Annotated in this window: 59 protein-coding genes and 1 pseudogene (2 of these 60 running past the window's edge); 36 read left to right on the top strand and 24 right to left on the bottom strand. The window is 56.4% G+C overall.

From position 1 onward, the window contains the following. Positions 1–263: the 3' end of a hypothetical protein gene (locus CQ018_RS01585; RefSeq protein ID WP_105548216.1), read on the top strand. Its footprint begins 574 nt before the window's first position; the window shows 263 of its 837 coding nt (coding positions 575–837); its start codon lies off the left edge, out of view; its stop codon occupies positions 261–263. A gap of 55 nt (positions 264–318) precedes the next feature. Continuing rightward, on the top strand, positions 319–1,692 hold the full coding sequence (locus CQ018_RS01580) for a phosphotransferase (RefSeq protein WP_105548215.1): 1,374 nt from the start codon (positions 319–321) through the stop codon (positions 1,690–1,692). Positions 1,693–1,694: 2 nt separating this feature from the next. Here the strand turns inward: CQ018_RS01580 and CQ018_RS01575 are convergent, their stop codons facing one another. Next, on the bottom strand, positions 1,695–2,198 hold the full coding sequence (locus CQ018_RS01575) for an Lrp/AsnC family transcriptional regulator (protein WP_105548214.1): 504 nt from the start codon (positions 2,196–2,198) through the stop codon (positions 1,695–1,697). 79 nt (positions 2,199–2,277) lie between these two features. Here CQ018_RS01575 and CQ018_RS01570 point away from each other — a divergent pair, with 79 nt between their 5' ends. From CQ018_RS01570 to CQ018_RS01555, 4 genes are all read left to right on the top strand, one after another. Beyond that, positions 2,278–2,802 (top strand): NUDIX hydrolase, encoded by a 525-nt coding sequence (locus tag CQ018_RS01570; protein ID WP_105548213.1) that lies wholly within the window; start codon positions 2,278–2,280, stop codon positions 2,800–2,802. After that, positions 2,799–3,857, top strand: coding sequence for a glycine betaine ABC transporter substrate-binding protein (locus CQ018_RS01565; protein ID WP_146111788.1), 1,059 nt, complete (start codon positions 2,799–2,801; stop codon positions 3,855–3,857). Before CQ018_RS01570 ends, CQ018_RS01565 begins: the two co-directional genes overlap by 4 nt. 149 nt (positions 3,858–4,006) lie before the next feature. After that, entirely contained in the window at positions 4,007–5,236 is a 1,230-nt protein-coding gene (locus CQ018_RS01560) for a pyridoxal phosphate-dependent aminotransferase (protein ID WP_105548211.1), read from the top strand. A 206-nt stretch (positions 5,237–5,442) separates the two neighbouring features. Next, complete coding sequence (locus CQ018_RS01555) at positions 5,443–6,318, top strand: PPK2 family polyphosphate kinase (protein WP_105548210.1); 876 nt, start codon at positions 5,443–5,445, stop codon at positions 6,316–6,318. 100 nt (positions 6,319–6,418) lie between these two features. On the opposite strand, the gene CQ018_RS01550 is transcribed toward CQ018_RS01555, so the two are convergent. Further along, complete coding sequence (locus tag CQ018_RS01550) at positions 6,419–6,655, bottom strand: exodeoxyribonuclease VII small subunit (RefSeq protein ID WP_105548209.1); 237 nt, start codon at positions 6,653–6,655, stop codon at positions 6,419–6,421. Beyond that, a complete protein-coding gene (gene xseA / locus CQ018_RS01545; RefSeq protein WP_105548208.1) occupies positions 6,652–7,923 on the bottom strand; it encodes an exodeoxyribonuclease VII large subunit in 1,272 nt (423 codons plus the stop codon). The genes CQ018_RS01550 and xseA overlap by 4 nt, the downstream gene beginning before the upstream one ends. Before the next feature lie 131 nt (positions 7,924–8,054). Between xseA and CQ018_RS01540 the strand changes: the two genes are divergently transcribed. Both CQ018_RS01540 and CQ018_RS01535 read left to right on the top strand, forming a co-directional pair. Then, on the top strand, positions 8,055–8,996 hold the full coding sequence (locus CQ018_RS01540) for a hypothetical protein (protein ID WP_105548207.1): 942 nt from the start codon (positions 8,055–8,057) through the stop codon (positions 8,994–8,996). A gap of 36 nt (positions 8,997–9,032) precedes the next feature. Next, the gene (locus tag CQ018_RS01535; RefSeq protein WP_105548206.1) at positions 9,033–10,133 is read left to right on the top strand and encodes a 4-hydroxy-3-methylbut-2-enyl diphosphate reductase; all 1,101 of its coding nucleotides are present in this window, start codon (positions 9,033–9,035) and stop codon (positions 10,131–10,133) included. A gap of 112 nt (positions 10,134–10,245) precedes the next feature. Here CQ018_RS01535 and rmuC read toward each other — a convergent pair whose 3' ends face one another. Next, positions 10,246–11,538 (bottom strand): DNA recombination protein RmuC, encoded by a 1,293-nt coding sequence (gene rmuC, locus CQ018_RS01530; protein WP_105548205.1) that lies wholly within the window; start codon positions 11,536–11,538, stop codon positions 10,246–10,248. Positions 11,539–11,593: 55 nt separating this feature from the next. Here rmuC and ychF point away from each other — a divergent pair, with 55 nt between their 5' ends. The 6 genes from ychF to CQ018_RS01500 all read left to right on the top strand — a co-directional run bounded on the left by ychF (position 11,594) and on the right by CQ018_RS01500 (position 15,869). Beyond that, positions 11,594–12,679, top strand: coding sequence for a redox-regulated ATPase YchF (ychF, locus tag CQ018_RS01525; protein WP_105548204.1), 1,086 nt, complete (start codon positions 11,594–11,596; stop codon positions 12,677–12,679). Positions 12,680–12,832: 153 nt separating this feature from the next. Beyond that, positions 12,833–13,276, top strand: coding sequence for a helix-turn-helix domain-containing protein (locus CQ018_RS01520; protein WP_105548203.1), 444 nt, complete (start codon positions 12,833–12,835; stop codon positions 13,274–13,276). Continuing rightward, on the top strand, positions 13,273–13,611 hold the full coding sequence (locus CQ018_RS01515) for a DUF86 domain-containing protein (protein ID WP_105548202.1): 339 nt from the start codon (positions 13,273–13,275) through the stop codon (positions 13,609–13,611). Before CQ018_RS01520 ends, CQ018_RS01515 begins: the two co-directional genes overlap by 4 nt. A 169-nt stretch (positions 13,612–13,780) precedes the next feature. Then, positions 13,781–14,146, top strand: coding sequence for an Abi family protein (locus tag CQ018_RS01510; protein WP_105548664.1), 366 nt, complete (start codon positions 13,781–13,783; stop codon positions 14,144–14,146). A 53-nt stretch (positions 14,147–14,199) separates the two neighbouring features. Next, the gene (locus tag CQ018_RS01505) at positions 14,200–14,685 is read left to right on the top strand and encodes a peptide-methionine (S)-S-oxide reductase (RefSeq protein ID WP_105548201.1); all 486 of its coding nucleotides are present in this window, start codon (positions 14,200–14,202) and stop codon (positions 14,683–14,685) included. 623 nt (positions 14,686–15,308) lie between these two features. Next, the gene (locus tag CQ018_RS01500) at positions 15,309–15,869 is read left to right on the top strand and encodes a hypothetical protein (RefSeq protein WP_181149684.1); all 561 of its coding nucleotides are present in this window, start codon (positions 15,309–15,311) and stop codon (positions 15,867–15,869) included. Positions 15,870–16,166: 297 nt separating this feature from the next. Here the strand turns inward: CQ018_RS01500 and CQ018_RS01495 are convergent, their stop codons facing one another. After that, positions 16,167–16,793 carry a DUF6389 family protein gene (locus tag CQ018_RS01495; protein ID WP_105548199.1) on the bottom strand — a complete coding sequence of 209 codons (627 nt, stop codon included), beginning with the start codon at positions 16,791–16,793 and terminating at the stop codon, positions 16,167–16,169. A 413-nt stretch (positions 16,794–17,206) separates the two neighbouring features. Here CQ018_RS01495 and CQ018_RS01490 point away from each other — a divergent pair, with 413 nt between their 5' ends. Then, positions 17,207–17,647, top strand: coding sequence for a YtoQ family protein (locus CQ018_RS01490; protein ID WP_105548198.1), 441 nt, complete (start codon positions 17,207–17,209; stop codon positions 17,645–17,647). Between the two features lie 234 nt (positions 17,648–17,881). Here CQ018_RS01490 and CQ018_RS01485 read toward each other — a convergent pair whose 3' ends face one another. Genes CQ018_RS01485 through CQ018_RS01475 form a run of 3 tightly spaced genes read right to left on the bottom strand, consistent with a single transcriptional unit; the run spans position 17,882 to position 19,920 of the window. Next, a complete protein-coding gene (locus tag CQ018_RS01485; protein WP_105548197.1) occupies positions 17,882–18,649 on the bottom strand; it encodes an SCO1664 family protein in 768 nt (255 codons plus the stop codon). Continuing rightward, positions 18,649–19,203, bottom strand: a complete 555-nt coding sequence (locus tag CQ018_RS01480; protein ID WP_105548196.1) for a DUF3090 domain-containing protein — start codon at positions 19,201–19,203, stop codon at positions 18,649–18,651. The genes CQ018_RS01485 and CQ018_RS01480 overlap by 1 nt, the downstream gene beginning before the upstream one ends. 24 nt (positions 19,204–19,227) lie before the next feature. Continuing rightward, on the bottom strand, positions 19,228–19,920 hold the full coding sequence (locus CQ018_RS01475) for a histidine phosphatase family protein (protein ID WP_105548195.1): 693 nt from the start codon (positions 19,918–19,920) through the stop codon (positions 19,228–19,230). Positions 19,921–20,688: 768 nt separating this feature from the next. On the opposite strand from CQ018_RS01475, the gene CQ018_RS01465 reads away from it, so the two are divergent. From CQ018_RS01465 to CQ018_RS01455, 3 genes are all read left to right on the top strand, one after another. Next, positions 20,689–23,307, top strand: a complete 2,619-nt coding sequence (locus tag CQ018_RS01465) for a DEAD/DEAH box helicase (protein ID WP_105548194.1) — start codon at positions 20,689–20,691, stop codon at positions 23,305–23,307. Next, the gene (locus tag CQ018_RS01460) at positions 23,196–23,840 is read left to right on the top strand and encodes a hypothetical protein (RefSeq protein WP_181149683.1); all 645 of its coding nucleotides are present in this window, start codon (positions 23,196–23,198) and stop codon (positions 23,838–23,840) included. The genes CQ018_RS01465 and CQ018_RS01460 overlap by 112 nt, the downstream gene beginning before the upstream one ends. Before the next feature lie 472 nt (positions 23,841–24,312). Next, positions 24,313–24,726 (top strand): hypothetical protein, encoded by a 414-nt coding sequence (locus tag CQ018_RS01455; RefSeq protein ID WP_105548192.1) that lies wholly within the window; start codon positions 24,313–24,315, stop codon positions 24,724–24,726. 105 nt (positions 24,727–24,831) lie between these two features. Here the strand turns inward: CQ018_RS01455 and CQ018_RS01450 are convergent, their stop codons facing one another. Both CQ018_RS01450 and CQ018_RS01445 read right to left on the bottom strand, forming a co-directional pair. Further along, positions 24,832–25,416 carry a DapH/DapD/GlmU-related protein gene (locus tag CQ018_RS01450; protein WP_105548191.1) on the bottom strand — a complete coding sequence of 195 codons (585 nt, stop codon included), beginning with the start codon at positions 25,414–25,416 and terminating at the stop codon, positions 24,832–24,834. Positions 25,417–25,475: 59 nt separating this feature from the next. Beyond that, a pseudogene (locus CQ018_RS01445) lies at positions 25,476–26,535 on the bottom strand (LLM class flavin-dependent oxidoreductase). 241 nt (positions 26,536–26,776) lie between these two features. On the opposite strand from CQ018_RS01445, the gene CQ018_RS01440 reads away from it, so the two are divergent. From CQ018_RS01440 to CQ018_RS01430, 3 genes are all read left to right on the top strand, one after another. Continuing rightward, the gene (locus tag CQ018_RS01440; protein WP_105548190.1) at positions 26,777–27,235 is read left to right on the top strand and encodes a GNAT family N-acetyltransferase; all 459 of its coding nucleotides are present in this window, start codon (positions 26,777–26,779) and stop codon (positions 27,233–27,235) included. 481 nt (positions 27,236–27,716) lie between these two features. Continuing rightward, a complete protein-coding gene (gene typA / locus CQ018_RS01435; RefSeq protein ID WP_105548189.1) occupies positions 27,717–29,627 on the top strand; it encodes a translational GTPase TypA in 1,911 nt (636 codons plus the stop codon). After that, complete coding sequence (locus CQ018_RS01430) at positions 29,593–30,048, top strand: hypothetical protein (RefSeq protein WP_146111787.1); 456 nt, start codon at positions 29,593–29,595, stop codon at positions 30,046–30,048. Before typA ends, CQ018_RS01430 begins: the two co-directional genes overlap by 35 nt. 128 nt (positions 30,049–30,176) lie before the next feature. On the opposite strand, the gene CQ018_RS01425 is transcribed toward CQ018_RS01430, so the two are convergent. Together CQ018_RS01425 and CQ018_RS01420 are read right to left on the bottom strand one after the other, a co-directional pair. Then, entirely contained in the window at positions 30,177–30,671 is a 495-nt protein-coding gene (locus CQ018_RS01425) for a helix-turn-helix domain-containing protein (protein ID WP_105548187.1), read from the bottom strand. 113 nt (positions 30,672–30,784) lie between these two features. After that, the gene (locus CQ018_RS01420) at positions 30,785–31,039 is read right to left on the bottom strand and encodes a hypothetical protein (protein ID WP_105548186.1); all 255 of its coding nucleotides are present in this window, start codon (positions 31,037–31,039) and stop codon (positions 30,785–30,787) included. Between the two features lie 178 nt (positions 31,040–31,217). Between CQ018_RS01420 and fdxA the strand changes: the two genes are divergently transcribed. The 4 genes from fdxA (at position 31,218) to CQ018_RS01400 (ending at position 34,880) form a co-directional block, all read left to right on the top strand. Beyond that, the gene (gene fdxA, locus CQ018_RS01415; protein WP_105548185.1) at positions 31,218–31,541 is read left to right on the top strand and encodes a ferredoxin; all 324 of its coding nucleotides are present in this window, start codon (positions 31,218–31,220) and stop codon (positions 31,539–31,541) included. A gap of 9 nt (positions 31,542–31,550) precedes the next feature. Then, positions 31,551–32,660, top strand: a complete 1,110-nt coding sequence (gene dapC, locus CQ018_RS01410; protein WP_105548184.1) for a succinyldiaminopimelate transaminase — start codon at positions 31,551–31,553, stop codon at positions 32,658–32,660. 103 nt (positions 32,661–32,763) lie between these two features. Further along, complete coding sequence (locus CQ018_RS01405) at positions 32,764–34,047, top strand: citrate synthase (protein WP_105548183.1); 1,284 nt, start codon at positions 32,764–32,766, stop codon at positions 34,045–34,047. A gap of 287 nt (positions 34,048–34,334) precedes the next feature. Then, positions 34,335–34,880 (top strand): hypothetical protein, encoded by a 546-nt coding sequence (locus CQ018_RS01400; RefSeq protein WP_105548182.1) that lies wholly within the window; start codon positions 34,335–34,337, stop codon positions 34,878–34,880. Positions 34,881–34,945: 65 nt separating this feature from the next. Here the strand turns inward: CQ018_RS01400 and CQ018_RS01395 are convergent, their stop codons facing one another. Together CQ018_RS01395 and dapD are read right to left on the bottom strand one after the other, a co-directional pair. Then, positions 34,946–35,854 (bottom strand): hypothetical protein, encoded by a 909-nt coding sequence (locus CQ018_RS01395; RefSeq protein ID WP_105548181.1) that lies wholly within the window; start codon positions 35,852–35,854, stop codon positions 34,946–34,948. Then, the gene (dapD, locus tag CQ018_RS01390) at positions 35,844–36,803 is read right to left on the bottom strand and encodes a 2,3,4,5-tetrahydropyridine-2,6-dicarboxylate N-succinyltransferase (RefSeq protein WP_105548180.1); all 960 of its coding nucleotides are present in this window, start codon (positions 36,801–36,803) and stop codon (positions 35,844–35,846) included. The genes CQ018_RS01395 and dapD overlap by 11 nt, the downstream gene beginning before the upstream one ends. A gap of 43 nt (positions 36,804–36,846) precedes the next feature. Between dapD and dapE the strand changes: the two genes are divergently transcribed. Beyond that, on the top strand, positions 36,847–37,995 hold the full coding sequence (gene dapE / locus CQ018_RS01385; protein WP_105548179.1) for a succinyl-diaminopimelate desuccinylase: 1,149 nt from the start codon (positions 36,847–36,849) through the stop codon (positions 37,993–37,995). A gap of 133 nt (positions 37,996–38,128) precedes the next feature. Here dapE and CQ018_RS01380 read toward each other — a convergent pair whose 3' ends face one another. The 4 genes from CQ018_RS01380 to CQ018_RS01365 form a co-directional block, all read right to left on the bottom strand. Next, on the bottom strand, positions 38,129–38,995 hold the full coding sequence (locus tag CQ018_RS01380; RefSeq protein WP_105548178.1) for an amino acid ABC transporter permease: 867 nt from the start codon (positions 38,993–38,995) through the stop codon (positions 38,129–38,131). Then, the gene (locus CQ018_RS01375; RefSeq protein ID WP_105548177.1) at positions 38,992–39,669 is read right to left on the bottom strand and encodes an amino acid ABC transporter permease; all 678 of its coding nucleotides are present in this window, start codon (positions 39,667–39,669) and stop codon (positions 38,992–38,994) included. Before CQ018_RS01375 ends, CQ018_RS01380 begins: the two co-directional genes overlap by 4 nt. Positions 39,670–39,780: 111 nt before the next feature. Then, positions 39,781–40,602, bottom strand: a complete 822-nt coding sequence (locus tag CQ018_RS01370; RefSeq protein ID WP_105548176.1) for a glutamate ABC transporter substrate-binding protein — start codon at positions 40,600–40,602, stop codon at positions 39,781–39,783. A gap of 73 nt (positions 40,603–40,675) precedes the next feature. Further along, positions 40,676–41,404 (bottom strand): amino acid ABC transporter ATP-binding protein, encoded by a 729-nt coding sequence (locus tag CQ018_RS01365; protein WP_105548663.1) that lies wholly within the window; start codon positions 41,402–41,404, stop codon positions 40,676–40,678. Positions 41,405–41,576: 172 nt separating this feature from the next. Here CQ018_RS01365 and CQ018_RS01360 point away from each other — a divergent pair, with 172 nt between their 5' ends. The 3 genes from CQ018_RS01360 (at position 41,577) to CQ018_RS01350 (ending at position 43,058) form a co-directional block, all read left to right on the top strand. Then, positions 41,577–42,365, top strand: a complete 789-nt coding sequence (locus CQ018_RS01360) for a TIGR00730 family Rossman fold protein (RefSeq protein WP_105548662.1) — start codon at positions 41,577–41,579, stop codon at positions 42,363–42,365. A gap of 57 nt (positions 42,366–42,422) precedes the next feature. Further along, on the top strand, positions 42,423–42,779 hold the full coding sequence (locus tag CQ018_RS01355) for a DivIVA domain-containing protein (protein WP_258142360.1): 357 nt from the start codon (positions 42,423–42,425) through the stop codon (positions 42,777–42,779). 111 nt (positions 42,780–42,890) lie between these two features. Beyond that, positions 42,891–43,058: a DUF3117 domain-containing protein gene (locus tag CQ018_RS01350; RefSeq protein WP_105548175.1), complete on the top strand. Its 168-nt coding sequence runs from the start codon at positions 42,891–42,893 to the stop codon at positions 43,056–43,058. Positions 43,059–43,186: 128 nt separating this feature from the next. Here the strand turns inward: CQ018_RS01350 and CQ018_RS01345 are convergent, their stop codons facing one another. After that, positions 43,187–43,834: an O-methyltransferase gene (locus CQ018_RS01345; protein ID WP_105548174.1), complete on the bottom strand. Its 648-nt coding sequence runs from the start codon at positions 43,832–43,834 to the stop codon at positions 43,187–43,189. A 203-nt stretch (positions 43,835–44,037) separates the two neighbouring features. On the opposite strand from CQ018_RS01345, the gene sigE reads away from it, so the two are divergent. Genes sigE through CQ018_RS01330 form a run of 3 tightly spaced genes read left to right on the top strand, consistent with a single transcriptional unit; the run spans position 44,038 to position 46,002 of the window. Further along, entirely contained in the window at positions 44,038–44,658 is a 621-nt protein-coding gene (gene sigE, locus CQ018_RS01340; protein ID WP_181149714.1) for an RNA polymerase sigma factor SigE, read from the top strand. A gap of 3 nt (positions 44,659–44,661) precedes the next feature. Further along, positions 44,662–45,582 carry a hypothetical protein gene (locus CQ018_RS01335; RefSeq protein ID WP_105548172.1) on the top strand — a complete coding sequence of 307 codons (921 nt, stop codon included), beginning with the start codon at positions 44,662–44,664 and terminating at the stop codon, positions 45,580–45,582. A gap of 42 nt (positions 45,583–45,624) precedes the next feature. Beyond that, positions 45,625–46,002, top strand: coding sequence for a sec-independent translocase (locus CQ018_RS01330; RefSeq protein WP_105548171.1), 378 nt, complete (start codon positions 45,625–45,627; stop codon positions 46,000–46,002). A gap of 123 nt (positions 46,003–46,125) precedes the next feature. Here CQ018_RS01330 and CQ018_RS01325 read toward each other — a convergent pair whose 3' ends face one another. From CQ018_RS01325 to CQ018_RS01315, 3 genes are read right to left on the bottom strand one after another with little or no spacing between them, the layout of a single operon-like run. Next, the gene (locus tag CQ018_RS01325) at positions 46,126–47,235 is read right to left on the bottom strand and encodes an Mrp/NBP35 family ATP-binding protein (protein ID WP_105548170.1); all 1,110 of its coding nucleotides are present in this window, start codon (positions 47,233–47,235) and stop codon (positions 46,126–46,128) included. Beyond that, positions 47,232–47,876, bottom strand: a complete 645-nt coding sequence (locus CQ018_RS01320) for a DUF1003 domain-containing protein (RefSeq protein WP_105548169.1) — start codon at positions 47,874–47,876, stop codon at positions 47,232–47,234. Before CQ018_RS01320 ends, CQ018_RS01325 begins: the two co-directional genes overlap by 4 nt. Then, positions 47,869–49,176, bottom strand: coding sequence for a magnesium transporter MgtE N-terminal domain-containing protein (locus tag CQ018_RS01315; protein WP_105548168.1), 1,308 nt, complete (start codon positions 49,174–49,176; stop codon positions 47,869–47,871). Before CQ018_RS01315 ends, CQ018_RS01320 begins: the two co-directional genes overlap by 8 nt. A gap of 195 nt (positions 49,177–49,371) precedes the next feature. Here CQ018_RS01315 and CQ018_RS01310 point away from each other — a divergent pair, with 195 nt between their 5' ends. Next, entirely contained in the window at positions 49,372–50,358 is a 987-nt protein-coding gene (locus CQ018_RS01310; RefSeq protein WP_181149681.1) for a general stress protein, read from the top strand. A 299-nt stretch (positions 50,359–50,657) separates the two neighbouring features. Here the strand turns inward: CQ018_RS01310 and CQ018_RS01305 are convergent, their stop codons facing one another. Next, positions 50,658–52,208 carry an aminopeptidase P family protein gene (locus CQ018_RS01305; RefSeq protein WP_105548167.1) on the bottom strand — a complete coding sequence of 517 codons (1,551 nt, stop codon included), beginning with the start codon at positions 52,206–52,208 and terminating at the stop codon, positions 50,658–50,660. 164 nt (positions 52,209–52,372) lie between these two features. On the opposite strand from CQ018_RS01305, the gene CQ018_RS01300 reads away from it, so the two are divergent. The 3 genes from CQ018_RS01300 to CQ018_RS20195 all read left to right on the top strand — a co-directional run bounded on the left by CQ018_RS01300 (position 52,373) and on the right by CQ018_RS20195 (position 55,674). Continuing rightward, on the top strand, positions 52,373–53,230 hold the full coding sequence (locus CQ018_RS01300) for a PHP domain-containing protein (protein ID WP_105548166.1): 858 nt from the start codon (positions 52,373–52,375) through the stop codon (positions 53,228–53,230). 614 nt (positions 53,231–53,844) lie between these two features. Continuing rightward, complete coding sequence (locus tag CQ018_RS01295) at positions 53,845–55,530, top strand: sodium:solute symporter family protein (RefSeq protein ID WP_105548165.1); 1,686 nt, start codon at positions 53,845–53,847, stop codon at positions 55,528–55,530. Positions 55,531–55,542: 12 nt separating this feature from the next. Next, positions 55,543–55,674: a putative transporter small subunit gene (locus CQ018_RS20195; protein ID WP_219843979.1), complete on the top strand. Its 132-nt coding sequence runs from the start codon at positions 55,543–55,545 to the stop codon at positions 55,672–55,674. Between the two features lie 146 nt (positions 55,675–55,820). Here the strand turns inward: CQ018_RS20195 and CQ018_RS01290 are convergent, their stop codons facing one another. Continuing rightward, a protein-coding gene (locus CQ018_RS01290; protein ID WP_105548660.1) for a site-specific DNA-methyltransferase crosses the window boundary here: on the bottom strand, positions 55,821–56,271 show its 3' portion. 443 nt of this gene lie beyond the right edge of the window; 451 of the gene's 894 nt are visible here — the last part of the coding sequence; its start codon lies off the right edge, out of view; it ends in the stop codon at positions 55,821–55,823.

Below are 56,271 nucleotides of genomic sequence, written 5' to 3'. Positions count from 1 at the left end.
AGGAAGCTAGCAAGCAGCTGGCCAAGGCCGTAGAAGCCGCGGCGCAGCCCCCCGAAACCACCAGTATTTCTGAAGGTGTAGAAAAGTCTATCGGTGCCAAGTCCACTAGTACCGTCGCGAATTCAGCACCGGCTGTACCGGAAATTATTGAAGCAGACGCTGTGATCGCAGAGACTTCAACGGCTAAATCCAAAGCGGATCGTGTTGCTCGCGATGCCAATCGGATGAACCTTGACGATGTCATGCAGCGCCGTCGCGCCTAGAACAGAACCTATGACTGACGCTTCCGGACGCGATATCACATAGAGACCATAAACAATGTCAACGGCCAGCCAGCACGCATCCCATGAATCATTGACGCATCGGGACGCAGCTGCGCTGGTCGCTTTGTTACCAGCAATTCCACGCCTAGTCACGCTACTTGGCGGCCATGCAGCGACAGGGCCGTGGAATTATGAGGAACATCGGATCCGTCTACAGCATCGCCCCGGAGCTGGAATAAGTGCGCTGTATCGAATGCCAGCTGGCACAGGATTTACCGAGCTAGGACTAAGCACAGAAAAGATCTCTTCTGCGCACACGGCCGCGGTGCAGATATATCCACATCTTCCAAGTCAGCCGCACCCGAAAACAACTTCAGTTGATGAGTTGACTAACGTTGAAACGAATGAGCCGGTCACCGTCAGCGGCTGGATTCATCCCTTTGACCCGATGCTCCCGGCCTTGGCTACGGCTATGGATGGTCCCAGCGTGAGCAAATATTGGGGTCACGGTGAAATTCTAAAACAACTTTCAACGGTCGCTTACCGGCCGCTGCGCCGAGCCGTCATGCGGGCAACCTTCGTGAGCCGTGGCCCGCTACAGGTAGAACGAAATGTTTTCTTAAAGGTTGGTCGCGCCGAGGCCAGTGAAGCTCTATTAGCTCGCCATCGGCTCATGGACAGTAGCAATATTCCTGTCCCGAGCGTCTTGAACCCCGAGCCAAGAAGCCCTGTCCTGCCCGGGATCGTTGCGCTGACCCAGGCCCCGGGTGAAGGTTTGAGCGTTCTTCTGCGCCGTGCAGCCGAAAACAACCACTTGCCAACCGCGGTCATTGAAACGCGCAAGCCAACACCCGGTATCCCGACCCCGGAACAATTCATTGCATTGCTTGATGAGCTGCCAGAATCAATCATGGAATTACCACCCCGTCCGGCGTGGAGCGATGGCTTGGACCGGTACGTACGAGCGGCAACTCTGGCGTTACCGCGGCACAGCGAGCGCATTGGGGCGCTTCACAAACGCCTACAGGTTCTGCTAGCTTCCAGCGATCGCGGTGGACTTGTCCCCACCCACGGTGATTTCTACGTGGCAAATATCCTGTTGAAGGACGGAAAGATCAGCGCCCTGTTAGATCTTGACTCATTAGGTCCGGGCTACCGAGTAGATGATCTTGCCTGTTTCTTGGGGCACTTGGCCATCTTGCCGACCATTGGGGAGAAGAACCAAAGCGCGGTAAAAGCGCTTGAAAATTTCGGTGAAGTCTTTGAACGCGCAATTGACCCGGTGGCTCTCTGGGCACGTTCGGGCGCGGTGGCATTGACACTGATTGCCGGTGCACGCAGCGCCGACCCTAGCTGGGTCGAAGCTGCCGAGGCGCGGTTACGGGTCGCGGAAGAACTAGTTGACCGGGCCGATCACGAAGTGTTTTAAGCCTAGGACAGTGGTTCTTCGGGGACCGGTCCACCGTGCCCCTTGTGGTGTCCGAACACTAGGGTGGTCTCCGTGTGTCCCACAGATTCATCGGTGGCCAAGTTATCGAGCACCCAGTCACGTAGTGCCTCTGTGGAGCTTACGGCGATGTGTAACAGATAATCGGTAGCCCCGGAAACATGGAACATTGAGAGAACTTCGGGCTGCATCGGCATCCGCTGGGTGAATCTGTCAATCTCTACCCGGTCATGCACACGCAAACGTACGGAAATCAGTGCTTGGACGCTTCGCCCCACGGCAGGCAAGCTCACCTCTGCGTGGTATCCGGTCAATACACCACGCTCAACCAATGAACGCGTGCGCAGTAAGGCAGTGGAAGGAGCAATACCTGTGCGCTGTGCCAACATGGCGTTGCTAATGCGCGCGTCATTGACTAGTTCCTGAATAATTCGACGATCAACATCGTCAAGTTCGGCCGGAAACTGCATGGAATGGGAAATGGGCATGCAGATATTCCATCACAGATCCGCCGACTTTGACACGGGCGAAACTCGAAGCGACCAACTCACGTCCTAAACTAGGATCATGACTAACCCCCCAAGCGCGGCTCTAGCTGACTTTGAGACCCGACTTGCCGCCTATTGTGTTGTTGTTCGTGAGGGGCAGATGCTGCTGGCCCTCTGGGATATGCGTGATCGCCAGGCCGATTTCGTGCCGCGCTGGACGCTACCGGGTGGGGGAGTGGACCTCGGCGAATCAATTACCGATGGCGCGATGCGTGAGGTTACCGAGGAAACTGGTTACACGGTACGCATCGACTCATTGTTGGATGTCTCCTCGGGGCTGATTCCCGCCCATAAGCGCTTTGGCGCCACACAACGTCCCCTGCAGACGGTAGCCGTGATCTATGCCGCAACGATCACCGGCGGCGAACTAGCCTTTGAAGCGGAGGGAACTACCAGCGAAGCAGCCTGGTTCCCAATTGACGAAATCTCTACGCTAAACCGCACGGATCGGGTTGACGAGGCACTTGCAATGTATCTGGCTTACGTCGAGGAACATCCGGTGATGGCCGAACTTCACGGTATCTCGAACACGGTGGCACAGTGAATACACAACGCTCCACCCGGTTTCCAGCACCCAAGCGTGGCGCTAAGTCCCTTGGCCGCAAAAAATTTAGCCGTCCGCTGGGGATTAGTGTGATGGCAATGGCAATTACTTCACTGACGCTCAGCGCCTGTACCTCTCAACCGCAAGTTCAAGCAACCCAAAGCGCGACCGAACGTCAGCTGGTCCTGGCCCATGCCGACGATGCAACCTCAACTGCAGTTGCCACGCTTTATCAGCAGATGCTCGAATCCGTAGGCGTCAAGGCAAAACTCGGTGAGGCCAATGCCAACCCGGTGGCAGAAGTCATCGCTGGTAAAGCCGATATTGTTGTGGCCGGTTCCACGAGCCTGTTAGAAGAGTTGGAAAAAACTCCCGAGAATAAACAAGATTCCCACACACCGCCGGCCACCGGGCTTTCGCCGCAAAGCTCTCAGAGTGCAGGAACAGCTACCGGGCGGGATAAGAACCTCACAGCGGATCAAACGCTCAAGGCCTTGCGCTCACTGAAAATAGGTGAGCTCGCACTCTTAGATTCCACCGAAGCACATCGGGATGGTGTGCTGATCACTACAGCGAGCATCAGCGCAGCGAAGAACATAAATAATCTCGCTCAACTTCCGGAATATTGCTCAGACCTTGAATTTGGTGTTCCCGAGGAGTTCTCGGCAAGCCTTAGTGCCGAACTTGAAACAACCTATTCCTGTATCCCCGCACGAGTGTTGCCCGTGACGCCAAACGATAAGGCCCCGGTGCAGGAGTTGATTACCAATCGAGTGCAGGTCCTTGGTATTACCTCGGAAAGCGCGGCAATTGTTGATAACGGGCTGGTGAGGTTGCAAGATTCGGAAGGATTGTTCAGCCCACAAACCCTGCTACCGCTGATCACCACGAACGAATTGGGGCAGGACGCCATTGACGCAATCAACAAGGTCAGTCATGCGCTGAAACAAGACGATCTTATTGAACTCAATCGTGCTGTGACAGGACAAGATTCTTTGCCCGTTGAAATAGCGGCGGCGGATTGGCTCTTGGAAAGAAACCTCGTCGGAAAATAAGTGATCGCCCTCGGCTAGGTAGGGCCAGACGCAAGACCCGGCAGCGTTTGGGGGCGAAGAGTGCCGAAGATTTCACTCTATGACCTAGCAAACTAGTCGTCTTGATCACAAATCAGGAACCGGCCTAACGCTTATGAGAAAGTAAGAGAATGTCAGATTTTAAGCAGTCCACGAAACTTCACAACGTCCTTTACGACATTCGCGGACCGCTGCTCGAACACGCCGGACGTATGGAGGCCGAGGGGCAGCGGATCCTGAAACTCAATATTGGCAACCCCGCACCCTTCGGATTTGAAGCCCCCGATGCAATCCTTGTCGATATCATGCGCAACCTTCCCAACGCGCAGGGCTACTCGGACTCCCGCGGAATCTTCTCCGCCCGCACCGCAGTTTCGCAGTACTACCAAACCCGAGGCATCCAGACCATCGGCGTCGATGATGTCTATCTGGGCAATGGTGTCTCGGAACTTATCACCCTGAGTTTGAACGCACTGCTGAACAACGGCGATGAGGTACTGATCCCGGCGCCGGACTACCCGCTGTGGACCGCCTCGGTTTCGCTGGCCGGTGGCACCCCGGTGCACTACCTCAACGTCGAAGAAGAAGGCTGGCTGCCGGACCTTGAGGACATGGAAGCAAAGATCACCGACCGCACCAAGGGCATCGTGATCATCAACCCCAATAATCCAACAGGTGCCGTCTACCCCAAGGAAACGCTCGAGGGGATTTTGGAGCTGGCACGCAAGCACAAGCTAGTCGTTTTCTCGGATGAGATCTACGAGAAGATCCTCTATGACGAGGCAACCCACATCAATACCGCATCGCTGTGCGATGACGTCTTGGTACTTACCTTCTCGGGGTTGTCCAAGGCGTACCGTGTGTGTGGGTTCCGTTCGGGCTGGATGGCGATCTCCGGCCCCAAATCTTTGGCCACCGATTACATCGAGGGCATTAACCTGCTGACTAATATGCGTCTGTGCGCTAACGTTCCTGCACAACACGCTATCCAGACGGCGTTGGGCGGTTACCAGTCGATCAACGACCTGATCCTGCCCGGTGGGCGCCTCAAGGAACAACGCGATGTCGCCTATAAACTGCTCAACGATATTCCCGGTGTTTCGGTACAACAGGCCAAGGGCGCCATGTATCTGTTCCCCAAGCTAGATCCGGAAGTTTATCCGATTCATTCCGACGAGGCGTTCGCGCTGGAACTGCTCAAGAGCCAGAAAATGCTGATCACCCAGGGCACGGCCTTTAACTGGATAGCACCGGATCATTTCCGTCTGGTCACACTTCCCGCTGTTCGTGATCTCGAAGATGCGGTGGGCCGCATTGCCGAATTCCTCGAAACCATTCGGGAAGGCAAGATTTCGGTCTAGCCTTCGGGAATTGATTTCTTGCTGCTAGGGGGGCAGCTACCCGACCAATTGGGTCAGGTAGCTGCCCCCCCTAGCGCGTTAACACCTAATAATTCGCTGTGGCAACATGAATTGCAGTAAATTGCGAAGATCGTGCCAAAGAGACCACCAGAGCTACCTAGTGTCGTACGCTTTCATCAACACTTCCCATCTCCAAAGGCGGTCTGATGAGTAAGAAGCAGCAAACACTGGCACGTATTCTTCCGTTGAGCGCACCGGCCCACGAGCTCTTGCGGGCACCAAAAAATCTTGATCTATCCAAGATCGATCCGGAATCAACCCCGGGTTACGAGGGCGATAAAGAAAGCGCAAAGAACGATCTGCAGGCAATCGGGCAGGTCCTCGATGAACGTCAAGAACGTCTCTTCGCTGCATCACGCGCGGGAGCCACACCACGGATCCTTTTGGTACTCCAAGCCATGGACACCGCAGGCAAGGGTGGAATTGTCCGCCATGTGGTGGGACTCGTGGACCCTCAGGGCGTGCAACACCACGCATTCAAGGCACCCACGGATGAGGAAAAATCCCACGATTTTCTCTGGCGCATTGAAAAGGAGCTTCCGGAACCCGGATTCATCGGAGTTTTTGACCGCTCACACTACGAAGATGTGCTGATTCACAAGGTCAGGGGTTTCGCCGATGAGCAAGAAATTCTGCGCCGTTATAAAGCGATCAACGAGTTTGAAGCCCGTCTGATCGCCGAAGACACAACGATCATCAAGGTGATGCTGCATATTTCCAAGGATGAACAGCGTGCGCGGCTTGCCGAACGTCTTGACCGTCCGGATAAGTACTGGAAGTTCAGTCCAGGGGATATCGACGAGCGTGAATTGTGGGGCGACTATATGAGCGCGTACCAGAGCGCCATTGATGAAACTAGTACCGAGGCTGCCGGTTGGCACATCATCCCGGCCAATAAGAAATGGTATGCGCGCCTCGCAGTCGCGACCCTGCTGCGTGAAGCACTAGAAAAGATTGATCCGCAGTGGCCGGCCGCCGAATTTGACGTCGAGGAGCAAAAGCAGCGACTACAAAATTCCTAGCCTTCGGTTCTTGTGCGCCAAGCCCGTCTGTGCACAAAGCAATGATCTGCCAATATCCATTTCGGATCCTGGCAGACCATTGCTGTATGAGAAAAGATTCTCACTGATCCGATTCTGCTGAACCCGGTGTTGGGCGTACGGCATCTAATCGCGCTGCAGCTCCCTGTAACCATGACTCACAGCGGGCGGCCAAGGCCTCGCCGCGCTCCCACAGGGCCAAGGACTGCTCGAGCGTTGCAGCTCCTGCCTCAAGTTGAGAGACAACTGCTACCAATTCTTCGCGGGCCTGCTCGTAACTTAGCTGTGCAACATCTGCGTTGTTAGCCTGCATGCTCATAATGTGTTTCCTTCTTCTGGTTGCTGGCTTGAAGTAATGGTGGCGGTGAGTCGGCCCTGCGCCAAGCGCACCGAAACGTCTGTTCCTACCGGTGCCTGAGTTGCGTCGCGGACAACCTGCCCGTCGGCAAGCTGCAGCACCGAGTAGCCACGGTCAAGGGTCTGCTGGGGGGATAGTGCCCGAATCTGGGCACGTAGGTGCGAGATCGAATCGGTGGCCCGCACCAACGACGCACGCATCGAATAGGTGCTGCGTTGAGCCAGACGCATGAGGTCTTCCCTGCGTAGCTGCACCATCGAATGTGGGTTGGAAAGCACAGGGCGTGCCCGCAAGGAGGCAATTTTCTGCGATTCACGCTCGAGGTTTCCCCGCACAGCCCGATCCAATCGGTGCCGCACCTGCGCAATACCGGCAAGTTCTTCATTCACATCGGGGACAACTCGCTTTGCGGCATCCGTTGGTGTCGAGGCACGTAGGTCTGCAACATCATCAAGAATGGGACGATCCGCCTCGTGCCCAATGGCAGAAACCACAGGTGTGCCACAGGCCGCAACCGCACGCACCAAATCCTCGGAGCTGAAGGGCAAAAGATCCTCCAGAGCACCACCACCGCGGGCAATGATGATCACATCAATCTCGGGATTGGCATCCAGCTCACGTAATGCGGCAATGATTTCACCAACGGCGTTCACTCCCTGCACGGCAGTATTGCGAATATCAAAGCGCACCGCGGGCCAACGCAACGACGCATTGCGCACCACGTCCTTCTCCGCGTCCGAATCTCGGCCCGTGATCAGACCAATGCGGTTTGGAAGTAAAGGAAGCTGCTTTTTGAGCGCTACATCAAAAAGGCCTTCATCAAAAAGTGCCCGACGAAGGCGTTCAAGCCGCGCCAGTAGATCCCCAAGACCCACGGGACGCAGATCATAGGCGTTCAAGGAGAGCCGCCCGGTCTTTGCATAGAAGCTTGGCTTCACCCGTGCCACGACGCGTGAGCCAACTTCTGGTGCACTGTCTAGAGAACGCATCACCGAAGCCCAGACCGTGACGGAGAACGAATAATCGACATCAACATCACGCATCGTCAGATAGGCATGCCCATTGCGTACATTGGCTTCGAGTAGCTGTCCTTCCACCCAAGACTCGGGGGAATTCTCTATGTGTGCCTTGAGCTTTTCTGAGAGCACGCGAAGCGGCCACGGATTCTCCGGGCTAGTTGCCGCAGCGGTGCGCGGCAATGAGGTCTGTCCAACTTGTTCTTGCTCCACTACGTGGTTGCCTTCCCCTTGATGCCGGTTGTGACATCCGGTTTTGAAAATACACCAAACACATTCATATCAGTACGATGAGACAAATAGCCCGTTCAACTACGTGCAACACCGCGAGTCTGGAGCAATACATGCCCACCGTAGCTAGAAAATTCTTAGCACTGCTGCTGGCAATTCTCGCGGTACTCGCCGCAGGCGTTGGCCTCGGGGCTCGCACCGCTGATCAGCTGATCAATACCCCCGAACCTCTACAACGCATCTTGGGCCCGCTTGCTACACATGATCAATTGCGTGAAATTCTTCCACAGGTGCTCAGTACCCAGCTCACCACCCAGATTACCGAAAGCATTCCAGTGCCTATTCCGTCGGCGCTGAGCGGCATTCTGGAACAAGCGATTGCCACAAGCTCCAGTGCGCTGCTCGGTGATGCAACATTCGCTACCGCATGGGGCACCACTATTGAAAATACCCGCCGCGACTATATTGAAGAATTAGCTACAGCCAAAGCAGAAAATACTCATCAGGCAACAATCAAACTGGATTTAGCACCGCTACTTAGTAGCGCCTACGGAACCCTGTACTCCTCGCTTGGTGGCTCAATGCTTGGTGCGTTGCTTCCCGCAACAATTTCGATGCCTCAAGTATTGGTTGATACCAACTGGCCCGATGAACAAACACTCTCGGCACCGGATGCCAACCGCTGGCTGGGTCTAGCCGGGGCCTGGGGCTGGTTCATTGTGGCTGCAGGAGTCCTGACGATGGCGGCAATATTCGTTGCCCCGCGTGGATTCCGTGGCAAAACCCTCATCGCTCTGGGGGGCAGTGCGGTGGTTCTTGGGGCAGTGGTGATCTACTTTGCCGCGAAACTTTCCGGAATCCAGCCGCAGGAGTCCGAACTCACAGATCTATTGATCACCCAACTGGCTCAGGGCGTACGCGGTGAAGTGCAATCCATCAGCAACACGCTGATTATTGGCGGAGTCGTAGTATTCCTTGCGGGACTAGGCACCTGGCTTTGGCGGCGCGAAAACCAGGTACTCGACACCGCCGCAGCTACGCCCGTGGCCAATTAGCAAGCAGCAATTTGCCCTCGAACGTAGACTTGATACATGGCTACCAGTTCCACCGTTCCGGTCTCCCTTCCGATGCCCTCAATTCCGCGTACCCGTCGTACCCCAGCAGAGATTGCTGCAGCGGCTCCCGTCACCGGCGAACGCAAGGTTCTTCTTGCCGCCCCGCGTGGTTATTGTGCAGGTGTAGACCGCGCGGTGATAGCCGTGGAAAAGGCGCTTGAACACTACGGCGCTCCCGTCTATGTGCGTAAACAGATCGTGCACAACCTTCACGTGGTCTCCACCCTTGAAGCACGCGGCGCCATCTTCGTTGAAGAAAATGAAGAAGTTCCAGAAGGTGAACTCGTGGTCTTCTCCGCCCACGGAGTCTCTCCAGCTGTGGTGAAGTCCGCCGAGGACCGTGGCTTGCGCACCATCGATGCGACCTGCCCGCTGGTGACAAAGGTTCACAAGGAAGCGGTGCGCTTCGCCCGCGAAGACTACGAAATCCTGCTCGTGGGGCACGAAGGCCATGAAGAGGTTGAAGGCACCTACGGTGAAGCACCGGAGGTCACAACCATCGTGAATAACCCGGACGAGGCCGATACCGTTCAGGTGAAGAACCCGGATAAGCTCATCTGGCTTTCACAGACAACGCTTTCGGTGGATGAAACCATGGAGACGGTGCGCCGCCTGCGCAAGCGTTTCCCCAAGCTGCAAGATCCACCCAGCGATGATATTTGCTATGCAACAACCAACCGTCAGGCGGCCATCAAGGCCATCGCCCCGCAAAGCGAACTGGTCATCGTCGTCGGCTCTTCCAACTCCTCAAACTCGGTACGCCTAGTAGAGGTAGCACTGGAGTACGGCGCCAAGGCTGCCTACCGCGTTGACTATGCCTCGGAGGTTGACGAGTCCTGGTTTGAGGGCGTGGCAAGCGTGGGAGTCACATCCGGTGCCTCGGTGCCAGAGATCCTGGTACGTGACGTGCTGTCACTGCTAGCCGACTACGGCTACGCCGATGTTGAGGAAGTCACCACGGCGCAGGAAGACATCCTCTTCTCACTGCCCAAGGAGATCCGCGCAAAGATGAAGGAAGATGGCGACACCTCCCGCGGGTTGGGTGGCCGCAGGTCGGTCTCCGATATCAGCAGCTAATTTTTTATCATGTGAGCTATTCCACCTAGGGAACTGCGGCACACAAAAGACTCAGGCCGTGATGCACAAACGAATGTGCATCACGGCCTGAGTCTTTTTGATTGCTTGATGTCTAGGCCTCTTGGCTGGTTGGTCGATCGCTGGACCCCGGTAGCTGGGTAGGAGCAACCTCATCAACTAGTTCAAACACCGGCGGATCCATGCCCTCGAGCAACTCGCTGGCGCTGAGCCCACGCGGAGAAACTTCTAGCATGGGTAGCGCATGCAAGGCAGCCGCCGGGTCGAGCTGCTGCCCAAGTCCCGGATCCAGATCACGAATACGTCTGGCACTGGGCAGTACTCGGGCTTCTAGCGTTCCCACAAACGCGTTGTACTTCTCTACGCTGCCGCGAAGCGAGGCACCGAGCTTGGTGACGTGTGTGCCCATAGTGCCCAGACGCTCATATAGCTCGCGGGATTGCACAAAGAGTTCCCGCGCGTTCTCCGTCAGCAAATCCTGTCGCCAGGCAAAGGCCAGCCCCTTGAGCATCGCCAGTAAGGTTGCGGGGGAGGCCAGTGCAACGTTCTTTGAGAACGCATGGTCTAACAGCGCTGCATCTGCCTCCAGCGCATCGGCAAGGAAAGATTCGGCGGGTAGGAAACACACAACTAACTCGGGACTGCCTGCAACTGACTCCCAATAAGCTTTTGAGGCCAACGCATCAACGTGGGAACGTAGCGCCTTGGCATGATCCTTAAACGCTGCCTTGGCCCGTGCTCGTGTCGCCGGGTGATGGGAGGATGCAAGCTCCTGCGCTCGCAGGTAGGCAGCCAAAGGCACCTTGGAATCAACAACAATCATCTTATTTCCTGGTAAGCGCACCACCATGTCCGGGCGCAAACCCTCGGAGGTGCGTAGCTGCTCACTAAAGTCGACGTGCGGCAGCATACCTGCGGATTCGACGACCCGACGCAGCTGCAATTCACCCCAGGTGCCGCGGGCCGAACTATTGCCCAAGGATGCGGCCAAAGAACCTGTAGCCCGCAGAATCTCCGCATCATTCACCGCGGCCTGCACCAGTTGTTCACTGAGCTGGCCAAATTGTTCCACTCGGTCTCGTTCCAAGATTGAGACCTGGGTGCGTACCTGGCGCAATTGCTCGGCGACCGGGGCCAGCGCTTGCATGACCGAACGATCCTGTGATTCTTGGCGCCGCTGTTCATCGACTCGCTCACGTAGTTCGGCAACTTGGGCCTGCGCCCCGGCCAATAATCTGGAGGTCACCGCCAGCTCCTGACGGTCCGATTCGCCGGCCAACTCCTTGGCGTTTTGGGCTTGTCTACCCAAGTACCACCAGGTGATGACACCTGCGGCAAAACCAATAATCAGTGCCGCAATGACTACCAACCAGATAACTGTGTTCATGATTTACACCATGCCAGGACGCACCGACACTTGATCGACGGTAGACTCTACTTCCGTGGCTCTTACAATCGGAATCGTCGGACTGCCCAATGTCGGCAAGTCAACAATGTTCAATGCTCTTACCCGCGCGCAGGTTCTCGCGGCAAACTACCCGTTCGCAACCATCGAACCCAATGTGGGTGTCGTGCCGTTGCCGGACGCACGCCTGAAGGTGCTTGCCGGAATCTTTGGTTCCGAGCGCATCCTGCCGGCAACCGTGTCCTTCGTGGACATTGCCGGCATCGTCAAGGGTGCCTCGGAAGGCGAAGGCCTAGGCAATAAGTTCCTGGCCAACATTCGCGAAGCCGAGGCCATCTGCCAGGTGACCCGCGCGTTCTCCGACCCGGACGTGATTCACGTCGATGGCAAGGTTGATCCGGCTTCGGATATCGAGACGATCGCCACCGAGCTGATCCTCGCCGATATGCAAACCATCGAGAACCAGCTGCCGCGCCTCGAAAAGGAATTGCGGGCCAAGAAGATTGAGGCATCCTTCATCGAGACGGTCAAGGCCGCGCAGAGGGTCCTCGAAGAGGGCAAGACCCTCTATGCCGCGGGCAAGGGCGCAGGCATCGACATCGATGAGTTGGCCCCGCTGCAGCTGATGACCACCAAGCCGTTCATCTACGTCTTCAACACCGACGAAGAAGGCTTGGCCAACAAGGAAATGCAGGCGGAGCTCTCCGCTCTCGTTGCTCCGGCTGAGGCCATCTTCCTCGACGCGCAGTTCGAATCCGAGCTTGCCGAGCTGACCGAGGAAGAAGCCGAGGAAATGCTTGAGGACGCCGGTTACACCGAGTCCGGCCTGGACAAGCTGGCTCGCGTCGGCTTCGACACCCTAGGTCTGCAGACCTACCTGACTGCTGGCCCGAAGGAAACTCGCGCCTGGACCGTCCCCAAGGGTGCCACCGCACCCGAAGCCGCTGGTGTCATTCACACCGACTTCCAGCGTGGCTTCATCAAGGCCGAGGTCTTCGGATTCGATGAATTGGTCGAGGCCGGTTCGGTCGCTGCGGCCAAGGCCGCGGGCAAGGCCCGCATCGAAGGCAAGGAATACATTATGAAGGACGGCGACGTCGTGGAGTTCCGCTTCAACGTCTAAAACCTTCTCGAAAAACGCTCCCCAGATACCCGTCTGAGGAGCGTTTTTTGTTTCTCCGCTTGCTAATACTTTTGCTCATTGTCTGCGATTCTCCCTGACGCCTAAGAGTTTGATAGCTGTGAACTGGGTCATATCACGCGATATGATTGGACTATGGTGAATCCAGTTCGAGCGCTTCGAGAAGCAGCCGGTCTGAGCCAGTCAGAGCTGGCTCAGCGGTCTGGCGTTGCCCAGCCAAATGTTGCCGCTTATGAGACCGGGAAACGCAATATCTCTACCCAGATGCTCAAGCGCTTGCGGACGGCCGCGCGGCCACTGCCCCGTGAAACGCTCGCGGCGCACCGCGCCGAACTTGTGAGTCTTGCTGGCCGGTATGGCTTCGAGAATGTTCGTGTCTTCGGTTCCGCGGCTCGCGGAACGGATACTCCCGGGAGCGATCTGGACATCTTGGTCACCCGATCGCCCGGTACCGGTTTGCTCACGGTCGCGGCGTTCGCCGCCGAAGCAAGCGAGTTGCTCGGTATCGAGGTCGATGTGGTGACGGACGGTGGACTGCGTGCCGATCATGAGATATTGGCGACGGCTGTGGCGGTATGAACACGCGGGACGCTACGGTTCTGACGGAGATCATCCGGCTGTGTGGTGTCGGTCAGAATCTCGTGGCGCGCGGCGAAGCGTGGTACCGCGGGGACCCCGATAATGTTCCGGGATTAGCGGCAGAGTCACTGATCATCAAGATTGGCGAGAACGTGGCTCGTCTGAGCGATGCCACAACAGGCCGACACCCCGAAGTGCCTTGGTCTTTGATCAAACGGATGCGAGACCGGCTGGCACATCACTACGAGGGCACCGACTACGGTGCGGTCTGGGACACGCTGGCCGTTGACCTGCCCGTGATCAATAAATACATTCAGTCACTCTCATCAAACTGAGCTAAATGCCGAATTCAGGATCGTATAAACTGGACTTACTAAGACCGGTTCCGCCTACTTCCGTGGGTCTAGGGCCGGTCATCATTTTTGTCAGGCGGTCTTCGTGGACGAAGATGTCAAAGAATATAGGACTTTTGCCGAACAAGCAGAACTTTTTGAGAACCGTGGCATGGATATGGTGGATCACGACTTTGCCATCTCGACACTGCCTAGGGTGAACTACTGCAGGCCGAGTGGCAATTGGTATTCGTTCCAGAAGCTATCCGTATCTGGACGCCAAGACGACTTCTATCAAGGCACTCGATTCAACGATGTCGTCGCGCTCTACGACTTCGACGCCCGTCTGCGTGCGGCCACATTCGCTGCATTGATGCCTGTCGAACTTGTCATTCGCGCATGGCTTGGACATGAACTGGGACGGATTGATCCCTGTCTCCACCCTCGATCATTTCAAGCTCAGACCAACCACGCAACGAGGGGACCAGTGCACAAGGCGGGTCAAGCGCTACCAGAAAGAACTCGATCAGTCTCATGAAAACTTCGTCGCTCATTGAACAGTCCTCGCGTGGGTACCCGTAGGATCGGTATATGGATACCGAGCGCGTGGTTGAGGAGCTTTATTTGGCAGGCGGCTGTCTCTGGGGCGTGCAGGCCTTCGTTACGACGCTGCCCGGGGTGACGTTCACCGAGGCCGGAAGGGCCAACGGAACCAGCCAACGTATCGACAGCGCCTACGACGGGTATGCGGAGTGTGTGCGAACACGATTCGATCCGACGGTTGTTAGTGTCGAGCAGCTGACGGACTACCTCTTTGAGATCATCGATCCCTACAGCGTCAACAAACAGGGACCAGACTTCGGTCAGAAGTATCGTACTGGGGTCTACTCCAACAAGCTGACCCACCTCGAAGAGGCTCGTGCTTTCATCGCGGCGAGAGACGACGCTGACCGAATCGCCGTTGAGGTACTGCCACTGCTCAACTATGTGCGAAGCGCCGAGGAGCATCAGGATCGGCTCGCGCGCTTCCCAGAGGATTCTTGCCATCTTCCGGCGGAACTGCTGACCAAGTACTAGGGCGAGGTTAATCTAGCATCTTGCCGGTGTTGACAAGTCGAGAGTAGTGGTCTGCCGGAGCGTCGTGGAGTTCCGCCTCAACTTGTAGTTTTTCACGATTACTGATGCCCCGGTTTCTTCTCAGAGGCCGAGGCATTCGTGGAGTTCGAATGCCGACTTTAGAGCAGTCGATTCGGAATTTTCTGCCAGTGGATTTCATCGTTGTCAAGCAGTGTGAGCAAGCTGTGATCGCCTCATGCCGTGTTGACCGGCTTGAGGTCGTTACGTCGCCTATGTTCTGTAACTGCGCACTTCGGAGCTAGAAGGTTCGAGCCATATCAGTGGTACGGCCGATGTGCGTCATGGTGGATGTAGCACCTGCCCAGCATCTTCAAACTAACGATGCTAAGAAAACTTATACCGACTGAGTTTTGCGTTGTTCCCATGCACAGTGTCGAACTCGCAGTGTGACGTTCAGCTCGATTCAACTAAACCTATAGAAGCCCCGGGTAGCACGCCGCTGCGGCGTGGCAGTTTACTTTCTGGTGTGGGCCAGAACCGTGCGAGTCATGAGTTTGGGCGCTTCGGCTAGCAAATAATAAGCTTGTAGCATGCATGACTTCACCTGCCTTGACGAAGCGATCATGAACACTCTCCGAGCAAGCATCACGTTACTCACGGAAGAAAACCCGGATCTCTTACTCGTTGCTTGCGGCATGGTTGAAGACCTTACCGGCTTCTTTGTTACGGGGACGGATGCAAAATGGTTGGGCGGTCTTATCGGGGCCGAAGAAGAAAAGTCTCAGATAGCCTGGCTGCCCTCCGAATGGCCGGTCTCAGGCGTGGACCCCAGCGACGCAGCACCGGGCCGTGTCACGAGCGCCATATGGGAACTATCGGGGACACAAGCCATGATCGACGGTACCGGCAGTGAACTCTGCGAAGACGATTACAATGCGTTGCGCGTTGACTATGAGGATCGTATGATTCTGGCGTTGCGTCAGCTACAGACAGAGGGCGCGCTACGCAATGCTCGCGGCAGGGACATCTGGATCTGGCTGCATTCCGCAGACTACTCTGACGAAGAACTCGACGACCGGAGCTTTGCTGCTCTACACAGCCCAGAGTTGGCTGCGCAGTTCCATGGACGTTGGGGTGCCGGGACCGAGCCGTTACTCAAGAAAATGACGTCACTTTATCGTTGAAGTTACTGCAAACATGTGAATACACCGCGAGAACCTGCGTGAAAGCAATAGGTGCACAAATCAATCCATGCAATCACCGTGTCTCGTTTCAACCAGTCAGGCACGGGCAACGTATGAAACTGTCGCCCGAGGACCAACCCGAAGCAGATATTCCTGAAGTTGGCAGAAGTTCCCGCCTTCGGAAATTTTCTTGTGCAGAAAGCTACGTACAGGTCTGGATCTTGAGGACCTAAAGTAGCTTGGAGGCATGAAGGTCAACAAATCTGACAGCACTGGTGCAGCATGGCCAGGCTGCTTTTAACTGACGTTCACGAAATCCGTTGTGTGTGATTTAACTGCGGTCAGCAAATGGATCAGTATGGCGGCCATTTGAGCTCCTCGGACAGTTCTATGCTTCCGGCAAGATGCGCTCATTAGCCATTCGGCAAACCTGTCAAATCTTTGGTTGATGAAGCTGCTGCGGTGGCAACAACATTCCTCGTGCACGACTTCAACCGCTTTGTCGAAATGTTCGGTCCAGAGACGCTCGATCCAAACGGAAACCCACTCAGTGACCTTGGCGCGGGCATTTTCTGGTTCGTCGACAGTGAAGATCTCAGTGACTGGATTGAGCATTTCATTGAGATAGACGTCCCCATCGTCGCCGAAGGCAAGGACCATCAAGCAACGGTCGTCGTCTCCGGCCTGAGCTGCGAGGAATTGGTCTTTCCCCACCGGGGTGAGCCAGACGCTCGGCAGCCAAGGTGAGTCCTCTTCCGTGAAGACGCTGAGCTCCAGCTCGACTTCGAAGCGTGCAGCTGTGATGGCATCCTGTGAACGTTGTGCTCGGGCGATCGCCTCGGGGGCGGCTTCGTCAAGGATATGGCGCCACAGCGCCTCGAAGTCGGTGATGTCATGCTCCTGGGTGCAGTCTTCAAAAGCCAAGCCGAATTGGGTTCTGTGGGTGAAGGCGAGCCCCTGTCGAATGCTTCGCGTACCAGTGGTTTGAGGCGAGAATGTTGTGGGAGTCTTGGTGTCTAACGGGGGAGTGCCTCGATCGAATCGATGGATCAGTGCCGTGATCTGAGGTATGCGCAGTGGCGCGTTTTGTACTTTTGAAGAGAGCCAAGTAGGGATAACTTTCGATTTGTTTGTCGCTGGGAGAGGCTCCGAGTTCGTGGCTCTATCAGGGGGAAACCGAAAGAAAATTTGGACTCCACTTCCAATTTGGAGCGTTCACGTGCAATCGGAAGTCAGATGATGACGTGCTCACGGTGATATCGCTTCCCCAACTTATTAGGATGGTGGGCTAAAGGGATCAATGTGGTCCGCCGTCTTATACCTAGGAGTCTTCAGCCATGAGTTTCTCTGTCTATCTTTCCGGTGAGATCCACACCGACTGGCGCGAGGAAATCCAGCGCGGTGCAGAAGCCGCCGGCCTGGACATCGTCTTTACCGCACCGGTGACCGACCACCCCGCGAGCGATGCTGCGGGGGATCACCTGGGCGAGACCTCCAGCCAGTTTTGGCGTGATCACCAGTCCTCGAAGGTCAATGCAATCCGTACACGCACCCTGATCGAAAAGAGCGATTTAGTGGTGGTGCGCTTCGGGGACATGTACAAGCAATGGAATGCAGCCTTCGATGCCGGCTACTGTGCCGCCCTAGGCAAACCCTATGTAACTCTTCACGACGAAGACCTCGTCCACCCGCTTAAAGAAGTTGACGCTCAGGCTCAGGCTTGGTGCAAAACCACGGACCAGGTCGTTGAGACATTGCGCTACGTGCTCAAGGCATAAGCAGGTGGTTTGTGGCTGCCACTGGCGAGCATACTTGCCGGTGACAGCCATCATCGTTTAATGCGACAGGGGCGTGCGGAGCTATAGGGTCGGTGCAGCGCTGCCACGGTGCTTAGCCGAGGCCCAATCATCACGTAGGTATGGTTGGAGCCGTCGAAGAGCGCTTTGAGAAGGGGAACCTGTCCGAACCACGGCACGAGATTGCCGGCAGCGAAGCCAGAAAGCCTGATTAGCTCAGAACAGCGGCCAAGGTACTGCCTGCATCTGACCACTAGGAGCCGGGAAATGTCCCTCAATGCTCAGCCCGGTGCAGCGCTCGGCGAGCGCCGCGATTTCTTCGGCGCTAAGCAATCCTGCCAAATCTCGGCCCAATTCACCGTGCAGGCCTTCGCTGACACGGTCAATGCCGTCAGCTTCCTCGGGGGTTAGGGCCTCGCCCTGCCATCCCCAGAGCACGGTGCGTAGCTTGTGGTCACGGTGAAAGGTGAGTCCGTGGTCCACACCGTGCCGTTGCCCCTTCGCCATGGCCAGGATGTGGTCGCCCTTGCGGTCGGCATTATTGACGATAACGTCGAACACCGCCATGCGTCGCAGCGCTGGCGAGTCTTCGTGAATGAGGGCAACTAGCCCTCCGTTCTGATCTTGTCCTTGCAGAACTTGTTTCCAACCCGTCTGTGGCACGTTCCGGGCCGCGACCAGGTCCACGGCGTTTTGGTTGGGATCTTGCTCCTGCCAGAGTTGCACCATTCCTTCACCAAACGGCCCATCACGCAGCCAGGTGTGCGGCACAACGTCCCAGCCAAGAACCTCCGATAGTAGGTAGGCGGCAATTTCTCGGTGGGCGAGCGTTCCTCCTGGGAAATCCCACAGCGGAGTTTCGCCGGCTATCGGCTTATAGACGACTTGTACGTCGCCGATACTGCCCAGAAAAGTGGCGTTTGAGGCCGTCGTGAGACGTCCGGTGAGGCTCAGCTCGGTGGTCAGAAGATCAGGGGTCGGCATTAGGCCTCTGGAAGGGTGCAGGTATGTCCATCGGGGTCAATGGGATAACCGCACAGTGGGCAGATCGGACGTCCAGCACTGACGATCTCGAAGGTGCGCATAGTGAAGGCGCGGGCTGTGCCGACTGGCATGAGCACGCGCAGCATTTCGGGCTCATCGGTGCGTTCCTCATGCGGTCCCTCGTTGGTGTCATCGGGATCCTCAGCGGGCAGGGGGTAGGCCTCAATGACGATCTGAGCCGTGCTTGGATCCCAGCCTAAGCTCATGGCGCCGGTTCGAAACTGCTCCTGGACGGCTTCGAGCGGGTCATTGTCGACTAGTTCGACGGGAGTGCTGCTCGGTACGCTAAAGCGGTTGCCTTCGACGCTCATGAGTTCGTCGAGAATTTCATCGATCTTCTCCGCGAGCACAGCAGACTGCTGCTTCTCCATGACAATACTTACAAGCTGGGCACCCGCGCGCACCTGCAGGTAAAACGTGCGCGCTCCGGGAAGACCGATGGTGCCAACGACAACCCGATCGGGCCAAGCAAACTCGTGAATTCGTGTAGGCATGTCAGTATTCTAGGCCAATGAGGGTCATGGTGCTTGGTGCCCCGCACCGCCGCCGACCGGTGCATCGGACGCATTGATGCCCTTGGCCAGCCATGACAGATCGCCGGCATCGGTGTTGGTCGCTAACACGCTTGGCCGATGAGCACCGTAGTGCACAATCGAGATGGACGCCGGGCCCACGTTTATGCGCTGGAACATATCAAGATGCATGCCCAGCGCATCGGCGAGAACGGACTTGATGACATCCCCGTGACTCACCGCCACCCACGCGGCCCCTGGCCCGTACTCGGCTTCGAACGCTGCATCGTGGCGCCGGATCGCGGCCACCGAGCGAGCCTGCATCGCGGCCATGGATTCACCGCCCGGAAAAGTCACCGCGGATGGTTGCGACTGGATGACCCGCCACGAATCCTCGGTCGCGAGATCACTCAGCGTGCGGCCCTGCCATTGGCCGTAATCGCACTCGGTGATTTCGGGATCAATCGGCGCGTAGGGCGCAGAGTCCTGGCGATCGATGATGAACTGGGCGGTTTGCTGACAACGTTCAAGAGGGCTCGATACCACCCCGGCCAAAGGCACGTTTGCCAGCCGTTCTCCGGCTGCGGCCGCCTGTTCCCGTCCGATCTGATCCAGACTGACGCCAGGCGCCCTGCCTGCCAGCACTCCGGTGGCGTTTGCTGTGGTGCGGCCGTGCCGCACGAGAATAACTGTTGCCATCCACCCAGCCTAACCACCGGCCGCCGACGAACCTAGCAGGGAGTCAAGGAGTGATAAACCAATAGCTGACGGGCCAGAGGAATAACCGAAGCTCTTCCGAGACGGAACCTCGTGGAGTTCGGGCCTAACGATCTGGGGACGGAATCATTCGAGAATGGATCTGTCCCCAGATCGTTCAACAGTAGGGACACCGAACGTTTCGGGCAGGAGCCGTACGTCAAAAGTGTTGATCGAACTAGATAGCGGGCTTCCTTGCGAAAACCGGAAGTTGTTCAGGCTGTCGAGGACGGCATAATATCCGGGTGAACGCCCAGTGGTGTATCTGTTTTGTAGTCAGAGGGTGGTGCAGAAGCTCTAGAACTAGTTATCTACCACTGATGGGGCCCTCATGGAGCCGATCCGCCTAGGCGAAATCCTTATGAAGAATTTTTTTGAAGAGTTCGGGATCACCTAGAACATACCGGAGGTTTCTATCGGTGTGATCCTACGGCGGATCAATGTTACTGTGCACGGCAAACGTGGTATCACGGCCGATGCTGAAATCCGCCTCGCTCGGAACTTCGACACTTCAGGGAACTTCTTGATGTACTTGCTTGCCGTCGAATTACAGGCTGAAATGCGAACGCCGGATGCTGCTTGACAAGGTCACTGCGACTACTCAGCTGGGGGCCGCATGACGCGTGAACTCTCGGGCGCCTACCCGAACATGTGGGAGGAATCCGATATGGTAAATCTCGTCGGGATGCAGCGGATCACGAGGAGTACGACATGGTGGATGCGTTTCGGGTGGCGGACTATTTTTCGCTGGTTCTTAAACGAGGACAGCTAGAAGAAGTGACTTTCACTGACAATTCTTTGTTCGTGACAACCGGGCGGGCCGAGCTTGCCTCCGGTGCTATTGAGGTGGAGGAAGCCGCCAAGCTATTCGCCAACCACGATAAACAAAATGGTAAAAGCAAGCCCGAGCCAACGGCGCTAACCGATATGCTGCCGCTCTTTGCCGATGCCACAGAGAATCAGAATAAGCCAATCCCCGTGGTGGTATCTCTGGTTTCACTGCATCAACTAGATGCTCGGCATGGGGCATACCAGAGCGGGCTGTTGCTCGTGGAAGCGAAGCTCTTTCGGGATGGCCGGATCGAGCCGGAGCTAGCAACCGCCTCTTCACCGTGGATACCATCGGATCGGCTTGATTCACCATCGATTCCCGGCAGGAACGTTATGGTTGGCGCGCTGAGCAGTTTTTGGCAATACTCACGCGCCGAACTTGGTGCGGAGGTTTCCCAGACGCAGTCATTAGCTGACGCATTGGACTTGGCAACACGGCTATTTGAGAAGGTTGCTGGAGAGTCCCTAGAGGAGTATGCGACGAAGCAGGGGCACCGTGGTGAGCTGATTCAGCACGAGCTGTGCTACATCAAAGAATTTGACCGGATTGATGCGGTGGGTGGCTTGCTTGAGGTTTATGACTTCCTGAGCCGGGAAAAGAAGTTGCCGAACACGGTGGAGAGGATGGCCATTGGATGGCAAGATCACAGACCGTACGAAACGATGATTCACCAGCACGATGGCTTGTTTGAGGCGGCGAAAAAATCGTGCGGTTCCATGAGCGAAGGGTTCCCATTGGCCGATTCGCAGCGTCGTGCAGTGCATGCGTTCCTGGACCCGTCGGGAAGTGAAATCACGGCGGTGAGCGGGCCTCCCGGTACGGGGAAGACAACGATGCTTCAAGCCATAGTCGCCAATTTGCTCACACGCCGGGCCATAGAAGAAGGTGCCCCGCCGCTCATCGTGGGGACTTCCACCAACAATCAAGCAGTCACCAACATCATTGCCTCGTTCGCTTCGGTCACCAAGGAGCAGTCCGGTTCGTTGGACTTCCGTTGGCTACCGAAGGAACAAGATGGTTCCGCATTGGCTAATCAGTCACTTGGCTCGTTGGCGGTGTACTGCCCGTCGGCTGCAAAACTGGATGAGGCCAAGTCCAAGTACCTTGTAGAGCAGAAAGATAAGAGTCAGACGTACACCGCGCACAGCAGTGAATCATATCTAGCGGGTGCGAGAGAGGCTTTTGTGGCGCATGCTCACGCATACTTTGGAAATGCCAACGATATCCCTGGACTGCAGCAACAGATCCATGACGCGTTGACGGAGATTGATGGGTACCGCATTGAACTTCTCAACACCATGCAGTTTCAGGGCCGCTCAAAGGAATACATTTCCCTGTGCAACGAGGTAGAAGAAATACCATTTCTGAAAGACAGTGGCCGGGTCGCGGAGCTGAAGGAATGCGACAGCATCGAACGACTTGACCGGAAGCTGGATGTGACCCTGCGGTATGCGGAGTTTTGGTTGGCTGTGCATTATTTTGAGGCGCAGTGGTTGCTCACAGATGACTTCATCGAACCCGAAAATCGCTGGAAGAATACGCCGAACGTCATGGAACGTTACTGGTGGCAGGCTGCGGCGCTGACGCCTTGCTTTGTGATGACCGTTTATCAGGTGCCAAAGTACTTCAAGCTTTTTGAGAAGTCCGGGGAGCCAAACCGCTTTGATATCGGACGCATTGACCTGCTGATCGTCGACGAAGCCGGTCAGGTAGACACCCCGCTGGGGTTGCCGAGTTTCGCGCTGGCCCAGCGGGTGCTGGCGGTTGGCGATGAAAAGCAGTTGGCACCTGTGTGGTCCATCGACGAGCAGACCGATGGCGAAGTCGCCCACAGCGCCGGCATCCAATCGAACGAATGGCGGGAGGATCTGCAAAGGCGAGGCATCGCCTGTTCGTCATCATCAAGCCTTATGAGAGCCGCGAGCCATGCCTCCAGTTGGACCTATGGCAGGGGAACCCCAGGACTATTCCTCGCGGAGCACTTCCGGTGCCACCCGGACATTATTGGATTCTGCAACACACTTATGTATGACGATCTTTTACAGGCGAAACGAACCGCCGATGATTCGAAGCTCCAAGAGCTGACCCCCGCTTTTCTATGGGTTGACGTACCTGGATCCTATGATTCAAGGCATGGATCAAGCCGAAATAATCAGCAGGAGGCGCAGGCTATAGCTCAGTGGATCGTGGCGAACTTCGCACATTTCTTCGAAATCTATAACTCGCAAGAGCTCGATCCCAACGAACGGATCGCTGCCGACGCGCTGATCGGGGTGGTAACACCGTTTAGCGCTCAAGCCAGTCTGATTACCCAAGAACTGAAGAAGGCAGTGAAAGAAGCCGCTGCGTCGGAAAATCTTCCGGATCAGCTCTGGAAGAAAGTGACGTGGGAACCGCACATCGTTTACAAGGGGCTGAAAGACCGATCGTCCTTTTCTCGCCCACGTACGGACAGAACAGTCCCCAAGCCGGGTTTATCGATGCAAACCCCGAGCTAATGAACGTGGCGGTCTCGCGGGCTAAAGATCTCTTCATCGTTTTTGCCGCAGCAAATAGGTGGAACAATGGCAAGGTGTTTGGCCTAATGTCCGGCTTTGCACAGCGTTCCGATGCGGTCTTCGCGCGTAGCCAAGACCCTGCCGCCGACCTACAAGAAGCTCATCCTTCACCGCAGGCCACGGTGCTCAATAATGAAAACCTTGAGCCTGCTATCCGCAGAGAACCTGCTGAATCGCGGCACTTAGACAGCGATGCTGTGACACTAAGCACGGTATTGAAGAGCTGGCATGAAACCGGTGAGCTCCGACACGAAGATACCGAACTGAATGCCCGAATTCTCAACCTGCGCCTTAACGAGGTAGGGGTCCTCCGCGGTGAACCAGGAGCCTGGTCTCCATCGAAGCTGGCGCAGATTCTGGGAGTGCGCGTCGTCAAACGACAGAATGCTCAGGGCACACACTATGACTCAATCGAATATACGGTGGCGATGCGCCAGTTGTTACTGGAGCTCTACCGCGAAGGGAAAATCTAGGGGGCGCATTCCCTCGTGGCCAGACACCGGAATAGTTGCTGAACGATTGAACCCGAGATACCGATTGACGGAGGCTACGAGAGCCGATCTCTTGTAGCGCAGCAGAAGGGCACCATTCAAAATCTGAAGCGGTGGATTCGGAAGAGTGCGAGGCGTGGGCCGTTCATTCGTTTCCGCTTTCCATGGCTCGGCATCGCTTAAATCGCGGCTCAATGCTCATGGATGACTTCCCAGTGGGTTCGACTACGATCGTGAGCATAGCTGGGTTTCGGGGCAGCGAAAGATTCTCGCAAAGGAAACCTAATTGATAGTCTCGGTGATCGTTGGAACCCATGACGCTGAACTTTGTGCCCCCGGATCTGGCTCACCTAGGGCGTGAGGCAATACTCCAGCGCATTGGCCGAGAGGACGTAGCAGAAGTACTCGCTTATGATGATCGAGGATCACTCGGAAAGGTTCTAAGGGGTAAAAATTGGAGAACTGGGAAGACCTTGTGAAAGGTGGAGCCTACTCGTGCGAGGCGCAAACCGCTTGGATGCATTCGCTGCGGCCCAAAACCGCTTACATCGAATTTGTCTTCAACCAAGGGGATAAGAAACATCGGCTGTTCGATCTGCTCGCGCATCATGAATCGACACGAACCGTGGGCGTTAAACCGGGCAACGGCTACGGCAACACACGGGACAAGGCCGTGAAGCACCGGTTCGCTTATGACCGTGACATCGTTGACGCAATCGAGGAGCTTGGCGCGTTCTTCCCCGACATTAAAAGCAAGAACCAATGGACGCAGCTTGGCGATGTTGATGTGGTGTTCCTTGACAAGCGGGGCAGGACACTAGGTGCGACGGTGACTCATGAGCGGATGATCGTAGTCCCCAGCGACTAGAAGCTCTTTGCCACGGCGCCTAGGATATTTTGCCGATGTCGTCAGAACTTCGAGGGAACAAAAGACTTGAAGCTTACTTAGTTGATTCACAAATGCGTGGCGAAACTACTCCAGTGGAACCATGCCTACCTGTTTTGCCGGAACTCCGATGACAATTGCGCCGGCAGACACATCCTTTGTGACAACTGCACCGGCACCCAGAACGGCTCCGTCGCCTATTTTTACGCCGGGTAATACCGTGACGTTTGCGCCAAACCACACACCGCGTCCAATAACTACGCGTGCCGGATGCATATCTGCACGTCGGCTGGCCACCATGTCGTGGTTCAACGTTGTGATTACCGCATTGTGGCCAATGAGCGATCCATCGCCGATCTCAATTCCGCCCTGGTCTTGGAAACGACAGCCGCTATTGATGAAGACATCCTCGCCGAGGTGGATGTTCTTTCCGAAGTCGGCGCTAAAGGGCGGAAAGAGCTGAAAACTACGTGGAACTTCGTGCCCCGTCAGTTCGCTCATCAACGCACGTACCTCAGCGGGGGAGTTATAGCGCCCGTTCAGCTCGGCGGTGATACGCAGCGACTCCTGGCTCGCAGCATGCATTGTCGCGTGCAGGAGCGAACCGCCGGGGATGCTCTGCCCGGAATTCAGCGCGGTCAAAAGGTCATCGAGTCCTTCAATTTCAGCCATAGGTCCACCCTAACGTGCTTGTATGTCTGGCTAATGGAAGTTTCTGCACGATCCCTTATTTAATTCTGCTGTGCCGGAGCCATGGCTGGAGTCCAGCCCAACGCCGCGCCCAGCTTGGAGGCAATGTCAGTGAGGATCTGCACGTAGTCCTCGTGCTCAAGGCTGAAAGGAAGTGCGAAAGCAACCTCGTCGACTTCCCGGAAGCCAGCGTGGGCGTGGAGACGCTCGGCAATCTGCTCGCTACTGCCGATAAGATCCGGAGCGAACAGCATGCCTCTCGGTCCCTGAGGGGCGCGGGTGCGGGGCATGCGTTCATCGACATAGCGTTGGTACTTTTCGCGCTGTTGCGTAGTTGCCGAATCGGTTGGAATCACCACAAGCCCTTGTGAGACCCTGCCCGGGACATGAGTGCCCGCAGAATCTACTGCGGCCTTACGGAAAGCACGGATTTGCGCTTGCTGAATGTGGGCAAAATCCGGTTCCTCACCGGCCTCGGGGAAAATCACGCTGCTGGTGAGCAGATTGAATCTATTCGCACCTGCCCACACAGCAGATTTTTTGCTTGCTGCCCCATATCAAAGTCGTGACCGGAGCCCGACCGAATGCGGCTCGACGCGGTTGGAGAACTCTTCAACAACGCCCTGCTTGCCGGAAAAGTCACGGACCGGTTCCCCAGCTATCAAACGAGCAAGACGTTTAACACGCGGGTAGTCGAAATCCTCTAGGGCCGCACTGTCCGGGTAGAGCTCATGCTTCAGCGTGTCATAGTGCATGGGCTCACCCACGCTGAGACCGGGATTGATACGCCCACCGGCAAGAAAGTCAACCGTTGCTAGGTCCTCTGCCAAACGTAAGGGGGTTCTCCCAACCGAGGGGAGTTACCGCCGTTCCCAAAGAGATTCGGGAGGTGCGCTGGCTGGCTGCTGCCATGACAGCAATCGGCGAAGAAATTCCGAACTGAAGGTGGCGGTGACGCAACTAGGCACTGTCGAAGCCAAGTTGTTCGCCGAGTTCAATGAGTTGCAACGTATATTCGTGCCCGGCGGCGGGATCTTGGGGATCGAACAGCCCCATGGTGAGGAATCCAAGCTGACGTAGGCGATGTAATGAGTCCGGCATAGATCTCCTTCTTGGCAGAGGGGTCGATCAAACGGCCATGCTACGAGGTGCGGAGCGTGCGCAGCTACACAGTATTGCGCTAGATTACCGACCAAGAAAAACTCTGTGTTCACCAATGCCCCTTGAGTTACCGTGCAAGAATGGCGTACAGCCATCGACGTCATGACCTGCTCCGGAAATGTTGTGTTGCGCCTAGACCGGATCGATACAACTCCACGATTCCCACCAGATCGGTTAGAAAATGCCTTGGACTGCGCTACTTGATGAATCCGTTCCCACCGATGTTGCGCGGCTCTTAGAAACTATTCCGGAATGGTTCGGTCAACCCGAATCGAACGCGGAGTATATTCATGCTGCCCACAAGAAAGAAACATGGACTGTCCGCGCCGCCGAAGGCATTGTTGTTGGTGTAACGCTTATAGATCGGCATTTTGCTCATGTTGCTGAGATTCACTTGATGATCGTGGCAAGGGAGCATCACGGTTCCGGCGTGGGCACCGCAATGATTAATGCCCTCGAAGCCGATGCAATAGATCGTTCGGTGCGACTTTTGGAAGTCAAAACTCTTGGCGACTCCCACCCCGATGCAGGCTATGCCCGTACCCGTCACTTTTACGAACGAATGGGCTTCTTACCCCTGGAGGAAACCGACCTGTGGGGTGAGGCTACTCCATGCCTGATCATGGTTAAACCGCTCTAAACCCATGGCTCTAAACCGCAGGGTAGGAGAGTGTTTCGAGTCCATTGGATGAGCGATGACGACACTGCCCGAGAGCAGCTGCTCGTCCAAGCACCGATGTCGCTCCGTCACCTCATATTTTGTGCCTGCTCACGGGCGCGTCACCCGTTTCTATGACTTTCTGCCGAGGGATTTGTGCCGCGGTGGGCACGCCATGGGCCACAAATTGCCACTTGCGAAGCAAAAAGCTTGTAGTTTTCCGTGAATTCATATGTGATTTACGGCTCGCAGCTTCTGCAGCAAACCCCTGAAATTCCGGGCAGAAATAGGCTATGGTGTCCAACAGGGCGCTGAATTCGAGGGTAAATACCTGTTCAAAACCCTGGTGATGTTCGGCACGATTTCCGCCAGTTTTTCCAGAAGTACTAGAATGGTTAATTGGGTCAGTCGTGGCCCCGATCCCCGAGACCCAAAACTCTCTAGAAGAAGTGAGCCTTTTCGCATGTCAGATTCCACTATCACTCGTCGCGAAGACCTGCGCAACGTAGCAATCGTTGCGCACGTTGACCACGGCAAGACCACTATGGTCAACGCAATGCTCCAGCACACTGGTGCATTCGACAGCCACGGTGAAACCGAAGATCGCGTCATGGACTCTGGCGAGCTTGAACGTGAAAAGGGCATCACCATCCTGGCCAAGAACACCACGGTGTTCTACGACGGTCCGGCTGCCAACGGTCACAAGATGACCATGAACATCATTGACACCCCGGGTCACGCCGACTTCGGTGGCGAAGTTGAACGTGGTCTGTCCATGGTTGACGGCGTTGTGCTGCTCGTTGACTCCTCGGAAGGTCCGCTGCCGCAGACCCGCTTCGTGCTGCGTAAGGCACTGGTTGCTCACCTGCCGGTGATCATCGTCGTTAACAAGACCGACCGCCCGGATGCTCGCATCGACGGCGTCATCTCCGATTCCATGGACCTGCTCTTGGGCCTGGCCTCGGACTTGGCCGACGAAGCACCGGATCTGGATCTGGACAAGATCCTGAACGTTCCAGTCGTTTTCGCCTCGGGCAAGGCCGGTCGCGCGTCGACCAACCAGCCTGCCGATGGCACCTTGCCGGATTGCGAAGATCTCGAGCCGCTGTTCGAGACCATCATCAAGCATGTCCCGGCACCTACCTACACCGAAGGCGAAGTCCTTCAGGCACACGTCACTAACCTTGACGCCTCGCCGTTCCTGGGTCGTCTCGCGCTGCTGCGTATCTTCAACGGCACCCTGCACAAGGGCCAGCAGGTTGCTTGGGCCCGCCAGGATGGCACCATCAAGACGGTAAAGATCACCGAACTGTTGGCCACCAAGGGTCTGTCCCGTGTTCCAGCCGAATCGGCTGGCCCGGGCGAGATCGTTGCCGTTGCAGGTATCGAAGACATCATGATCGGTGAAACCCTCACCGACTTGGAGAACCCGAAGCCGCTGCCGCTGATCACCGTTGACCCACCGGCCATCTCGATGACCATTGGTATCAACACCTCGCCGCTGGCCGGCAAGGTCAAGGGCGCAAAGGTTACCGCACGCCAGGTCAAGGATCGCCTTGACAAGGAACTGATCGGTAACGTTTCGCTGAACATCCTTCCGACAGAGCGTCCGGATGCCTGGGAAGTTCAGGGCCGTGGCGAGCTTGCACTAGCCATCCTCGTCGAGCAGATGCGTCGCGAAGGTTTCGAACTGACCGTTGGCAAGCCACAGGTTGTCACCCAGAAGATCGATGGCAAGATCCAAGAGCCGATGGAACACATGACCATCGACGTGCCGGAAGAATACCTCGGCAACGTGACCCAGCTGATGGCTGCCCGCAAGGGCCGCATGGTCAATATGGCAAACCACGGCACCGGCTGGTGCCGCATGGAATTCATCGTTCCGGCCCGTGGCCTGATCGGTTTCCGTACCCGCTTCATGACCGACACCCGTGGTGCAGGCATTGCAGCTTCATTGGCCGAAGGCTACGAGCCATGGCACGGCCCGATCGAATACCGCACCAACGGTTCGATCATTGCCGACCGCGCCGGCGTCGTCACCCCGTTCGCCATGATCAACTTGCAGGAGCGCATGAACTTCTTCGTGCAGCCGACCTCCGAGGTTTACGAAGGCATGATCGTTGGTGAGAACTCCCGCGCCGATGACATGGAAGTTAACATCACCAAGGAAAAGAAACTCACCAACATGCGTGCAGCTTCCTCGGACACCTTCGAGAACATGACTCCGCCGCGTCAGCTGACCCTCGAAGAGTCCCTCGAATTCGCTCGCGAAGACGAGTGCGTTGAGGTCACCCCGGAAGCAATTCGCATCCGTAAGGTTGTCCTGAATGCTAACGAGCGTGCCAAGGCTAACCGTGCGCGAGCCAAAGCCTAAGCAGCCCGCCGGCTCCGTAGCCGCGACGTTGGTAAGCGTCCTGGTAGCTTTGGCTGCCGGGGTGCTTGCCGCAGTGGTTGGCACCATCCTGCACGCAACCATCGCGTATGTGGGGGATACCCCACTACCGTGGGGCGCGGTGCTGGCGCTGATCCTTACCGGTGCGCTTTCCTACTGGGTGGGGATGTGGCGCGCTAAATTATGGGTCAGTGCGCTTGCCGGTTTGGCGACCTATGTTTTGGTTGCACTATTTTCGGCAGATTCTCACAACCAGATGATTGTTTCGGCCCAATACCTGCAGATGTTGCCCGGCCCTGCCTTGGCGGGAATTATCTGGGTGTACGGAATTATCGTCCCTGTAGTCGTCGCGATATTCCTGGTTTCACGCCATCTGCGTGTGCGATCACAAATAACCGCATAATTTACACGTAAGTGCAACAAAAGGTTGGGCCTAGAAAGTTTTAGCTTTCTAGGCCCAACCTTTTTGTTCAAGGGAATGCGTCAGTGATTAGAGACTTCGAGGTGTACCGATACTCACGGTGAGAAGAATTATTTGCCGTTGAGATCTAAATGATGGGCTAGGAATAGTGATGTGGCTACTCCATCTGTTTCGGGATCACGCATTGCGTAATCTTCGATAACAGAGTGGATGCGCGCCATCATTTCCTTCTGGGTGTCTTCCGTGAGTTTTAATCCCACGCGAAGGACCTGAATTTCTTCGGGTGCCAGCCCATCAATTTCCTGCAGGAATGTGTCCACCAGGAGGGGAGCGGCATCGGGGAGTTTGGTGCCCCAAGAGAGTTTGGTGCTTCGGTAGGGCACTTCCTTGGCCCCGCGGTTACCGCGGCGGGTTTCTTCGGCAGCAAGGAATCCATTGGCAAGCAACGTACGCACATGGTGAAGCGAGGTAGCTGGGTTGATATCCAGCAGATCTGCGATCTCTTTATTGGTGCGTGATTCGTGTAGGCAGAGTCGTAAAATGCGTAGACGCAGCGGTGAGCTAAGTGCCCGTGCCCGAGCCTGAACCTCTTCATCTGTGGCCATGGAATCAGCATACGGGAAAAACTGCGACTGATTGAAACATTCAAATCACATGTGTTGCGCCCGACTGCTTCGTTGGCTTGGACCAAGCCGCGTATTTGACGTTTCGTGGTGGCTTAGCTCTGCCGCGGCAAGGAAGTGCGCCGAACCGGTGGTGGTGGAACTTCCTTGGCGTGGGTAATCAGCGAACGTTCGATGTGGACAGTAGCTTCGCGAGTCTTAACTGTCACCGAGGTCTCATTGATTTCTTCAAGATAGCCAAGCGCGTCGGTCACTGACTCCCCGGCTATTCCCAAATTCTTTGGCGCAAGCCGGTAACGCACCACCACGCGTGCTCCAACGGCCAAGGAAGCGAAAAGATCTGAGTTCATACAAATAAGTCTAGGTGCTGTGGTTCTGGGGGCCGAGCGGGCGTGAAAGCGTAAAAACGCACAGATTATGGAAGTGGGCGCGGCAAACTTGGGTGCCGCGGACTAAGCTGGATGCATGCATGTCTTCTTATTGGCATGCCACCGAATAATCTCGCAGTAAAGGAAGGCCCCGGGTACCGTGACCTACATCATCGCCCAGCCATGCGTCGACGTTAAAGACAAGGCCTGCATCGAAGAATGCCCTGTTGACTGTATCTATGAGGGTGAGCGAGCGCTATACATTCACCCGGACGAATGTGTCGACTGCGGTGCCTGTGAACCGGTGTGTCCGGTTGAGGCCATCTACTACGAAGATGACGTGCCAGAAGAATGGGCCGAATATTACAAGGCGAACGTTGAGTTCTTCGACGAGGTTGGATCTCCCGGTGGGGCAGCCAAACTTGGCAACATGGGCATTGATCACCCAATCGTGGCCGCTCTGCCGCCGCAGAACCAAGAATAAGTCTCGGGTATGCTGATTCTTCCCGAATACCCGTGGAGTGCCTTGGCGCCATTTACTGCCAAGGCTTCCGAGCACCCCGAAGGTGCCGCCGATCTATCCATCGGCACTCCCGTTGACCCGACCCCGGAGATTATCCAGGATGCCCTGCGCGCGGGTGCTAATGCCCCCGGCTATCCGACGACCCACGGGAAGTTGGAGCTACGTGAGGCAATTGTCGAATGGTATGCCCGCCGCCGCAATGTTCATGGCCTATCCCCAGATAATGTCATGCCCACAGTCGGCTCCAAGGAGATGGTGGCCTGGCTGCCGCTACTGCTGGGACTCGGAGTCGGGGACCTGGTGGTGCGACCCAAGGTTGCCTACCCGACCTATGACATGGGTGCAAGGCTTGCCGGAGCGGATTCCATTGCTGCCGACACCCTCTCGGAGCTCTCCAACGCAGACCGGGAACGCGTCAAGCTGGTGTGGGTGAACTCCCCGGGGAATCCCACCGGAATAGTTCGTAACACAAGCGAGCTAAAAGCCTTGGTTGACGAAGTTCGCGCTATCGGAGCGATAGTGGCATCCGATGAGTGCTACGCGGAATTGGGGTGGGGGGAGTACGAAAAAGGCGTGCCGAGTCTGCTCGAAGACGCGGTAAGTGGCGGAGATCACACCGGCCTAATTTCGGTGTACTCGCTGTCCAAGCAATCGAACCTCGCGGGCTACCGCGCGGCATTCGTCGCGGGTGCTCCGGACCTCATGCCGGCGCTGATCAACAGCCGTAAGCATGCGGGCATGATTGTGCCAGCACCGGTGCAAGACGCAATGCGTGTGGCGTTGGCCGATGAGGCGCATGTTGCCGCGCAAAAATCCCTATATCGTGCGCGTCGAGAGGCTCTAATCCCCGCCCTTGAAGGCTTCGGATTACGCATCGAAGACTCAGTTGCCGGACTGTATTTATGGTGCACGGCAGACGAAGATTGCTGGATCACCATGGGACGATTGGCGGAGCTGGGAATCATCGCAGGGCCCGGAGCCTTTTACGGCGACGCAGGTAACAAATATGTGCGAATTGCACTGACCGCAAGCGATGAACGGATCGCTAGTGCCGTTCAGCGGTTGAATGCGGCTCGCTGAGTCCAAAACGTGACCAACCGATTGGTGTCAGGTGCCTACTACGCGGTAGCGTGGCACTGATTACTGACCATCGGATCCATCTGTATTCCGGTTAGGAGAGGCAATGACGGAAAACAATTCTGCTCAGCTCAGCTTCGGCGGCAACAACATCGAACTCCCTGTTGTGCCCGCTGTAGAAGGCAACAATGGCTTTAACATCGCACCGCTTCTGAAGCAGACTGGCGGCGTTACATACGACCCAGGCTTCATGAACACCGCGGCGACCAAGTCCGCAATTACTTTTATCGACGGCGACGCAGGCATCCTGCGCTACCGCGGTTACCCCATCGAGCAGCTTGCTGAGAAATCAAGCTTCCTCGAAACCAGCTACTTGCTGATCTACGGCAACCTTCCCACAGCCACCGAGCTGGAGAACTTTGACCAGAAGATCCGCCGTCACACGCTGCTGCACGAAGAGCTCAAGGGCTTCTTCGGCGGTTTCCCGCGTGACGCGCACCCGATGCCGGTGCTTTCCTCGGCCGTTTCGGCCCTGTCGACCTGGTACCAGGATTCCCTGGATCCATTCGACGAGGAGCAGGTAGAGCTTTCTACCATCCGACTGCTGGCCAAGATGCCAGTTCTTGCCGCCTACGCGCACAAGAAGTCGATCGGTCAAGCACTGCTCTACCCGGATAACTCGATGAACCTCGTCGAGAACTTCATGCGTCTAAGCTTCGGCCTTGCGGCAGAGCCTTACGACCTTGACCCGGTCATGGTCAAGGCACTTGACCAGCTGCTGATCTTGCACGCGGACCACGAGCAGAACTGCTCGACTTCCACGGTGCGCCTGGTGGGTTCCTCGAACGCGAACATGTTCGCGTCGGTATCCGCAGGTATCAACGCGCTCTTCGGCCCGGCTCACGGCGGTGCAAATGAGGCAGTGCTGAAGATGCTGCGCCAGATCCAGAACGACGGGCTGAAGCCTGCCGACTTCATGGAGAAGGTCAAGAACAAGGAAGACGGAGTCCGCCTCATGGGCTTCGGACACCGTGTCTACAAGAACTACGATCCGCGTGCCAAGATCATCAAGAACACGGCACACGAGATCCTCTCCAACCTCGGCGGCAACGACGAATTGTTGGATATTGCGATGTCTCTGGAAGAGCGCGCACTAAACGATGATTACTTCATCTCCCGCAAGCTCTACCCGAACGTGGATTTCTACACCGGCCTAATCTACAAGGCTATGGGCTTCCCGGAGAAGATGTTCACGGTTCTGTTCGCCATTGGCCGTTTGCCGGGCTGGATTGCCCAGTACCGTGAAATGCTGCTTGATCCGGAAATGAAGATTGGCCGTCCGCGCCAGCTCTACATCGGAGAAACAGAGCGCGACTACCCGAACCGCTAAACCGGTGGGTGGTGAGTCCTAGAGTATTAGGGCTCAGCAGAAGCGTCTTACTAATGAGGCTCGCAGGGAGAACTCCTCGAATTATTCGAGGTGCACTCCCTGCGAGCCTCATGGCATTTGTGGGCAAAACATTGAAGCACCGGGTAGGTGCCGCACCGAACTTTCCTCGGCAAGTCTCAGAATCGGGGCTATCCTTGAAATAGGCGATGTTTTTACTGAAACGAGTGTGCCTGATGGTTCAAGAGTCTGGTCCCGGCTGGAGAGTTTCAGCCGATATCCACCGCGAAATGTTGTTAGCTCTCTACATTAGGGATCTGGCAGCTATCGAACCCATGGGAACTCCGGCGCTTGCGCCTTTGAGTCCAAAGGTGAAGCCATCGGCGGCGGGTGAACTTGCTAGAGAGTCGGCCGGAGAGTTACGCCAGGAATGGCAAACCTGGTTCGAACGGATTCTGCGAGATGGGTTGGGCCCCTTAGATTTAGATTTTGAACCAGACTTTATTCAGTTTGACGATTCTCCAAGCCTGCAACAACTCTTACGTGCACACTACGGAACCGCATACACCTGGACGCAGAGCCGGATGGGGGAGTACCAGGATTATTGCCGTAGGAACACTTCCGAGCGCTCGATCCTTGTTTCGGAGGTCTTTTTTGAGCACGAGCTTGGTGCCGTGGGCTCAACCGACGTGCACCTGCAGCTAGTTGAGTTGCCCTTGGCCGAGCCACGGGCCTGGTTTGTCGAACCAAATACCGTGTTGATCAGTCAAAGTCTGGTTCATGATGCAGAGCTTTTCCGCAGCTACCTCGGCCCGATTATCTCAATGATCAAATAGAGTATGAGAAGCACGCATGCGCAGACATTCGGTGCATCGTAGAAGTAGTTGTTGGCAGCTAAGAATTACGACGTTGCAAGCTGTATGACTACTTGGCCATCGGTTGTCGAGGCAGGGGCCCACAAGCCCTGAGAACGGTTCCACACCAATCCGGCGTAGCCGACGGCCTCAATGTCTAAAGCACTGGCATTGGCAACTGCCCATTGAGCCACGGCCCAACCCTGTTTACCATTCACCGAAACCTTGAGCCGTGAGCCCTCGATCGTGGTGTCTTTGATGCCAGTTGCTGCCTTGAGCGTTCCGGCGGTAGTTTTAGGGGATCCGGCAATATCTGTGGGGCGTAAAGTGCAATTAAGCGCGGAGTCGGCATTGCCAGTCAACGGAGTAGCAAAGGCCTTGGCAAGTTCCTCGTGTTTGGCATACGCCAGCGGATAGGCACTACGTTGTACCTTTTGAGCCGCATCCGTTAGCGGCATCGAAGCGTAATCGAAGGTCTCTAATTCCTGGAAGAACCTGTTGGCAGCATAAATCGGATCCATGACTTCAGCTTCTGTTCCCCAACCCATCGTGGGTCGCTGCTGGAATAAACCACGCGAATCTGGACCGGCGTTATCTCCATAATCGATGTTTGTCAGCTTCGATTCCTGCATGGCTGTAGCAATCCCAATTTGTGCTGCCCGTTCATTAAGACCACGTTTAATGGCAACGGAGGCGATCAGGGCAGCATTTGCACTTTGCTCCGGGTTTAACGAAAACTTCTGGCCCGCAACAACCGCGCTACAACGTTCGCGCACCGTTGACTCGTTGAGTCCAATAAAATTCGTAGCAGCGTATAAACCTCCGCCAATGAGACCACCGGCAAGCACAAGTACCAGAAAGGTGCGGCCCCAATTTCGTGAACGCTTATGTTTGGGGTGCCTAGATTCGGGATTTGAACCCATCGAAAGGACCCTGTGGTGGGCATTAGTTGGCATGCAGGATACTGTTCAATTCCACGTGTTGACCGGACCGTGGCAATGCTTCGACCGCCCCGGATATTGAGTTGCGGCGGAAAAGCAAGTTCGGAACACCGGAAAGTTGTGAAGCTTTCACAATATTTTCTCCCACCTGAACGCGAGTGCCAGCCGTAACGTACAGTCCGGCCTCAACGACACAGTCATTACCAATGGAAATTCCAACTCCGGAATTCGCGCCCAACAGGACACGCTCACCAATGCTAATGCGCTCTTTACCACCACCGGAGAGTGTACCCATGATTGAGGCGCCACCACCAACATCAGAGCCGTTGCCCACAACTACCGAGGCAGAAATGCGTCCCTCGACCATTGAGGTTCCCAGCGTTCCTGCATTGAAGTTTACGAACCCTTCGTGCATCACAGTGGTTCCCGGGGCGAGGTGCGCACCCAAGCGGACACGTCCTGCATCGGCGATGCGTACGCCGCTTGGAACTACGTAGTCAAGCATGCGTGGGAACTTGTCAACGCCATAGACGGTGAGAACTCCACGGTGTCGCAAACGCATCCGAGTCTTCTCGAAGTTGGTGACAGCACATGGACCAAAATTGGTCCACACGACGTTATTGAGTAACCCAAATGCGCCATCTAAATTGATCTGATTTGGCGCAACCAAACGGTGCGAAAGCAGATGTAAACGCAACCACACATCTGCAGCATCGTAGGGAGCAACATCAACGCTGATTTCCAGTGAGATGACGCGCTGGGTCGTACCACGTGGTGCATCTTCGATAGCGGCTGCGGAAAGCTCGCCGATAAGTGGATCGGCCGGATCCAACGTGCCAAGTATTGGATCGGGGAACCAGACATCAAGCACCGAACCATCGGCGCCGTACGTTGCCAATCCATGAGCCGAGGCGATGCGAAGCTGCGGGTGGGAAGCTGCGGTGCTGGTGTCCTGCTGTGTCATGAATCAATCCTAACGTGGCGCTACACACTAATCTGGAATTGTGATGAGTGAACCAGCGACCAACAAGCAAACATCCAGTGCCCCGGCGGCAGCAAGGGCTTCGAGTCAAGCGCCAATCGAGCTAGATCTGGAGCAAGACGTAGCGCAACTAACTGCCACATTAATGAACATTGAGTCGGTCTCCGGGAATGAAACGGCCTTGGCCGATGCCATTGAGCGTGCACTGAAGGACTACCCGCACTTGCAGGTTCACCGTGACGGGGACGCAATCGTTGCACGTACCGTGCTTGGACGCGAGGAGCGCGTCATTCTTGCCGGGCACCTAGACACAGTTCCACTGCCAACCCTCGAGGGTGCCCGTGGAACTGTGCCGGTGAGTTGGGAGGGGGAGACACTCTACGGGCGCGGAGCCACAGACATGAAGGGTGGGGTTGCGGTGCAGCTTGCTCTTGCCGCGTCGTTGAAAGCCCCGGCACGGGATATCACCTTCATTTTCTATGATCATGAAGAGGTCGAGGGTTCCAAATCTGGTCTGGGTCGATTGTTTAGGAATTGCCCGGAACTTCTCGGTGGTGACTTTGCAGTCCTGCTAGAACCCACCGATGGCACGGTTGAGGGCGGTTGCAATGGAACTAGCCGTTACCGGGTACGAACTCGTGGGGTCGCCGCGCATTCTGCGCGTGCCTGGATGGGAAAGAACGCTATCCATGCTGTGACACCGGTGCTCAAAATTCTTGCCGATTATCAGCCACAAACAGTTGATGTCGATGGTCTTGCCTACCGCGAATCACTCAATGCAGTGCGTATTACTGGTGGTATTGCAGGCAACGTGATTCCCGACTTCTGTGAAGTTGAAATCAATTATCGATTCGCGCCCAGTAAGGACGTTGCCGCCGCCGAGGCTCATATCTTCGAACTGTTCAGGGACTTTGAGATCATCCGTACCGATGGTGCGCCGGGGGCTAGGCCCGGGTTGCATCATCCAGCAGCAGCATCATTTGTCGCGGCCGTTGGGCAAGAGCCCAAGCCCAAGTATGGTTGGACAGATGTTGCACGTTTCTCCCAGTTGGGAATCCCCGCCGTGAACTTTGGGCCGGGCGATGCGTTACTGGCTCATTCCGATGATGAACACGTTCAGGCACCAGCGATTCGCACAGCTCTTTCCACGCTGAAAAGCTGGTTGGAAAGCTAATCCCACAAACTTATGAGGGAACTGCCTTTTTATCGAAGGTAGACAGCAAAGGCCGCCGGATGTTTCCCCCTTTTGAAAGGGGGAAACATCCGGCGGCCTTGTTGTTGTCGCTGATGAGGAGGGATCTGGTGTCTTATGCGAGCGCCGGTGCCTCAAGCTCCGCATCCGGATCTGCCGTTTTACCATCTGGCATCCGGCTACTGAGCCGACGCGAGACGATTTCGGCAAGCTTACTCAATGCGAAGTTGATGATAATGAATATCGCCGCGGCAACGAGCAAAGCCTGAAGCATATTGCCGTTGGCCGAAGCAAAGGTACGGGAGTAGAAGAGCAACTCGGTAAATCCAACGATGTAGCCAAGTGCCGAGTCCTTCAAGATCACGACGAACTGTCCGATCAATGCCGGGAGCATTGCCACCAGTGCTTGGGGGATCTCGATCAACCGCAGTGACTGGTTGGTGGTTAGCCCGATCGCAATACCCGCTTCGCGCTGCCCCTTGGGTAGGTTGCGTACACCGGAACGAACTAGCTCCGCCACGACCGAACCGTTGTAGAGCATCAGCGAAATAACCACGGCCCAGAAGGGGGAATCGGTGCCGTTGACGATGCCGGTACGGGAAAGCAAGATATTGAAGAAAACGATCAACAGCAGCACCGGAACGGCCCGGAAGAATTCAACGATGATCGTTGAGAACCAGCGTAGAGCTTTCAACTCGGAGAGCAGACCCATACCGAAGGCCAAACCAAAGACTATGGAAAGCACGATGGCCAGTCCTGCTGCCTTCAGCGTATTGATCAACCCGGGTAGCAAGAAGTTGGTCCAGGCGTTGGAAGTGAACATTGTCGCCCACAACGAGGGCTCCATCTGTCCCTTATTCGCGAGCCCGATAACCACCACCACAAGCAGTGCCAGCAACAGCAGAACGCCGATGATATTGATCAGGAGAATCCGGCGCTTGGCCTTGGGGCCTGGTGTATCAAAAAGGACTGATGCACTCATCGGGCCACCGCCAATTTCTTAGAGAGCCAGGTGGTCAGCACACCGACCGGGATAACGATAATGACAAAACCGATCGCGAAGGTAGCGAAGATTGGGATGATCAGATTCGATTCAAATTCGAGCATCTGTTTCATCACGGAGGACGCTTCAATGGCTACCGAGCTCACCGCAGCAACCGTCGAGTTCTTGATCAGAGCAATCAGTACGTTGCCCAGGGGTACAACCGAGCCACGGAATGCCTGAGGCAAGATGACTTCGCGCGCGGCTGGGAAGAAGCTCAGTCCAATGGCACGTGCCGCTTCGGCCTGGCCGACCGGCACCGTATTGACGCCGGAGCGGATTGCCTCGCACACGAATGCCGCGTGATAGATCGCCAAGCCCATTACCGCGAGGTTGAAGAAGTTCTGGTCGAAGTCGCTCGAAAGCGTGAAGCCCAATTGGTTGTATAGGGCCAGTACGCCGAAGAGCAGGATGATGGTTAGGGGGGTGTTACGAATGATGTTCACATAGCCGGTACCGAATGCGGCAAAGCTACGCACCGGCGAGATGCGCATCATGGCCAGCACGGTGCCCAACACTAGTGCGCCGATGGCGGCCCAGAAGGTCAGCTGGATATTAACCCAGAAGGCTGCGGGAATGTTGTACTCGGTGAACAGGGAGAGATATTTCTCCATATTGCTGCCTCGATTTCAGCGGTCGATGAGTGGATCGAACCGGTAGAGCAGTGTGTGCCCCCGCCACTAGATTGCAGCGAGGGCACACACTCTTAGGTATTGGCCCGTAGGTTAGGCGCAGGCATCCGTCTTCGGCGGGTTAACTGCCGGGTTCGGGGTGTAGCCGGTGCCCTCGGTGTTGGCCTTGACAGCCTTCTCCCATTCACCGGAATCAATCATCTTGTTGATTGCCTTGTTGATGTCGGCACACTTGGTGGATTCCTTGTTCAGGCCCACACCGTAGCGCTCTTCACTAAATGGCTTGCCAACAACCTTGAACTTGCCAGCGTTTGCAGGCTGTGCGGCAAGGCCAGCGAGGATGATGTCATCGGTGGTAACCGCATCGATCGTGCCACCGGTCATGCCACCGAGGCACTCGGCGTAGCCGGACTGCTCCTGCAGGCGCACTTCCTTGGCGTAGGTGTCCTTGATCTTCTGAGCCGAGGTCGAACCGGTGACCGAGCACAGGGTCTTGCCGTTGAGGTCTTCAGGGCCAGTGATCGCCGAATCGACAGGAACCAACAGGTCCTGGCCGGCAATCAGGTATGGGCCGGCGAATGCGACGGACTCTTTACGCTTGTCGGTGATCGAGTAGGAAGCAAAGATCATGTCGACCTGCTTGTTCTGTAGCGAGGTTTCGCGGTTTGCAGACGGGGTGGAGATAAATTCGATCTTGTCTTCTGCGTAGCCCAATTCCTTGGCAACATACTTCGCGACGTCTACGTCGAAGCCCGTGTACTTGTCGCCGTCCTTGTAACCGACACCTGGCTGGTCGAATTTAATACCGATCTTGACCTTGTCGGCGGAATCGCCACCGCCACCGCCACAGGCGCTGAGGGTCAATGCTGCCGCAGCCGCCATGGCTGCTACTGCTGCGATGCGAGATTTACGCATTTTTTCTCCTTGGTTGTGTTCAAAGACGGGAGCGAGTTTCCCATCCATCGAGCCGTAGAAAACTACATGAAAGCTAGTTGGTAATGAGTTTGCCCAAGAAGTCCTTGGCGCGGGCGCTCTGCGGGTTGGTGAAGAACTGCTCAGGTGTTGCCTGTTCAACGATCTGCCCGTCGGCCATGAAAATGACGCGGTCCGCAGCCTTACGGGCGAAGCCCATCTCGTGAGTGACAACGATCATCGTCATGCCTTCCTTGGCCAACCCGATCATGGTGTCAAGAACCTCATTGATCATTTCCGGATCGAGTGCCGAGGTTGGCTCATCGAAAAGCATGACCTTTGGTTTCATGGCCAAGGCGCGGGCGATGGCGACACGCTGCTGTTGGCCACCGGAAAGCTGCGCCGGAAGCTTATCTTTCTGGTTGGCAACCCCAACTCGTTCCAGCAGCGAGATGGCAAGGGTCGTCGCCTCGGCCTTCTTCATGCCTTTGACCTTGATTGGTCCCAGTGTCACATTTTCCAAAATGGATTTGTGCGCAAATAGGTTAAAGGACTGGAAGACCATGCCGACATCTGCGCGGAGATTTGCCAAGGCTTTGCCTTCTTCGGGCAGTACCTCGCCATCAATCTGGATGCTGCCAGTGTCGATGGTTTCTAGACGATTGATAGTGCGGCACAAGGTTGACTTGCCGGATCCGGAGGGACCCAAGACAACAACAACCTCACCCTTGGTAACTTCAAGGTTGATGTTCTGCAACACGTGCAGAGGACCGTAGTGCTTATTGACGTCAGTCAGTTTGACGATCGGAGTCGTCTGTGACCCAGCGCTACTTACAGTGGAATCAGTGCTCATGTGAAAGACCTTAGCCGATGTGAGCTGAATCATGCGTACTTTTCGCCCTACGTATGCCAAATCGTTTCCTAATTTGACCATGACGTAGCCAGTGAAGCCGGGTATTGCCGATACAGTGGGGTTCATGCCACGCCAGAATTCTCAAGCCAGACACTTCGATGAACTGCCGGATCCGGCACGACGCAAAGGATCGGTGGTGCTTCGTCGCGAACAAGCCAATATTCCGCAGTCAGATCGATACTTGCTGGACTCTCGAAACAACGAGGACTTTACACATACCGATCCGTGGCGTGTGCTGCGCATTCAAAGCGAATTCGTTGAAGGATTTGGCACTCTTGCCGGGCTTGGGCCAGCGATTAGTGTTTTCGGCTCGGCACGTACCAAACGTGATTCCGCACGCTATACACAGGCCGAAGACATTGGTCGGATGATTGCCGAAGCCGGTATTGCAGTCATTACCGGTGGTGGACCAGGAGCGATGGAAGCCGCGAATAAGGGTGCCTGTGAGGCCGGCGGTGTTTCGGTCGGTTTGGGCATTGAGCTTCCATTTGAGACGGGCCTGAATAAATGGGTCGATCTGGGAATTAACTTCAGATACTTCTTCGCGCGCAAAACCATGTTCGTCAAGTACTCCCAGGGATTCATTGTGCTCCCCGGGGGCTACGGGACCTTGGATGAGCTTTTTGAGGCCGTCACCTTGGTACAGACAGAGAAAGTCACCGGATTCCCGATCGTGCTGGTGGGAATCGACTATTGGGGGCCTTTGCTTGAGTGGTTGCGCAACACGGTTGTTGAGGAAGGCGCGATCTCTCCCTCCGACCTTGACCTCATTCAGTTGACCGACGATATTGACGAAGCGGTACGTATCGTCGTTGATTCTGCTCATTCCAACGGATTCGCGGCAGCTGACTAAGCGCCAGCCGCAGATTTTTTGTGTGTTCCGTTGGATGATCCTCGGGGAGGGTAGTAGATGATTTATTTGTTGTTGGTCATTGCGATTCTGGTACTTGGTGCGGCAGTTGTGCTCGGGGTGGGTTCGGGTCGAGGCATCAAGCAAAATGAAGGCGCACGATTCATGCCAAAAAGTGGCGCTGTTCAAGGGCTTGTGGAGCCGGTCGCTTCACTTCCACCGGTGCTCTTGCCTGCCGAGCCAACTGCGGCAGATATTGATTCTGTGGGTTTTTCCATCGCGTTGCGGGGGTATCGATGTGATCAAGTTGACGAGGTTTTAGATGCTCTTTCCGAAGAGATTGATAGGTTGCATCAGGTCATTGCGCAACACCGAAATGTGCGTGTGATTAGCAACACGAGCGATTCTTCGGAATAATAGAAGTTAGCAAGTTGAAAGCGATTCGCGATCTCGTGGATTTCGCCTAGTAACTCACCACCTGGGTGAGGGGCTCTGAGCCCCGAACCTCATAAGAAAGGGACAGCGCTAATGGCTGCGATGAAACCACGTACCGGAGATGGTCCGATGGAGGTCACCAAGGAAGGCCGTAGCCTGATCATGCGCGTGCCGATCGACGGCGGCGGACGTCTGGTAGTTGAACTCAATGCCGAAGAAGCAGCGGCCCTGCGTGATTGCCTGGTAGAGGCAACCGAGTAATTTTCGGTTCGAAGTGCACCGATAAATGGGAGTCAACCTTTCAGGTTGGCTCCCATTTGTCATGTAGAACAATTCCCTACGCCCACGGGGGCGGGAATATTTGGATGCGGTTGTGCGTGGCGGCGTTGCTAGGCGTGCATATCCTTGATGCGCGCAGCGATCAGGAGGCCAGCCCCCGTGGGTACCAGCGATGTGCGAAAACGTTCATCGGATTGCAGCATCTTTGTTGCATTGCGGGTAGCGATGGTGCTCGGTAGCCGTACCGCCGGCTTGGCAACTCGGTGCTGGTCGAATGCATCGTGCAAGAGGATCATGCCACCGACTTTGACCAGCCGTATTGCTTGGCTCAGATATTCGGCAAGATTTAATTTATCTGCATCGAGGAACACTATGTCGTAAGCGGCATCGGTTAGCCGCGGTAGGACCGCTTCGGCTCTACCCGAGATGGCGCGGATGCGGGAATGATCAAAACCGGCTTCTGTGAAGGCTTCGCGTGCCGCTGCAAGATGATCGACATCAATATCGATCGTCGTCAGTGCCGCCTGTGCACCGAGCCCACGCATGAGACACGTTCCGGAGACACCAACACCGGAACCAACTTCCACGACGTTGCGAGCCCCCGAGGTCGCTGCCAAAACAGTGAGAAGATTTGCTGTCGAGGGTCCTACCGAATCAACACCTAGTTCGCGTCCCCGTTCTCGTGCCCGCACGATCACAGTGTCTTCCTTGGCTTGTGCTTCTGTGTAAGCCCAGCTGCTGTAGACATCAAGATTCATAGGTGAGTCAGATCCTGTTCATGGTGCATATCGAAGCGTCGGCAGGCGCGGTTGAGGGTATGGTGGCCGATTGATGCCGGGCCAGCACTTTTATTCTAGCTCTGTCGGCCCACCTCAAGTTTCGAATCCTATACGTAGGGCCAACACAGGCTGTATTCAGGGTTCGCTCAGGAGGCTGGGCAAGAATTGAAGCTGTGAACGCATTGAAGCCGTCTTCGAACCCCGTAGCTATCTCATCTGGAGAGCTAGGCGCCTTTGAGGTGCCCAGCTGGGATGAAATCGTCAGTGAGCAATCGCCGCGGGTGTATCGCTTGGCCTATCGCTTGACCGGCAATAGGCAAGACGCCGAGGATCTCGCGCAGGAAACCTTCGTCAGGGTTTTTAGGTCACTGCACACCTTTACGCCGGGGACCATTGGCGGCTGGATGCATCGGATCACCACTAATCTCTTCCTGGATCAGACCCGGCGCAAATCTCGTATTCGCTTTGACGGCTTGGGTGAAGAAGCCGAGGCTAAGCTTCCAGGAACCGCTCCCGGGCCAGAGCGTAGCTTTGAATACAACAATCTTGATGTCGATGTACAAGCAGCCCTCGATGCGCTCTCACCGGAGTTCCGTGCGGCAATTGTGCTTTGTGATCTCGAAGGTCTTTCCTACGAGGAAGTCTCGGAGGCCCTTGGTGTCAAGCTTGGTACCGTTCGCTCGCGCATTCATCGTGGACGAGCAACGCTTCGCGAAAAGCTTGCACACCGAAACCCAGCAGCGAAGAGTCCTGTGACGGTTGCACTTCCTAAGATCCGGCGGACGCTGCCAGGAATCGGCTAGGACATGCACGCACAACCATCACAGATCCGTGCCTATGCGGCCGGTGAGCTGGACCCTAAGGCTCGAAGAAGCATCGAAAGACATGTGCATCGATGCCTCTTGTGCTGGGACCATCTTCAGGCTGCAAGTTCACGCGAGGTTTCGGCTTGGGACCCGGAACTAGAGTATTCGCGTCCGCAGCTAAATGCGCAGACACTTTTGGGAGCCTCCCTAGCGGAGAATCGTCAGGCGGAACTAAACACCCCCACGCGCTTCGGGCCGTGGATTCCTACTGTCGCACTTCTTGGCGTGATGGTCATCCTTGGAGCGTTCGTCGGACTGGTCTGGAGCCTGGGTGGCTCCTCGGCTGTTGCGGCAACCCAGCAGGACCCAACTGGTTCGTGGAGTGCCAAGGCCACCAAACTTAGTACCGATGATCTAAATGGTCTTCGAGCGGCGGGCTGGAATTGTCCGGTGGTTGAAGCCGCAGGATTCGAACTTGCCTCGGCCACCGGGATACGTACCGCGGAAAAGGCCCAGGTAGATATTGTCCTGAAACGCAATGCTTCGGAAGTAACGCTTACCGAATCGCGTGAACTTCCGGGAAATATTTTCAGCACGGAAAAGCTGGCAACTGCCGATTCCCCGGTGACCAAAAAATCCGGTAACGAGGTAGTCGATGCCGCGATGAGCGAACTTGGCCGCCGGCTTGGCGCCTCCGCAGGCGCGACAGTGGATTTCGCTCGGGGGACCGCAACGCTGAGCATGGATCAGGTGAAGTACACGATCACCTCAAATCTGTCGAAGAAGGATCTTGAATCACTGATGCAACGCCTAGTCATTGGTGAACACGCCCATTTTGGGAGCTTTGATACGGACTCAGATCAGGTCGGAGAACGGCTGCTGCGTGGGCTATCAAAACTCTTGGTTTTGGACTTGAACTAGATTTTGTTCAAACCTTCTGAAGAAAGCAGATAGTCTACTAGGGTGTTTTTGGGAATCAATGGTAGTGAGTTAGTGGTACTGGCCATTTTGGCTGTGGTGATTTTGGGACCCGAAAAGCTCCCCGAATATGCAGCCCAACTTGCGCGCCTCGTCAAGGAATTACGTCGGATGGCCACCGGCGCTAAAGAGCAATTGCGCGATGAGGTCGGCGATGAGATCGTCGACATGGACTGGAGAAAGCTAGACCCACGCCAATACGATCCACGCAAGATCATTAAAGAAGCCTTGCTTGATGATTTTCAGGAAGCCGTGGATCTGGCCAAAGAGCCCAGTGCGGTACAGCAGCGCTCAATTTCTCCGGTACCCGTGAACCGCTTAGCTGCCGACGAACCGGCTCCCTTCGATTATGAAGCGACGTAATACTTTTTAGCTGTTCATAAATAATGCAGGTGCGATGACCTCGACGGTAATCACACCTGCATTATTTATTGCCCCGGCATAGCTAGGCGATCCGTGAGAGCCCGAAATTCGTGGGAAACCGGATCAGCTCGGTGAGACTGTGAGCTTTCTTCCGGCAAGACCACGTGGACGATGCGTCAACGCTCGGGCTATCTCAGTTATTGCACTGGCGGCTTCCGACTGCGGATGTGATAGCACCAGCGGCACTCCGGCGTCGCCTCCGGCACGTAACTCAGGGTCTAGAGGTATCTGGCCCAGAAGTGGTACTTCGAGCCCTAGCGTGGCGCTGAGCCGCTTGCTAAGCTCTGCTCCGCCGCCGGAGCCGAACAATTCCATGGTTGAACCGTCGGGCAATTGCAACCAGCTCATATTTTCAATGACACCGATGACCTTCTGCCCGGTTTGGGTGGCGATGGAACCTGCACGTTCTGCAACTTGCGCCGCAGCGGCTTGTGGCGTGGTCACGACAACTAATTCGGATCCAGGCACTAGCTGTGAGACCGAAATGGCAATATCGCCTGTTCCTGGTGGCAGATCGAGCAACAAGACGTCGAGATCACCGAAATGTACATCGGTGAGGAATTGCTCAAGGGCGCGGTGAAGCATCGGCCCGCGCCAAATAACTGGCTTATTGTCATCAACAAACATACCGATAGAGATAGTTTTGACCCCGTGTGCCACCGGGGGCAGGATCATTTCATCGACCCGGGTTGGCTTGACCCCGGGTATTCCAAGTAATCCGGGAATTGAGAAGCCGTGGACGTCGGCATCGATGAGACCCACGCGCAAACCATCGGCGGCCATGGCGCAGGCTAAATTTGCGGTCAATGACGACTTTCCAACACCGCCTTTGCCGCTGGAAATGCCGATGACTCGAGTCAACGATTGTGGATCGCTGAAGGGCACGGCGCGAGCCTTGAGTGAGTCGCGCAGTTCGGCCCGCTGTTGTGGGCTCATGACCCCAAGTTCGAGGGCCACCTCGGCCACCTCGGCAAGTGTTAGCAGCGCGGAGGTCACATCCGCTTCGATGGTTGAACGCATGGGGCATCCGGCGATTGTCAAGAGGATCTTGACCCTTGCGACGCCGTCTTCAAGTACTGCCGAATCGACCATGCCTAAATCGGTAATTGGTCGGCGCAACTCTGGATCTTGGACTGCCGATAATGCTTCAAAGAGCCGTGGCTCGGTACTCATGAGGGAATAATCTTCTCTACGGGTGGTGCTGGTGATTCTGGATCGGCCTGAACGCCGCTTGCGCCGGATGAGATCTGCGGGATGAGCCCGGTGACGGGTCCACCACGTTCACGACGTTTGGGGGACTTTCCACGCAGACGCAGCTCATCACCGTCCGCAGTTTCTAACATCTCTTCAAGTACCGAGCGCAATTCCGAACGTACATAGTCACGTGTTGCTACATCACGCAAGGCGATGCGCAGTGCGGCGAGTTCACGAGTGAGATATTCGGTATCTGCAAGGTTGCGTTCGGCGCGTCCACGGTCATCGGTAAGCGCCACTTTGTCGCGGTCATCCTGCCGGTTCTGGGCAAGCAAGAGCAACGGGGCAGCATATGAGGCCTGTAGTGAGAGCATCAGGGTCAGTGCCGTGAATCCGAGGGCAGCGGAGTCAAACCGCCAGGTTTCCGGTGCCCAGGTATTCCAGATCAGCCAGAAGACACAGAAAATGCTCATGTAGACGAGGAACTGCGGAGTGCCCATGAAACGGGCGAACTTCTCAGTGCTGGAACCAAACGCATCGGGGTTCGGTGCCAGTCGGGGGAAGAAACGTGCGCGGGCGCCCAAAGGGGTGTCAAGCCCCGAGCCGCGTTTTTCAGCCATTGGCTACTCCCGTCCCGGAAGGACCCGACATGGGGCGTGTTCCGTGGTTGTCGTCGTGGGTGCGCCAGTCTTCCGGCAGCAGATGGTCTAGGACGTCATCGACTGTCACGGCGCCGACCAGGCGGCCCTCGTCGTTGATGACTCCCAATGATGTGAGGTTGTAGGTTGCAAGGGTGCGGGCAACCTCGGGGACATCGGCCATATCGGATATGGGCTCAAGATGCGTGTCAAGGATATTGCCTAACGACTCCGGCGGCGGGGTGCGCAGCAGAGCTTGGATGTGCACCGCCCCCAAGTAGCGCCCGGTGGGTGTCTCAAGTGGCGGACGGGCAACATAGACCGTTGAGGCAAGCGCGGGTGAGAGTTCTTCGCGGCGTACCGAGGCCAACGCCTCGGCAACGGTTGCCTCGGGGGAGAGGATCACCGGGACCGGAGTCATCATGGAACCGGCGGTGCCTTCGGCGTATTCGAGCAATCGACGCACATCGCGAGCTTCCTCGGGCTCCATGAGCTCAAGTAGTGCATGTTTAGTGTCTTCGCTGAGCTCGGCCAGGAGGTCGGCCGCGTCGTCAGGGTCCATTTCTTCAAGGACGTCTGCCGCGCGTTCCATATCTAGCGCGGAGATAATCTGTACCTGTTCATCATCGGGCATTTCCTGCAGAACATCGGCCAAACGGTCATCTTGCAGCTCGGAGGCAACTTCCACACGACGCTTGTGGTTCATTTCGTGAAGTGCATCGGCAAAGTCGGCCGGCTTCATTTCGTCGTGCGCTGCAACATACGTTCCGGCGGCCTGTGGTTCGTGTAATGCCGTGTGAACTATTGCGTCCCAGGGGACCAGCAAGCGTTCCCCACGGGTTCGGCGCAGCCCTAACAGACCGGTGGCAGGCTCGCCACGGCGCACAAAGTAATCGGAGATGATCCAATCCCCGTTGCGTTCCTGGCTCAGCCCAATGTCTTCGACTGTCGCATTGCCGCTGCCATCTTCGAAGACGACGCGACGGTCAAAAAGTTCTGCTGCAACAAGAATTTCGGCGCCGCGCTGCACAAAACGGCGCATGTTCACCAGCCCGGTACAAATGATCTGTCCGGATTCCATGGCCTGAATGCGGGTCATGGGAACAAAGACGCGCCGTTTTCCTGGCACCTCAACGACCACGCCAACGCATTGGGCGGGTTTGGAGAGCACGCGGGAGATGACCACGACGTCCCGCAACCTGCCCAGACGATCGCCCATGGGGTCGAACACATCAAGTCCCAAGAGGCGTGCAATGAAGACCTTCGAAGAATTGCTGCTCACGCTCTCTAGGCTACTGCCTTGTCAGCGCCCAAGCACATAAGGCACCGCTGACCCCTCCTAGGGCAGGCAGCGGCTGTGACCAGCGGCGCATCTTGGGTGCACCCGAGGGTGAAATGAGCCAGGGTGCCGATGATTATCTTTCACCTTCAGCGATCAAAGACGCGGACTAGGCGCCCAAGCGTGCACAATGGAAGTATGTCATCCCCACTTGGTGCTTCCCCGTCCCACCCGAACTCGCTTGGATTGCCGCGCGGCGAGCTGCTGGGACGATACAGCTCGTACCTAGATGCCCAAAAGGTAGTAGATTATCTGGCCGACAATGACTTCCCGGTCTCCAATATCACCATCGTTGGTAATGACTTGAAGTCGGTGGAACGCGTCACCGCAAAGCTTAGCTACCCCAAGGTTGCCGCCGCCGGCGCCGCACAGGGCGCGATGTTTGGCATGTTCGTCGGCCTGATCCTTTCAATCTTCAGTCCAGGCTCGAACGCCTGGGCACAAATTCTCTCCTCGGTGGGCCTGGGCATCGCCATCTGGATGATCGTTGGTGTGGTGAGCTACTCATTCCGCCGCGGCAAGCGTGATTTCGCCTCTCAGTCGCAGGTGCTTGCCACCAGCTATGACGTAGTTGTTGATTTCTCCCACGCCCATGCTGCCCGTGCCTTGGCAGCTAAGTTACCCATGAGCAAGGTTGCTGCCGACGCCGGGGTTGGTGCGGCGCCGATGAGCCAGCAGCCACCGGTGCAGGCTCAGCCGCCGGTGCCACAGCACAGCGATGGAATCGTTGGCGCCGCCGGTGCCGAAGCCCCCGCCACACCGGTAAGCCCCTCAGGATCCTACTCGGATCTGCCCGATGGGCGGCCACAATTTGGTATTCGCGTCCAGCCCGCGCCGACACCCGCGCAAGTTGTACCGGCACCGGGTACGGAGCCGCAGCAGCCTGCCGAAGCAGCTCATGGCGCGGAAGCTACCCAGCTGTCATCGGCTCAGCAGACACAGGACCCGGTAGCAGAAGAACCCCGTGCCCCGGTGGCTCCTGCCTTTGGACAGGTAGCAACATCGGAATCCGTCCCCGAAGATGAATCCACTGCGCCCGCGCAGGCGGCAGAACACAAGTCCGACGAATCCGTGCCAGCACAGCAACCCGAACAAGAGGCACCAGATCAGCAACGCAATGGCTGATCAGTAGCCCATCGGTGCGCTGAAGAAGCTTCAGCCAACGGATACGGCCCGGTTCTGCAGCCCACCGATTTATGGTGGGGCAGGACCGGGCCGTTTTCTATTGCCGATGATGACATGGCTAATCGGGGGGGTATAGGCCGGGCAATGCGGCCAACGCCGCTGCCTGAGCGCTCCAGAAATTGCCCGATAAACAGCGATGGTGGTGTGCCGATATCCAACGCAATAATTCCGCGTCATCGACACACCACCATGATGGAGTCATCCGGTCCGCTAGGGGACCGACTGGGGGCTAAGGAAGACTAGCCGTTACGAATTTCTGCCATCCATGCTTCGACCGATTCCGGGCTACGCGGGAGTGCTGCAGAGAGGTTCACGCAGCCATCGGCGGTGACCAAGACGTCGTCTTCGATGCGCACCCCGATGCCGCGGTATTCCTCGGGGACCGCAAGATCCTCGTTCTTGAAGTACAGCCCGGGTTCGATGGTGAAGACCATTCCCTCTTCAAGAATTCCGTCAAGGTACAACTCGGCCTTGGCCTGCGCACAGTCGTGCACGTCAAGCCCCAGGTGGTGGCTGGTGCCGTGCGGCATCCACCGCCGGTGCTGCTGACCCTCGGGGGAGAGCGCCTCTTCAAGCGATACCGGCAGCAGGCCCCAGGCATCCAGATTCTGCGCCAACACGGTCACCGCAGTTGTATGCAAGTCACGGAACTTCATCCCCGGCTTGGCCACAGCAAATGCGGCATCCGCTGCATCGAGAACGGCCTGGTAGATCTTGCGCTGGATCTGCGTGTAGCTGCCATTGACCGGCAGCGTACGGGTGATATCCGCGGTGTAGAGTGATTCTGCTTCAACGCCTGCATCGAGCAGCAAAAGCTCTCCGTCGTTGACCTTACCGTTGTTGTTGATCCAGTGCAGCACCGTGGCATTGTTGCCCGACGCGGCGATGGTGTCATAGCCCAGATCGTTGCCTTCTTCGCGGGCCCGGGCAAAGAATGCACCCTCGACGACGCGTTCACCCCGCGGGTGGGTCATGGCACGGTCAAGTGAGCGCACCACATCACCAAAGCCATTGATGGTGGCTGCCACCGACTTCTTCATTTCGCTAATTTCCCAGGCGTCCTTGACCAGACGGATTTCGGAAAGCGCCTCGGTCAGTTCGCCATCGAGTGCATCGGAAAGCTCTAGGTCAACGCCGGTGTTGATGCGCGATGTATCAACCAACGCATCGCAGTTCATATCCACATTGCGTAGGAGTCGGATGCGCATGCCGCCGAGCTCGGTAACCCCCGCGTCCTTGGTGATGGCTACCTCAAGAGCGAACAAATCAGAGGTGGGTAGGCCCAGACGCGCCTGTAGTAGGGCCAGGGTCGGGCGCGGGCCGATCCAGAATTCTCCGGTGCGGGCGTTGGAGTAGAACTCCTCGGTGTCCCGTCCTGCCATGGGGGAGAAGTACAGCGTAGCGTGGTGGTTGGAGCCGGTATCGCCGGCGCCCTGATCGGTTGGTTCCATGACCAGCACCGCGTCGGGTTCATGGTCAAGGCCCAACCCGGTCAGGTGCGCGAAGCCCGAGTGCGGACGGAAACGGTAATCGGTGTCGTTCGAGCGGACCTTCAGCGGGCCGGCCGGAATGACCAAACGCTCGCCGGGGAAGCGCGCGGAGATTGCTGCGCGACGCTTGGCAGCGTACGGGGCCACCTCGTCGGCGCCGGGAAGCTCGGAGGTATCGGGGGCCCAAGAGGACGCCATGAAGGTTTTGAAGGCCTCGGAAGATGGGCGCTGCGAACGGTTGTTCACGCGCTCCTCGAGGGGCTGGTCGCTGCCGGTGGTGGTGGTTGCATCAGTGCTCATGGTTCTAATCGTCTCAAAGCGCAGGGATATGTGCCAAAGTTTTGGCGTTCAGCGCAGAATCGAGTTGCACGCAGCGCGGTACAGCAGAGCAAAGTGTTCGTTAGTGGAATAACCCGGCGGGCCAAGGACACCTACCGGCGATGCTTAGCGCTACGCTAAGGGCTATGCGGATCGATCTCCACACCCACTCACACGTTTCCGACGGAACCGAGCATCCGGCCGAACTCATTGCCGCGGCGCACGCCGCTGGGCTCGATGTGGTGGCGTTGACCGACCACGATCAGACCTCGGGTTGGGAGGAAGCCGGTGCCGCAGCCCTTGAACTGGGTATTGGATTGATCCCAGGGATGGAAATTTCTACCAAGACCGATGCCGGAATCAGCGTGCACTTACTAAGCTATCTGCACGATCCAACGCACCCCGGGCTCTTAGAAGAAATTGAGCTGGCCCGCGATGCCCGGATCACTCGGGCACGGCGCATGGTTGAACTTTTGGCCGAGGACTACCCAGTCAGCTGGGAGTTGGTGGCCAAACACTCGGCCCCCGGCGCAACGATCGGCCGCCCCCACATTGCCGATGCCCTGGTTACCGCCGGGGTTGTGACAAGCCGCACCGAGGCCTTCGCCCAGGTGTTGACCGCCCGCTCACGCTATTACGTGGGGCATTACGCGATGGACCCCGTCAAGGCCGTCAAACTCGTGCGTGCCGCAGGCGGCGTACCGGTTTTTGCGCACCCCATGGCCTCGGCCCGGGGAAGGGTTGTTGGGGAAGAAACCTTTACCGCGATGATCCAGGCCGGACTGCTCGGGCTGGAGATTGACCATCGTGACAACTCGTATGAGGGGCGTAAATTCCTCCGTGCGCTCGCCGAAAAACATGATCTGATCATCACCGGTTCCTCGGATTACCACGGCACCGGTAAGCCCAACGGGTTGGGGGAAAATACCACAACCACTGGCATGTTGGAACGGGTTCTTGCTGCGGGAACCGGAAGTGAAGCCATCGGGATGCCAAGACTTTAGCGAATCGGACCGGTTTGGGCGCGACTCATATAGTTCCGGAGTGAGACAAAAGATGGGACAAAGCGGAATTACGACGTGCAGTGCTGTAACGTTCTGATAACAGCTGACAAGTAGGGCTTTTGCTGGGCCTTCCCAACACGAAAATCACCATGTGTCATAAGGTAAGCAAGCCCGCGGGCCGCGTGTGGTAGGCCTTGCCGCAATCACGTTTTTACATGCTGGTTTGCGCCTCGGGCCACGTTTTTATGCTGGCCGAAATTGGGTTGATGCTACTATCGAACTCGTTGCCAAGTAACCCGAGACACATATTTGTTGAGCGTCGTTCCAAATAAGTCGGGTGGCAACTATTCCACGGCGGCCGATTCTATCCGCCATGCGGGGGTTGATGTGGCCACATCCAGTGGCGGATTGCATCCCTAGAGATCGCCTCTGATGAGCGATCCAGAGCACCGGTGCGTTCTATCCGGGTGGAATGCGCGCCTTGAATGTGTCCAACACCGGATGCCTTGTTCGCTTGTACAGCGATGTTTGCCTCAATTGTGCCCTTGTCCGGCCGGCGCGTGGATTGGAGTTGGTGTTATCGGTGGCGCTGACTCAATGCTGGAGGAAAAGTTATGGGCCCCGAAAGTGGCGGGCAGCAGTTTCTCGCAGGATGGTTAGTCCTGGGATTGCTGGTGCTGTTTTACGGAGGGACATTTATCATGTCCCTGTTTATTGGCAAGAAGAAAGAAAACGCCGACGGTTATATGACCGCTGGTAATAAAATTGGCTTCGGTGTCTCGGCGGCGAGCATGACTGCCACCTGGATCTGGGCCTCGTCGGTGTATGCCTCGGCCACATCCGGGTATACCTACGGAATTTCCGGTCCGATCCACTACGGGCTCTGGGGCGCCCTGATGATCCTATTCATCTACCCCTTTGGTCGGCGCATCCGTGCGGTGGCACCCAAGGCTCACACGCTCGCCGAGGTGATGTACGCCCGTCACGGCCGCTCCAGCCAGCTGATGCTCGCGGGCTCTAACGTGCTCGGTAGCGTGATTTCGCTGACCTCCAACTTCATTGCCGGCGGCGCACTAATCGCCCTGCTCTCACCGTTTAGCTTTACCCAAGGCATCTTGGTGGTTGCCGCAGGCGTGCTGCTTTACACCCTGTGGTCTGGTTTCCGTGCCTCGGTGCTTACCGACTTTGCTCAGGTTGTTGCAATGCTTGGTGCGGTGGTCATCATTATTCCCGTGGTGTTCTTCGCCGCCGGTGGACCGGGGCTCTTTGAAACCGGTGCTGTAAACCTGAGCCCGGAGCAGAGCAACTTCTTCTCCTCCGAGGCCTTCCTGAATCAGGGTGCACCTTATATTGCCGCAGTGCTTGCCTATGCCATCGGTAACCAGACAATTGCCCAGCGTCTGTTTGCGGTGCGTGAGGACCTGATCAAACCCACATTCATCACCGCGACGGTAGGCTATGGTGCGACAGTCATCGGTTTTGGCATGCTCGGTGTCATCGCCCTCTACGCGGGGATCACCCCGCTTAATGGGGATACGAATAACCTGATTCCACAAATGGCGGTGACCTATCTGGGCCCGGTGTTGCTCTGTGTCTTCTTCATCATGATCCTCGGATCGCTCTCATCAACCGCCGATTCGGACCTTGCAGCGCTTTCCTCGATCGCGATGACCGATATTTACGGCCATGCCAAGGGCAAGGGGAAGGCAAATCCACGCACCATGCTGCTGGTAGGCCGCATCACCATGATCCTGGCAACTGCCGCTGCGCTGTATTTTGCCAGCGGCCAGATGAACATCCTTGATTTACTGGTGTTCGTTGGTGCCCTCTGGGGAGCCTTAGTCTTCCCGGTGATTGCCAGCTTCTACTGGAAGAAGGTCACAAACATGGCCTTCACGCTCGGCACCCTGGCGGCGCTTGGCATCTTCTTACCGGTGCGCTTCGAATGGATCTCGATGGATGGGATCACCGGTTACATCGTTGACGTGTTGGGCATCGTTGGGGTCGGCATCGTCATTGGGCTGATGTGCTTCGGCTTCTTCGGGCTCAAGGTGGCACGCGTGGTGGGCATCATCGCGATGGTAGTTGTAGCACCGTTGGCCTGGGGCGGATTACATGAATACGCGGTACTCAGCGGTTCGCTTGTTGCCTACTCGGTCTCGACGATTATCTGCTTTGCTCTTTCGGTACGTTCCAAGCAGGAGTTTGATTTCTCGACGATCAAGGAACGCATTGGCGACTTCGATACCCAGGATGCCGAATCCGGCGAACCAGCTATCTCAACAGCACAAAAGAACTAGGGAGGCACCAGCATGACTATTTTTTGGATGACTGTTTACGTGTTGATCTGGCCCATCGTGGTGGCCGGAACGCTAACGGTGATCGTGCGCGCGTTTTATAAGGAATGGCGTCAGGCCCGCGACGAGGGCCGTGGCATGGTCTAGCTGCGCCATATTGTAGTGACCCAAGGGATATCACTACCCCCGATGGTTAACGATGTGGGAGGGCTGTACACAATTGTGTACAGCCCTCCCACATCATGTGTCAGGTGGCAAACATAAATCGCTTCACCGAACCCGGCGGAGCAGGTTTAAGCCCCTGTATTCGCTGTGCCTGCTGCAGGGGCATCAAGCAATTCCACAATGGTTGCTTGAGGCATCCGCTTGCTCATGATCGAAATCGACTGTGGGTTCTCATCAACACACACGAAACGACGGCCGAGTGCACCGGCAACAGCACCGGTGGTCCCGGAACCGGCAAAGAAATCAAGCACCCAATCATCCTTGCGGGAACTCGCGTTGACGATGCGACGCAAAATCCCCTCCGGCTTTTGTGTGGGGTAGCCGGTCTTTTCCTTACCCGTGGGCGAAACGATGGTATGCCACCACACATCGGTGGGCAGCTTTCCACGCTCGCGCTTTTCCGCCGTGACAAGCCCAGGAGCCATATACGGTTCCCGGTCCACCTCGGCATTATCAAAGTGGTACCTCTTGGGGTTTTTCACGTAGACCAAGATATTGTCGTGCTTCGAGGGCCAGCGG

The organism is Arthrobacter sp. MYb227, assembly GCF_002975435.1.
Classification (GTDB): Bacteria; Actinomycetota; Actinomycetes; order Actinomycetales; family Micrococcaceae; genus Paeniglutamicibacter.
This window is presented reverse-complemented; position numbering and strand designations above follow the sequence as displayed.

Coding starts and splice junctions, on each gene's coding strand:
- CQ018_RS01580 (WP_105548215.1), top strand. CDS start 319: ATGTCAACGGCCAGCCAGCACGCATCCCATGAATCATTGACGCATCGG.
- CQ018_RS01575 (WP_105548214.1), bottom strand. CDS start 2,198: ATGCCCATTTCCCATTCCATGCAGTTTCCGGCCGAACTTGACGATGTT.
- CQ018_RS01570 (WP_105548213.1), top strand. CDS start 2,278: ATGACTAACCCCCCAAGCGCGGCTCTAGCTGACTTTGAGACCCGACTT.
- CQ018_RS01560 (WP_105548211.1), top strand. CDS start 4,007: ATGTCAGATTTTAAGCAGTCCACGAAACTTCACAACGTCCTTTACGAC.
- CQ018_RS01555 (WP_105548210.1), top strand. CDS start 5,443: ATGAGTAAGAAGCAGCAAACACTGGCACGTATTCTTCCGTTGAGCGCA.
- CQ018_RS01550 (WP_105548209.1), bottom strand. CDS start 6,655: ATGAGCATGCAGGCTAACAACGCAGATGTTGCACAGCTAAGTTACGAG.
- CQ018_RS01540 (WP_105548207.1), top strand. CDS start 8,055: ATGCCCACCGTAGCTAGAAAATTCTTAGCACTGCTGCTGGCAATTCTC.
- CQ018_RS01535 (WP_105548206.1), top strand. CDS start 9,033: ATGGCTACCAGTTCCACCGTTCCGGTCTCCCTTCCGATGCCCTCAATT.
- rmuC (WP_105548205.1), bottom strand. CDS start 11,538: ATGAACACAGTTATCTGGTTGGTAGTCATTGCGGCACTGATTATTGGT.
- CQ018_RS01520 (WP_105548203.1), top strand. CDS start 12,833: ATGGTGAATCCAGTTCGAGCGCTTCGAGAAGCAGCCGGTCTGAGCCAG.
- CQ018_RS01515 (WP_105548202.1), top strand. CDS start 13,273: ATGAACACGCGGGACGCTACGGTTCTGACGGAGATCATCCGGCTGTGT.
- CQ018_RS01510 (WP_105548664.1), top strand. CDS start 13,781: ATGGATATGGTGGATCACGACTTTGCCATCTCGACACTGCCTAGGGTG.
- CQ018_RS01505 (WP_105548201.1), top strand. CDS start 14,200: ATGGATACCGAGCGCGTGGTTGAGGAGCTTTATTTGGCAGGCGGCTGT.
- CQ018_RS01500 (WP_181149684.1), top strand. CDS start 15,309: ATGAACACTCTCCGAGCAAGCATCACGTTACTCACGGAAGAAAACCCG.
- CQ018_RS01490 (WP_105548198.1), top strand. CDS start 17,207: ATGAGTTTCTCTGTCTATCTTTCCGGTGAGATCCACACCGACTGGCGC.
- CQ018_RS01485 (WP_105548197.1), bottom strand. CDS start 18,649: ATGCCGACCCCTGATCTTCTGACCACCGAGCTGAGCCTCACCGGACGT.
- CQ018_RS01480 (WP_105548196.1), bottom strand. CDS start 19,203: ATGCCTACACGAATTCACGAGTTTGCTTGGCCCGATCGGGTTGTCGTT.
- CQ018_RS01475 (WP_105548195.1), bottom strand. CDS start 19,920: ATGGCAACAGTTATTCTCGTGCGGCACGGCCGCACCACAGCAAACGCC.
- CQ018_RS01465 (WP_105548194.1), top strand. CDS start 20,689: ATGGTGGATGCGTTTCGGGTGGCGGACTATTTTTCGCTGGTTCTTAAA.
- CQ018_RS01450 (WP_105548191.1), bottom strand. CDS start 25,416: ATGGCTGAAATTGAAGGACTCGATGACCTTTTGACCGCGCTGAATTCC.
- CQ018_RS01440 (WP_105548190.1), top strand. CDS start 26,777: ATGCCTTGGACTGCGCTACTTGATGAATCCGTTCCCACCGATGTTGCG.
- typA (WP_105548189.1), top strand. CDS start 27,717: ATGTCAGATTCCACTATCACTCGTCGCGAAGACCTGCGCAACGTAGCA.
- CQ018_RS01425 (WP_105548187.1), bottom strand. CDS start 30,671: ATGGCCACAGATGAAGAGGTTCAGGCTCGGGCACGGGCACTTAGCTCA.
- CQ018_RS01420 (WP_105548186.1), bottom strand. CDS start 31,039: ATGAACTCAGATCTTTTCGCTTCCTTGGCCGTTGGAGCACGCGTGGTG.
- dapC (WP_105548184.1), top strand. CDS start 31,551: ATGCTGATTCTTCCCGAATACCCGTGGAGTGCCTTGGCGCCATTTACT.
- CQ018_RS01405 (WP_105548183.1), top strand. CDS start 32,764: ATGACGGAAAACAATTCTGCTCAGCTCAGCTTCGGCGGCAACAACATC.
- CQ018_RS01400 (WP_105548182.1), top strand. CDS start 34,335: ATGTTGTTAGCTCTCTACATTAGGGATCTGGCAGCTATCGAACCCATG.
- CQ018_RS01395 (WP_105548181.1), bottom strand. CDS start 35,854: ATGCCAACTAATGCCCACCACAGGGTCCTTTCGATGGGTTCAAATCCC.
- dapD (WP_105548180.1), bottom strand. CDS start 36,803: ATGACACAGCAGGACACCAGCACCGCAGCTTCCCACCCGCAGCTTCGC.
- dapE (WP_105548179.1), top strand. CDS start 36,847: ATGAGTGAACCAGCGACCAACAAGCAAACATCCAGTGCCCCGGCGGCA.
- CQ018_RS01380 (WP_105548178.1), bottom strand. CDS start 38,995: ATGAGTGCATCAGTCCTTTTTGATACACCAGGCCCCAAGGCCAAGCGC.
- CQ018_RS01375 (WP_105548177.1), bottom strand. CDS start 39,669: ATGGAGAAATATCTCTCCCTGTTCACCGAGTACAACATTCCCGCAGCC.
- CQ018_RS01370 (WP_105548176.1), bottom strand. CDS start 40,602: ATGCGTAAATCTCGCATCGCAGCAGTAGCAGCCATGGCGGCTGCGGCA.
- CQ018_RS01360 (WP_105548662.1), top strand. CDS start 41,577: ATGCCACGCCAGAATTCTCAAGCCAGACACTTCGATGAACTGCCGGAT.
- CQ018_RS01355 (WP_258142360.1), top strand. CDS start 42,423: ATGATTTATTTGTTGTTGGTCATTGCGATTCTGGTACTTGGTGCGGCA.
- CQ018_RS01350 (WP_105548175.1), top strand. CDS start 42,891: ATGGCTGCGATGAAACCACGTACCGGAGATGGTCCGATGGAGGTCACC.
- CQ018_RS01345 (WP_105548174.1), bottom strand. CDS start 43,834: ATGAATCTTGATGTCTACAGCAGCTGGGCTTACACAGAAGCACAAGCC.
- CQ018_RS01335 (WP_105548172.1), top strand. CDS start 44,662: ATGCACGCACAACCATCACAGATCCGTGCCTATGCGGCCGGTGAGCTG.
- CQ018_RS01325 (WP_105548170.1), bottom strand. CDS start 47,235: ATGAGTACCGAGCCACGGCTCTTTGAAGCATTATCGGCAGTCCAAGAT.
- CQ018_RS01320 (WP_105548169.1), bottom strand. CDS start 47,876: ATGGCTGAAAAACGCGGCTCGGGGCTTGACACCCCTTTGGGCGCCCGC.
- CQ018_RS01310 (WP_181149681.1), top strand. CDS start 49,372: ATGTCATCCCCACTTGGTGCTTCCCCGTCCCACCCGAACTCGCTTGGA.
- CQ018_RS01305 (WP_105548167.1), bottom strand. CDS start 52,208: ATGAGCACTGATGCAACCACCACCACCGGCAGCGACCAGCCCCTCGAG.
- CQ018_RS01300 (WP_105548166.1), top strand. CDS start 52,373: ATGCGGATCGATCTCCACACCCACTCACACGTTTCCGACGGAACCGAG.
- CQ018_RS01295 (WP_105548165.1), top strand. CDS start 53,845: ATGGGCCCCGAAAGTGGCGGGCAGCAGTTTCTCGCAGGATGGTTAGTC.
- CQ018_RS20195 (WP_219843979.1), top strand. CDS start 55,543: ATGACTATTTTTTGGATGACTGTTTACGTGTTGATCTGGCCCATCGTG.